The following is a 54,877-nucleotide window of genomic DNA, read 5'->3' on the forward strand; positions in this document are numbered from 1 at the left end:
CGTCCCGATCCCCCACGACGCCGAGGCCTACAAGGCGCGCAACCTGGTCGAGCGCATGTGGTGCCGTCTCAAGGACTGGCGCAGGATCGCAACCCGCTATGACAAGCTCGCACGCAACTTCCTGGCAGCCGCCCAGATCGCCGCAGCCTTCATCTGGTGGATCAATTGAGTCCGGAGCCTAGGAGGCCCGCCGCCCCGGCGCCTGCCGGTGGCGCGCCAAGTGCAGCGGCGTGCGGGATTTCGGCACGCCCGCAATGAAGTTCAGCCGCGCCACGTGATAGCTGGTGTCGAAGCCGAAGAAGTTGAGGCGCATCCGCGCGATCTCCCGCGCGCGGGCGGCGGCGAGGGTGGCCGCGTCGGGCCGCGTCCGGGCCTTCTCGGCCAGGCGCGCGTCGAAGCCGGGGGCGGCGGTCTCGGCCATGAGTTCGGCCAGCAGCGCCGCCTCGACCCCCTCGGGCGTGCCCTTGCGGGTGCCGTCGACCAGCCCGATCCGCACGGCCTCGCGCGCAAGGAGCGGCATCCGCGTCTCCATCAGCCGCGCCGCACCCTCGGGGCCGAGGCGGCGGGGGAGCGTGTGGGTCCAGTATTCCGATCCGTAGAGGTTGCCCATGTTCTTGTAATGCGGGCTGAGGACCACGCCGTCCCGCGCGATCACCCGGTCGGCGCAGAGCGCCAGGAACACGCCGCCCGCGCCGGCATTGCCCTGCATCCCCGCGACCACCCATTGCCGCGCCTCCAGCAGCGCGAGGCACACATCGTCGATCGCCTCGATCGCGGCGAGGCTTTCCTCGGGCGGGCTGGCGGCGGCCTCGATGGTGGCAAGGTCGATGCCGTTCGACCAGAACTCGGGGCCCCCGGTGAGCAGCAGGGCGCGGGCATCGGAGGCGCTGGCCTGCCGGATCGCGGCCTCCAGCGCGCGGGACCGGGCGACGCTCATCGCGCCGTTGAGGAAGGGGAAACGGATCAGCGCGACGTCGCCGTGGCGCGTGACGCTGACCCCGTTCGGCGCGCCGGGCGCGTCGGTGTCGGGGGGCAGGGGCAGGCCGCGCAGCGCCATCGCGCGGGTCGCCGGCAGCTTCAGCCGCTTGCCGTCGGGCAGGCGCAGCGTCATCGCCCCGATCCAGACCGCCCCGTCGCGGGTCGCGCGCAGGACGGCCTCGTTGCGCTGCCCCAGCACCGCGCCGGGCGTGCCGCGCCCCTCGCCGGGCCAGGCGTCGTGCAGCCAGACCTCCGCACCCAGCGAGGCGTCCCGCAGCCCCGGCTGCCCGTCGGCCGCCCGGATCCGCGCCACCACCTCGGTCGTGTCCATCGCCGCCCAGTCCACCGCGCGGGCGGCCTGCGTCATCGCGGGCTTCGCGTCCTCGACGCCGTGGTTGGCATCCGACAGCCGGCCAAGCCCGCCCTCCCACCGATTCAGCGCCGAGCGCAGGGCGCGCACCGCCGCCTCTGTCACCTCGCGCCGGTAGATCGAGGATTTCGCCGCCCGCCGCATCGGGAAGTTGACGGTCGCCCAGACAGCGCCGGCGTCCATCTCCGCCACCGCCTGCAGCACGGTGACGCCCCATTGCGGGCGCCCCGCCTGCACCGCGTGGTCGAGCGCCGACGGCCCCTTGTCGCCCAGCGGCCCGGGGTGGACGATCAGGCAGGGGACGTTGCGCCACACGTCCTCGGGGATCGCGCGCTTGAGGAAGGGCGCGATCACGAGGTCGGGGCGCGCCATCTGCACCGCCGCCCGCGTCACCGCGTCGTTGATGTCGTATTCCAGCGTCACCTCGTGGCCGTCGGCCTCGAGCTCCAGCCAGAGCCGCTGGGTCAGCGAGTTGAAGGCATGAGCCAGCAGCAGAAGGCGCATCAGCAGATCCTCGGCAGTTGTTCGCCAGCGATCCAGTCGACCATGCGGCGGCCGCCGAACAGCGTCTCCATCTCGACGAAGCGGTCGGGGTCGGCCGTCACCACGCCGATCAGCGCGGCGTCCGCCCCCAGCGGATGGGCGCGGGCGGCGGCCAGCGCCGCCTCGGCCTCGTCGGGCGGCAGGAAGGCCACCAGCTTGCCCTCGTTGGCGACGTAGAGGGGGTCGAGGCCCAGGATCTCGCAGGCCCCCGCCACGCCGGGGCGGACGGGCAGGGCCGCCTCGCGGATCGTCATGCCGATGCCGCTGGCCTGCGCGATCTCGTTCAGCACCGCGGCCAGCCCCCCGCGCGTCGGGTCGCGCATCGCCCGCGTGCCCGGCGCCGCGTCGAGGATCGCGGCCGCCAGCCCGTTCAGCGCGGCGCAGTCGCTGACGATGTCGGTCTCGAAATCGAAGCCCGCGCGGCTGGCCATGATCGCGACGCCGTGGTCGCCCATGGTGCCCGACACCAGGATGCGGTCGCCGGCCCGCACGTTCCGCGCCGACAGCCGCGCGCCCTCGCGCACCACGCCGACGCCCGCCGTGGTGATGAACACGCCGTCGCCCTTGCCGCGTTCCACCACCTTGGTGTCGCCCGTCACGATCTGGACCCCCGCCGCGCGCGCGGCCTCGGCCATCGAGGCCACGATGCGGCGCAGGTCGGCCAGCGGCAGGCCCTCCTCGAGGATGAAGCTGGCGCTCAGGTATTTCGGATCGGCCCCGCCCATCGCGATGTCGTTCACCGTCCCGTTCACCGCCAGCGCGCCGATGTCGCCGCCGGGGAAGAACAGCGGCGAGACCACGAAGCCGTCGGTCGACATGGCGATGCGCCCCGGCGGCAGGGTCAGGATCGCCTGGTCCTCCTCGCCCGTCAGGGTGTCGTTGGCGAAGGCCGCGACGAACAGCCCCTCGATCAGGTCGGCCATGTCGCGCCCGCCGGCGCCGTGGCCCATCTCGACCACGCCCTCGAGCCACCGTGCATGTTTCATTCCGCGGCCTCCATCCGGGGGGCGGCCGCCCGGCGGCCGTACTTGTAGTAGGCGGCGCAGGCGCCCTCGTCGCTGACCATGCAGGACCCGAGCGGCGTCTGCGGCGTGCATTGCTTGCCGAAGAGCTTGCAGTCGGTCGGGATCGCCGCGCCGCGCAGGATCTTGGGGCAGTCGCAGGCCTTGTTTTCCTGCGCGCGCCCCTGGCTTAGCCCGAAGCGCCGCTCGGCGTCGTAGTCCGCGTAGGCATCGCGGATGCGGAAGGCGGAGTAGGGCACGTCGCCGAGGCCCCGCCATTCGAAATTCCGCGCGAGTTCAAAGACTTCGGCGACCAGCGCCTTGGCGGTCTCGTTGCCGTGCCGGGTGACGGCGCGGATATACTGGTTTTCCACCTCGGCGCGGCCCTCGTTGATCTGGCGCACCAGCATCAGGATCGACTGCATCACGTCCAAAGGCTCGAACCCCGCGATGACCACGGGCTTGGCGAATTCCTCGGCAAAGAACTCGTAGGGCTGCGCGCCGATCACCACCGAGACATGGGCGGGGCCGAGGAAGCCGTCGATCTCCACCGCCTCCATCGCCCGGATCTCGGGCGCCTCAAGGATGTTGGTGATGGCGGCGGGCGTCAGCACATGGTTGCAGAACACGCTGAAGTTCTCCAGCCGCTCGGCGCGGGCCAGCTTCAGCGCCACCGCCGTGGGCGGCGTCGTCGTTTCGAAGCCGATGGCGAAGAAAACGACGTGTTTCTCTGGGTTTGCGCGCGCAAGTTGAAGTGCGTCCAGCGTCGAGGCGACCATCCGCACGTCGGCCCCCTCGGCCCGCGCCTTCAGGAGCGACTGCCGCCGCGAGCCGGGCACGCGCAGCATGTCGCCATAGGTGCAGAGCGTGACACCCGGCCGCTTGGCCAGCTCGATCGCCATGTCGAGCCGCCCGATCGGCAGCACGCAGACGGGACAGCCCGGCCCGTGGATCATGCGCACGTTGGGCGGCAGCAGGTCCTTGACCCCGTAGCGGAAGATCGCGTGGGTATGCCCGCCGCAGAACTCCATCAGGCGATACTGGCGATCGGCCTGCACCTCGGCCGCGATCTGGGCGGCGATCTGGCGGGCGATGCGCCCGTCCCGGAAATCCTCGACGTATTTCATGTGTTTGCGCCGATCTCTTCAAGCAGCCTCAAGGTCTCCGCCGCCTCGTCCGGGTCGACCCGGCCCAGCGCGTAGCCCACATGCACCAGCAGGTAGTCGCCCACCGCCACCGGCCCGACCAGCGCGGTCGACACGGTCTTGCGCGCGCCCGACAGGTCGACCTGCGCCATTTCGCCCTCCATCACCGCCGTCACCTTGGCGGGCACCGCGTGGCACATCTCAGACCTCCTCGGATTCGGGGGCGTCGACCACGCCCGGCGTGAGGCCGTAGCGGTCGAGCTTGGCGCGCAGGCCCACGCGGCTCAGCCCCAGCTCCTGCGCGGCCTTGGACTTGTTCCAGCGCATCCGCGTCAGCACCTCGCGCAGGATGCGCCGCTCGATCTCCTCGACCCGGTCCTTGAGCGTGCCGGTGCCGGTCAGCACGGCATCGGCCGAGGCGTCGTCGGCGGGCGTGCCCGCGGCCTGCAGGATGTGCCGCGAGATCAGGTCGGGCCCCAGCGTCCGGTCCTGCGAGAAGATCAGCATCCGGGCGATCTCGTTCTCGATCTCGGGCAGGTTGCCGGGCCAGTGCCAGGCCGACAGGAAGGCCAGCGCCTCGTCCGACAGCCCGCGCACCTGCTTGCAGTGGCGGGCGGCGGCCTCGAACAGGAGGTGCTGGGCCAGCACGGGGATGTCGACGCGCCGGTCCGCCAGCGGCGGCAGGGTCAAAAGGCCGAGGGCGACGGCATGGTAGAGCTCGGGCAGGAACCGCCCCTCGGCCACGGCGGCCCGCAGGTCGGTGACGGCCCCGGCGATCAGGCGGAAACCGAGGCGCAGGGCCTCGGCCTGGCCCGGCACGGCGACCTGCCCCTCGGTCAGCGCGCGGGCGAGCCAGAGCTGGCTGTCGGGGGGCAGCCGGTCGATGCCGCCAAGGTAGAGCGTGCCGCGCTGCGCCTTCTGCATCAGGCCGATGCGGGAATGGCCGTTGTTGCGCAGCCCGATCAACTCCAGCCGCAGCTGGTCGTCGGTCAGCCCCGCGGCGTTCAGGCCAAGAAACGGGCGGTCGGCGCGCAGGGACGCGTCGTGGATCGCCTGCGCGAGCAGCGCCTTGCCGGTGCCGGGCGCGCCGGTGATCAGGATCGGCACGTCGAAGCTGGCGAGGTGCCGGGCGGCGGCGATCACGGGGTTGAGCGGCGAGGCCGGGCTGCGCAACAGCGCCTCGAACCCCAGCGCGGGGCCCGTGGCGTGCGGCATGGCCGGCCCGGCGCCGCGCGCGAGGTAGCGCATCTCGAAGGCCATGCGGTCGTTCTCGCGCCGCACCCGGAACAGCTGCGCCGCGTTGCGCACCATGCGGCGCAGCCCCTCCTCGGACATGTCGGGCGGCACCGCCTGGTAGAGGTCGGCGGGCATCGGGCCGGTCGGGTCTTCGGCCAGCGCGATGCGCACCGTTTCGGGCCAGTGGCTGCCGATCTCCTCCAGCAGCGTGGCACCGTCGGGCGCCTCGGGGCCGACGCAGCACAGCACCACCTCGACCACGTTCTCCTGCGCCAGCGTCATCGCCTTGCCGCAGCTGTCGGCGACCAGGCACTCCATGCCCCGCGACAGCGCCGCGGCCAGCCGGTCGCGCAGCGCGCGCGGCGGCGCCACGATCAGCACGCTGGGGCGGAAGGCGGCCTCGTCCTTCATTCCGCGGCCTGCCTCCCGGTCTTGGCGGCCAGCTCCGCCATGAGCCAGCCGAGCCAGCCGGCCATGCCTTCGCCGGTGCGGGCCGACAGGTGCAGGATCTGGATGCCGGGGTTCACGCGGCGCAGGTTGTCGTCGATCAGGTCGAGATCGGTGTCGCAATGCGGCGCGAGGTCGGTCTTGTTCACGATGGCCAGCCGCGCCGCGGTGAACATGTCGGGGTATTTCAGCGGCTTGTCCTCGCCCTCCGTCACCGACAGGATCGCAACCTTGGCGTCCTCGCCGAGGTCGAAGGCGGCGGGGCAGACAAGGTTGCCAACATTCTCAATGAAAAGAATGCCCTGCGAGGCGATCTTCAAGTGCTCCATCGCGTGGCCCACCATGTGCGCGTCGAGGTGGCAGCCCTTGCCGGTGTTGACCTGAACCGCCGGCGCGCCGGTGGCGCGGATGCGGTCGGCGTCGTTGGCGGTCTGCTGGTCGCCCTCGATCACGGCGACGGGCAGGCCCGTCAGCGCCTTGATGGTCTGCACCAGCAGCGTCGTCTTGCCCGAGCCGGGCGAGGACACGAGGTTCAGGGCCAGCACCTCGCGCCCGCGCAGGAAGGCCCTGTTTTCAGCGGCATAGCGGTCGTTCTTCGACAGGATCGAGGTCTCGATCTCGATCAGCCGGGCCTGGGACATCCCCGGCACCTCGGTGCCCGCGGGGCCCTGGCCGAAATGCAGGTCGCCATGGCCATGGTGGTCGTGGCGATGCCCGTGGTCATGGTCGTGGTCGTGATCATGGTCGTGATGGTGGTCATGGTCATGATCGTGGTGGTGGGACTGCCCCACCACCTTGCCGTCGCCGCAGCCGCACACCGTGCACATCAGATCGCCTCCAAATCCTTGATCCGCATCTCGTCGCCCCCCGTGGGCATCAGCTTGCCGCCGCCGCAGTGCGGGCAGGGCGCCAGCCGGTCGTCGATCTCGACCTCGGTCGCGCAGTCGAAGCACATGGCCCGGCCCGGCAGGTCGATCATCTCCAGCGTCGCGTCCTCGGCGGGCGAACCGCGCATGACGATGCCCCAGGCGAAGTCGAGCGCGGGTTTCTCGACGCCGGCGAAGCGGCCGATCTCGACCCGCACGCGGGTGATGCGGTTGACCCGATGCGCCCTGGCCTGGGCCTCGAGCACCTCGCGGATGCCTTCGCAGAGCGACATCTCATGCATCGGCGACCTCCGCGAGGCGGACGGGGCTGCAGGGGTCGAGGATGTCGAGAAGGAGCGGCGCAAGACCCGCGCGGTCGGCGGGGAGGGTCGCCAGCGACAGGGCGAGGATGCCGCCGGGCGCGAGCAGGTGATCGGTGGGCGTGAGGCGGCTGACGCCGGTGACGAGGCCCCCGGCCTGGGTCGCGGTGACGGTGTAGAGGCCGCGGGTCGCGGGGACCTGCGCGGTGCCGGGGCGGAGCAGGCGGGGGGCGGGCAGGTCGCCCGACAGCACCGCGTCGAGGTCGAGCGCCCGGCCGAAGACGCGCCAGAGCGGGCCGCGGCCGTGGGTCGCTTCCACATGCGCCAACGCGGGATGGGCGGCGCGGCGGGCGGCGGGGCTGTTCTCGGCGGCTGGCGTGCCGGTGTCGGGGCCGGCAAGGGGCAGGCCGTTTGCACAGGCGACGCCTTGGCCGAAACAGCCCGCGATGCGGCCCAGAAGCGGCGCGAGGCCGTGGCCCGAGGCGAGGAAGGCGTCGGTCTCTGCGGTGGTCGTCGGTGCGGCGGCGGCCGGGCCGAACAGCGCCGCGCGGATCGTGCCCGCGTCGCCGGTCAGCGCGGGCGGCGCGTCGCCGCGCCCGAAACGCCCGGGAAGCTGCACGAAGAGCTTGAGCAGGTGGTCGCGCCGGATTTCCGCGCCGATGTCGGCGGTGGGCGGGGGCAGGTCCAGCGCCAGCGCGGCCGCCACGCCCTGCGCCGCGCGGCACAGGTTGAACAGCCGCGGCAAAAGCGCCGCGGCCTCGGCCACCGGGCGGCCCAGCACCAGCGCCTCGACCGGCAGGGCGGGGCCCGGCACGGCGCGGAGGGGGGTGGGGGCGACCCGGTCGAGCATCATCCGCGCTCCGCCGACAGGCCGCCGGTCAGCACCGCGCGGCGCGACGGTGCGGGGTCGAGCTCGGGCGGCGGCGCAAGCTCGGCCTCGCGGGCGGCGCGGATGTCGGCCGCGCGGTCGGTCTCGGCCCGGTTCGCGGGGTCGAAGAGCGCGCCCATCACCGCCAGCGCCACGTCGCGCGCGGCCTGCTGGGTGCGGAACTCGCCCATCATCGAGAACAGCGAACACGCCTTGTAGCCGCCGGTCAGCTCGCGGGTGTTCTGGGTGAACTCGTAGTCGCCCGAGGGAAAGCCGATCACTTCCTTGACGCCCGGCTTCAGCCCCGACCAGTCCTCGCCCTCGGCGGGCAGCAGGACGAGATTCATGAACCAGGGCGACATCAGCACGCCGAGCGGGCGGCCTTCATGCAGGCGGAAGCCCACGGCCTCGACATGCAGGGTGGGGTTCACCATCGGCACGTCGCGCATCTTGGCGTTCCAGATCTCGGTGAAATCGGCCACCAGCCGCTTCGTCCGCTCGCGGATCATCGCCTCGATCATCAGCGCGGGCGCGCCAGGGTCGTCCTTGACGAGGAACTGCGTCGGGCCGGCGCCGCAATCGGGGCAGGACCAGTCCTCGGGCAGGGCGGTGAAGGGCGTGCCGGGGTCGATCTGGCGGGTGTCGTCGCCGGTGGCGGGGTCATAGACCCACCAGCAGATCTTGCACTCCAGCACGGCCCGGTCGCTGAGCCCGTTCGCGGCGTGGTGATAGCCCCCCTCGAAGCTCATGCGATGGCCTCCAGCACCTTGAGGAGACGGCTGCTCGAGTCCGCCAGGTCCTCGGGCGCAGCCAGCGCGACCTCTGGCATCGCCGTCACCTCGAAGGTGTCGAGGATCAGGCTGTCCATCGAGTTGAAGAACTGCACGCGCCAGACATGGGGCAGGGCGGTCGCGGTGATCCGGCAGTTGCCGTAGCCGCGGCTGAGGATCGTGACCGCGCCTTCACCGAGGGCGGCGTCGAGCCAGACCAGGTCCTCGGGCGTGTGCGGCAGGAGCGACAGGTTCACGACATGGAGGTCGTCCTTGCCCGCCCAGGACGCGGACTTGTCGGCAAGCTCCGCGTAGATCGGCGGGGCGTTGATGACGGCGCCCGCGCGGGGGGCCTCGGCGCCCCTGGCGGCGCGGCGGGGCGTCAGGCCCGGCGACAGGGCGCGGGACGGGATCGGGCCCACCTCGATCGCGTCATGGTCGAGGCCCGACAGGACCCAGACGCCGGCAAAGCGGCTTTCCTGCGCGGCGATGGCCGGGATGGTGCGGATCTTGACCGACACCTCGCCGGTGCCCAGCGTCTCGGCGATCAGCGCCCGGTTCGCGGCGTCAAGCCCGCCGGTCTCGAACCGCTCCGTCGCGCCGCCCGCGGCGACGCGCGCGCAGGCGCCGGCGACCTGCCGCAGCAGGATCAGCGCGGGGCCGACGGCCGAGCTGTTCTCGATCTCGGGGTAGTGGGGGGCATAGACCATCATGTCCTGCGGCATCGACATGTAGGTCAGTTCCTCGCCCGAGGGGTCGGGCTGCGAGCCGGGGCCGAAGCCCATGGGGGGAAGGTGGAAATCGGCGGGCATGGGTGCGTCCTACTCGGCGGCGGCGGCGGTGGCGGGGGCGGACAGGATCTGCGCGACGCGGCCCATGTAGTCGGCCCAGTCGCGCACGCGGGGGATCGCGCCGATCTGGCGGCCGTCGCGGAAGAAGACGAGCGAGGGGGTCTTGTACACGCCGGTTTCGGTGCGGGTGGCCTCCTCGATGGCGTCGTCGATCACGGCGCAGTCGAAGGCGCCCTGGAAGGCCTGTTTCAGCTCGGGCAGGATCACGGCCACATCGGCGCTTTCAAGGTTGCGCTTCGGGTCGCCGGGGATGAACAGGACATGGGTGCCGGGCGCGGTGGTCCAGGCGTCGCGGGCGGCGGGGTCGGCCAGGCGCGGCCAGCCCAGCTCGGTCGTCAGGCGGTCGATCAGGGGGTGGCTCATGCGCGTCTCCTTCATCCGGTGGTGCGGCCGGCGTCGAGCGCGGCCTGCAGGTGGGCGGGCAGGCGGGGGCCGGTGGCCTCGAGGTCGGCAAAGGCATCGCCGAGCGCGCCGCCCTGCATGACGGAGCGCAGGCCCTCCAGCGCCGCGCGGATTTTCAGCGCCTCGCCCTCGTCCAGCACCTCGCGGGCGGCGCCGAGGAAATCGAGCACCCAGGCGCCGGGCGCCACGGGGCCGGTCAGGGACAGGTCGATGCGCACCAGCCGGTCGCCGTCACGGGCGATGGCGGCGATCCCCTCGACCGAGACGACCTGCACGGGCGTGCCGATGCACATCTCAGCGCCTCCGGCCCGGCACGAAGCGTTCGTCGCCGTGGCGGTAGGCCATGTCCTCGGACGGGCGGCCGCCCTCGTAGGCGTCGCGGCGGAGCGCGACATCGGCGAGGTCGGGCGACCCGGTGCCGGGGCCGGTGGGGTGCACGCCCCACTGCGCCAGCTTGTCCAGCCCGCGGTCGACGGCGGGGTCGATCTGGGCGGCGACGATGGGGCGGAGGCCGCCGCCGTAATCCTCCAGCTCCTCCGGCTGCACCCCGATCAGGCACAGCCGGTCGGGGCAGATGCCCTTGAGCTGGGCGGTGGCGATCACGTCCTGGAACCCGGTCTGGTGCAGGCTCATCTTCTTGGCGCCCATGAAGGCGGGGACGGCCTCGTTCTCGACCACCTTCATCATGCCCGGCGGCAGGCCGTAGTCGACCGCGTCGAACACCAGCAGGTTGCGGGCATCCTCGAGGAAGGGCAGCAGGTAGAGCCCCTGGGTGCCGCCATCCATGATCTGGACCTCTGGGCCGAAACCCGCCCGCTCGGCCAGCCGTTCCACGCAGCGGACGCCGAAGCCTTCGTCCGCCCAGAGCAGGTTTCCGATTCCGAGGATCAGCGTGCGGTCGGTCATGCCATGTCCTTCCTGCCGGCATGGCCGCCCCTGGGTGTCTGACGCCCTGGCCATGCTTCGGTCGGTCCGGCGCGAAACCGGATACTGCGTTATCGGTATGCCGCCGGACACAGGGGCAACTTGATCTGAGTCAACTTCAGGTTGTCCAAGGTGGATATATTTATTCGCTCAGGTAGAAAGTTGGCGACCACAATCAGAACGGGCGCCGCTGGTGCGGGGCGCCCGTCCGATCGTGTCGGGGATGGCGCGGCCTCAGTCGGGCCGGTCGTCCTTGAAGGTGCGGTGGCCCGAGATCATGGTCGACACCATCGACTGCCGCGACAGGATATCCTCGCGGATGGCGGCGTAGATGTGGATGATCATGAACACGAGGATCGCCCACATCCCCAGCTGGTGGATGCCGTGCAGCGCCTGGCTGCCGCCGACCAGCGGGATGATCCAGCCGAACATCCGGTCGGCCCACGACCCCAGCCCCAGCCCCTCGGAATAGAGCGCGAAGCCGGTGAAGATCATGAAGGTGATGCCCAGCGTCATGAAGAAGAACATCGCGGTCTGCGCCAGCGGGTTGTGGCCCACGTATTTCTTGGGCTCGCGTTCGAGGAACAGGTACCAGCGCAGCTCGAACATGACCTCCTGCCACCAGCGGCGGTTCCACACCGGCAGGATGAACAGCTGCCGGGCGTGGTGGTTGCCGACGAAGGCCCAGTAGATCCGCCCGAGAAAGCCGACCGTCATGACGAAGGCCGCCGCGAAATGGGCAAAGCGGATGTAGCCGAAGGTGAACTGGTGCGTCGCCTCGCCGATCTGCATGGTGGGCGGCGGGTTGGGAATGAACCAGCCGGTCACGCACAGCACGATGATCGCGGCCGCGTTGATCCAGTGCCACAGGCGCACCGGCGCCTCGTAGACGTAGACGCTGGTGCGGCGGCGGATGCTTTCGATGTCGGCGGCGGTGGCGTCGCCGGTCAGGAGCGAGCCCGGCAGCACCTCGACATCGTCGCGGACGCTGTGGATGGGCGTGGAGCGGATCGGCTCCTCGTCGCGGGAGGTGTCCTTCATTCCGCCCTCCTCCGGGCCCGGGCGCGGCGGCGGGCGAGGCCCGCGCCGATCACGATGACGGAGAGGGCGGCCAGCGCGGCCACGACGGCCAGGTGCGAGACGTCCGAGACCCAGTGGGCGGCCGTCGCGGCCTCGTCATGGCCGGGATGCGCGAGCGCGGGCCGGGCGGCGAGGAAGGCGGCGGCGAAAAGGGCGGGCTTCTTCATCGGGGTGTCTCCTCAGCGGACCTTGACGGTGGTCAGTTCGTGCCCGTCGGGCGACATGACGTGGGTGGAGCAGGCCAGGCACGGGTCGAAGCTGTGCAGGGTGCGCAGGATCTCGACCGGCTCCTCGGGGCGTTCCATCGGGGTGCCGAGCAGCGACGCCTCGAAGGCCCCGATGTTGCCCGCGGCGTCCCGTGGGCTGCCGTTCCAGGTGGTCGGCACGACGCACTGGTAGTTCTCGATCCGGCCGTCGGCGATGCTGACCCAGTGGCCGAGCGCACCGCGCGGGGCCTCGGTGAAGCCGACGCCGCGGGTGGATGCGGGCCAGGTCGAGGGGTCCCAGCGGGCCACGTTGGCGGTGGATTCGTCGCCGTTGCGGATGTTGGTCACCAGCTTGTCGAAGAAGTGCCTCTGGAGATCGGCGCAATACTGCGCCTCGAGCGCGCGGGCCGCGGTCCGGCCGAGCGTCGAGAACAGCGCCTCCACCGGCAGGTCCATGGTGCGCAGGAGGCCCGTGACCTGGTCGGTGATCTGCTCGTGGCCCGAGGCGTAGCCGACGATGTAGCGGGCGAGCGGGCCCACCTCCATCGCGTGGCCGCGCCAGCGCGGGGCCTTGATCCACGAGTATTTCGCCGCCTCGTCGATCTCGCGGATGTTGGTCCGCGAGCCGACGGTGTTCTCGCCCAGCTCGAACTTGGCGTTGGTGACGCCGTCCCAGGGGTGCTTGCCCACGCCGGGTTCGCCGTAGTCGTACCAGCTGTGGTCGACGAATTCCTGGATCTGCTCGGGGTCGCGGATGTCGACCTCGTGCACGGTGGACAGGTCGCCGTTGATGATCGCGCCGCGGGGCAGGTGCAGCGTCTCGGGGGCGAAGTTGTTGGCGTGCTCGGGGATGTCGCCGTAGCTGAGCACGGCCTGCGACGAGAGCCCGCCGCCGTGCAGCCAGTTGCGGTAGAAGCCGCCGATGGCGATCACGTCGGGGATGTAGACGTTGCGCACGAAGTCGTCGCAGAGCGACAGGATGGTCGAGACCTGGTTCAGCCGCTCCATGTTGATCGCGCCGACCGCGCCCGTGGAATGCACGTTGATCGGGCAGGGCACGCCGCCCACCAGCCAGTTCGGGTGCGGGTTCTTGCCGCCGAAGATGGTGTGGACCTTGACGATCTCCTTCTGCAGGTCGAGCGCCTCGAGGTAGTGGGTCACCGCCATCAGGTCCGCCTCGGGCGGCAGGAGATAGGCGGGGTTGTCCCAGTAGCCGTTGCGGAACAGGCCCAGCTGCCCCGATTCCACGAACTGCCGGAGCCGGTTCTGCACGTCGCGGAAATAGCCGGGCGAGGACATCGGGTGGTTCGGGCCCACCGTCTGCTGCAGCTCGCTGGTCGCGCGGGGATCGGCGCGCAGCGCGTTGACCGGGTTCACCCAGTCGAGCGCGTGCAGGTGGTAGAAATGCACGACGTGGTCGTGGATCTGCAGGTTCAGCTGCATCATGTTGCGGATCGAGTTCGCGTTGTCGGGGATCTCGATCCCCAGCGCGTCCTCGACCGCGCGCACGGAGGTCAGCGCGTGAGTGCCGGTGCAGACGCCGCAGATCCGTTCGGTGAAGGCCCAGGCGTCGCGCGGGTCACGCCCGCGCAGGATGACCTCGAGGCCGCGCCACATGGTGCCGGTGGACACCGCGTTGCGGATCACGTTGTCGGCGTCGACGTTCACCTCGCAGCGCATGTGGCCTTCGATTCGGGTGACCGGGTCGACGACGATGCGCTGGCCCGCGGTGTCGAGCGAGAAGCCGTTGGGGGTTTGGACGACCATGGGTTACGCCTCCTCGCGCGCGGCCTGCTGCCGCTTGACCTGTGCCGATTTCAGTGCCGAGACCGCGGCATGGACCGCGACCGCGCCGCCCACGGCCGCCGCCGCCGCGCCGCCGATCTGGCCCGCGTTCGCCTCGACCCCGAACTGGGTCAGGTCGGTCACGCGGTCGTAGAAGGAGCCCGCATCCCAGAAGCCTTCCTCGGAGCAGCCGATGCAGCCGTGGCCGGACTGGATCGGGAAGCTGACGCCCTCGTTCCAGCCGATGGTGGAGCAGGCGTTGTAGGTGGTCGGGCCGCGGCAGCCCATCTTGTAGAGGCAGTAGCCGCGGCGGGCGTTGTCGTCGTCCCAGGCCTCGACGAACTGGCCGGCGTCGAAATGGGCGCGGCGGTAGCACTTGTCGTGGATGCGCTGGCCGTAGAACATCGCGGGCCGGCCCTGGCGGTCGAGCTCGGGCAGGCGCTGGAAGGTCAGCATGTAGGTGATGACGCCGGTCATCACCTCGGCGATCGGCGGGCAGCCGGGCACGCGGATGATCGGGCGGTCGGTGATCACCTCGTGGACGGGCGTGGCCTGCGTCGGGTTCGGGTGGGCGGCCTGGACGCAGCCGTAGGAGGCGCAGGCGCCCCAGCTGATGATCGCCTGCGCGCCCTCGGCGGCGTGGCGGAGCTTCTCGACGAAGGGGCGGCCGCCGGTGATGCAGAACATGCCATCCTCGTTCAGGGGCGGGTTGCCCTCGACGGCGAGGATGTAGTTGCCGCGGTATTCCTCGATCACCTGCTCCAGCGCCGCCTCGGCCTGGTGGCCGGCCGCCGCCATCAGCGTGTCGTCGTAGTCGAGGCTGATCATCGACAGCACCACGTCGCGCACCAGCGGGTGGGCGGAGCGGATGAAGCTTTCCGAGCAGCAGGTGCATTCGAGCCCGTGCAGCCAGATCACCGGCGTGCGGGGGCGGGTTTCCATCGCATGGGCGATCTGCGGCACGAAGGCGGGCCCGAGGCCCAGCGCAGAGGCGGTCAGCGAGCAGTATTTCATGAAGCTGCGGCGGGTGATCCCCTGCCGGCGCATCACGTCGTAGAATGTTTCGGTCGCGGGCACGGGGCCGGTCCTCCCTCACGCTGATCCGCGCGCGGGGCTGGCCGCGGACGGACGGATTCCATCGTGACAGAGAGGTGACAGCTTCCCCGGGGGTGTCGCAAAGCCGGGGGCGCGGCGCGGGGTGCGACAATAAAACGTCGCGGCATCATCGGGTTAGGGGCCAATTTGATCTGGATCAAACGCCCCGGCCGGCATCCCGCTGTCCGGTTTCGGGCGCGGGTGGCAAGCGCGTTACCGGCGGGCGGCCGCGACCAGCGCCTGGCCCAGCGCGAGGCCGCCGTCGTTCGCGGGGGTGGCCTGGTGGTGCAGGACGGGCAGCCCGTCGAGCGCGCGGAGGGTCAGGTCGAGCAGGAGCGCGTTCTGGAAACAGCCCCCCGAGAGCGCCACGGCCACGGCGCGGCCGGCCTCCAGCTCGGCGCGGGCGAGGTCGGCGAAGGCGGTGGCCAGCGTGACGTGGAACAGCGCGGCGAGGGTTGCAGGCGGCGGCGCGTCGGGGGCGAGGGCGGCGGCGAAGAGCGGGGCGGGGTCGATGGCGCCGGCCGTGACGGGCAGGGCGAGGGGGGCGGGGGTGCCGCGGGCCAGCGCCTCGAGCGCCATGGCGGCCTCGCCCTCATGGCTCTGCCGGTCCGGGGCCGCGCCGAGGAGGGCGGCGAAGCCGTCGAAGAGGCGCCCGGCCGAGGAGGAGAGCGGCGCGTTCAGGCCCTGCGCGATCGCCTGCCGCAGGGGGGCAAGCGGCTTGTCGGGCCAGAGGCCCTCCGCGCGGCGGTGCAGGCCCGCCTGGTCGAGGCGCGCCAGCGCGTTGCGCCAGGGCTCCCGGTTCGCCGCGTCGCCGCCGGGCAGGGGGGCGGGCTTCAGCCAGGCCGCGCGGGCAAAGCCCGCGTAACCGCCCACCAGCACCTCGCCGCCCCAGATCGTCCCGTCCGGCCCCAGCCCCAGCCCGTCCAGCACGATCCCCGCCACCGGCCCGCCGTCGCGGGGCCAGAGGTGTTCGCCGAGGCAGCTTGCCAGATGCGCGTGGTGGTGCTGGATCTCGACCAGCTCCAGCCCCTGCGCCTCGGCCATGGCGCGGGCGACCTGGCTGGCCCGGTAGCCCGGGTGCAGGTCGCAGGCGAGCCGCGCGGGCGCGTGGTCGAAGAGCTGCGCGTAATCCGCCACCGCCTTGCGGAACTCGTCGAAACACAGCCGGTCGTCGAGATCGCCGAGGTGATGGGACAGGAGCGCCTGCCCGGTCCTCGTCAGGCAGATCGCGCCCTTCATCTGCCCGCCCAGCGCCAGCACGTCCGGCGCGTCCTCGAAGCCCGGAGGGAGCGGCAGGGTGCCCGGCACGCGGCCGCGGCCCCGGCGCAGGATCATCGGCCCGTGGGCCGTGACCCGCTCCACGCTGTCGTCGAGCCGCCGGCGGATGTCGCGGTCGTGCAGCAGGAGCGCGTCGGCGAAGCGCCCGAGCTTCTCCCGCGCCTCGGTGTTGCCGATCACCTGCGGCTCGCCCGAGAGGTTGCCCGAGGTCATCACCAGCGGGCGGCCGACCGCGTCGAGCAGCAGATGGTGGAGCGGCGTGTAGGGCAGCATCCAGCCAAGGGTGGTCTGGCCGGGGGCGAGCGCGTCGGGCAGGGTGTCGCCTGTGCGGGCGAGGAGCAGGATGGGGGCGGCGGGGCTTTTCAGGCGGTCCCATTCGGCCTCGGTGGGGGCGGCATGGGTGCGGATCATGGCCTCGGTGCCCATGAGGGCCAGCGGCTTGGTCGGGCGGCGCTTGCGGGCGCGGAGACGGGCGATGGCCTCGGCGTCCGTGGCGTCGCAGGCGAGGTGGAAACCGCCGAGGCCCTTGATGGCAAGGATGTGACCGCTGCGCAGGAGCCGGGCGGCGTCCGGGATGGCGGCGTCGCCTGGGGGGCTCTGCCCCCCGTCGCCACGGGCGACTCCCCCCGGAGTATTTTCCGAAGCAAAGATGGAGGCGGTCGGTTCCAGCCACAGATGCGGCCCGCAGTCGGGGCAGGCGACGGGCTGGGCGTGGAACCGGCGGTCGCCGGGGTCCTCGTATTCGGCGCGGCAGGCGGGGCACATCTCGAAGGCGGCCATGGCGGTCTGCGCCCGGTCGTAGGGCAGCCGGTCGAGGATCGAGAAGCGCGGGCCGCAATGGGTGCAGTTGGCGAAGGCATAGCCGGCGCGGCGGTCGGCGGGGTCGCGGATCTCGGCCAGGCAGGCGGGGCAGGTGGCGGCGTCCGGGGTCACGCGGGTGCGGGCGCCGACCCCGTCGGAGGGGGCGATGAGGAAGGCCGCGGGCGCGGTGGCGAAGCGGTGCGGCGCGGTCTCCACCGCGTCGACGCGGGCGAGCGGCGGCGCCTCGGCCGAGAGGGCCGCGAGGAAGGCCTGCGTCGCCCCGCGGGCGCGGATCAGCACGCCCTCGGCGTCGTTCAGCACCTCGCCGGTCACGCCATGGGCCTGCGCCAGTTGCCACACGAAGGGGCGGAAGCCCACGCCCTGCACCTGCCCGCGGACGCGGATGGCGAGCCCGTCGAGGGGGGCTTGGGGCGCGGTGTCGGGCAAGGCCAGTCTCCTTGCGGGAATGGGCGCAGCCTAGCGTGGGCGCCGCGGCCTGCAAACGGCTTCGCGCTTGCCCGGCCCCGCGCCGCCCGCCATGCTGCGCGCCATGGCAGCGCCCCCCACCACCATCCGGCTCCGTCTCCTGTTCGGCGAGGACGGCACCATGTTCGGCCCCGGCAAGGCCGACCTGCTGGAGGGGATCGCCGCCGAGGGCTCGATCGCCGCGGCGGGGCGGCGGATGGGGATGAGCTACCGCCGCGCCTGGTCGCTGGTGGAGGAGATGAATGCCGCCTTCGCCCGGCCCCTGGTGGACACCAGCCGCGGTGGCGCGCGGGGCGGCGGCGCGCGGCTGACCGGCGAGGGGGCGGCGGTGCTGGCGCATTACCGCGCGCTCGAGGCGCAGGTGGCAGCCCTCGGCGCGCCCGAGATCGACGGCATCGCGCGGCTGCTGCGGACGGGCGCGCCGGGCCGCTGACCCACCCCGGGCCCCAAGGCGAAACCAGCGCTTGCCGGGCGCGGCCCCGGCGCGTTATGTCTCACCATACATATCGACCCGCCCCGACGAGGTGTCCCATGCCGCCCCGGCCCGATCTGCCCCGCCGCCTGCGCGCCGGTTTTGCGGCGCTGGCCCTTGCGCTGGCCCCCGCCGCCGCGCCGGCGCAGGACCTGACCGTGCTGGCCGCGGCCTCGCTCGGCACCGCGCTCGACGAGATCGCCACCCTCTGGGCTGCCGAGACGGGCGGCACGCTCACGCTGGTCCTGGCCGGCTCCTCCGCCCTCGCGCGCCAGATCGAGGCGGGCGCCCCGGCCGATGTCTTCATCTCGGCCAGCCCCGCCTGGATGGACACGGTCGCGGCCGCGGGGCTGGTGGCCGAGGGCAGCCGGTCGGACCTCCTGACCAACAGCCTCGTGGTGGTGGCAGGCGCGGCGGATGCGGCGCCCCTCGACCTTGCAGACCCCGGCGCGCTCCCGGCCCGGATCGGGGACGGCCGGCTGTCGCTCGCCCTGATCGAGGCGGTCCCGGCGGGCATCTACGCGCGGCAGGCCCTCGCCAATCTCGGCCTCTGGGACGCGGTCGCGCCCCGCGTGGTCGAATCGGACAACGTGCGCGCGGCGCTGGCCCTCGTCGCCGTGGGCGCCGCGCCGGTGGGCATCGTCTACGCCAGCGACGCCGTGGCCGAGCCGCGCGTCGCCGTGATCGCCGCGGTCCCGCCCGAGGCCCATGACCCGATCCTCTATCCCGCCGCGGCCATCGCCACGGGCGACATGGCCGGGGCGCGGGCCTTCCTCACCTTCCTGCAGTCCGAGGCCGCCGCGGCCGTGTTCCGCGCCCAGGGCTTCGGCCTGCCCGGCGGCTGATGTTCGCCCCGCCCAGCCCCGCGGAATGGGAGATCCTCGCGCTGTCGCTGCGGGTGGGCCTGCTTGCCGTGGCGCTGGCGCTGCCCCCGGCGCTGCTGGCGGCGCATGCGCTGGCGCGCTGGTCCTTCCCGGGCAAGGCGCTGTTCAACGGGCTCGTGCACCTGCCGCTTGTCCTGCCGCCGGTGGTGACGGGATACCTCCTGCTGCTCGCCTTCGGGCCGCAGGCGCCGCTCGGCCAGGCGCTTGATGCCGTCGGCCTGCCCATCGCCTTCCGCTGGACCGGCGCGGCCGTGGCCGCCGCCGTCATGGCCTTCCCGCTGATGGTCCGCGCCATGCGCCTGTCGATCGAGGCGGTGGACCCCCGGCTGGAACAGGCCGCGGCCACCCTCGGCGCCGGGCGGCCCGCGGTGGTCCTGACGGTGACGCTGCCCCTGGCCCTGCCGGGGGTCGTGGCGGGGGCGATCCTCGGCTTCGCCAAGGCGCTGGGGGAATTCGGCGCCACGATCACCTTCGTCTCCAACATCCCCGGCGAGACGCGCACCCTGCCGCTTGCCGTCTACGCCTTTCTCCAGGTGCCGGGGGGCGAGGGGGCGGCGACGCGGATGGTGGTCCTTGCCGTGGTGCTGTCGATGGGGGCGCTGCTGGTCTCGGAATGGGTCGCGGCGCGCGCGGCGCGGCGGGTGGCCGGCGCATGAGCCTGTCGGTCGAGATCGCCCACCGCTTCGAGGGCCTCGCACTCGACGTGGCCTTCGACGCGCCGCCGGGCGTGACCGCGCTGATCGGGCGGTCGGGGGCGGGCAAGACCACGGTCGCCAACGTGATCGCGGGGCTGATGCGCCCCGACCGCGCCCGCATCGCGCTGGACGGCGCGGTGCTGGTGGACACCGCCGCCGGGCTCTGGCCGCCGCCGCAGGCCCGCCGGGTCGGCTACGTGTTCCAGGAGGCGCGGCTCTTCCCGCACCTGTCGGTCCGGCAGAACCTGCTCTACGGCGCCCGCCGCCGGGGCCGCCTGCGCGAGGGCCAGGCCGAGCTCGGGCCCGTGACCGACCTCCTCGGCATCGCGGCGCTCCTCGCCCGCCGCCCCGGCGCGCTCTCGGGCGGCGAACGCCAGCGCGTCGCCATCGGCCGGGCGCTCCTGTCGGGCCCCCGCCTCCTCCTCCTCGACGAGCCGCTCGCCGCCCTCGACCCGGCCCGGAAATCCGAGATCCTGCCCTACCTCGAACGCCTCCGCGACCAGTCCCGCCTGCCGATCCTCTACGTCTCCCACGCGATGGAGGAGGTCGCGCGGCTCGCTACCACCGTCGTCGCCCTCGACGCCGGTCGCGTCGTGGCCCGGGGCAGCGCGGCCGAGGTGCTGTCGGACCCCGGCGCCGTCCCCGCCCTCGACCCCGGCACGGCCGGCGCGGTGATCGAGGCGGTGGTCGAGGCGCAGGAGGCCGACGGCCTCACCCGCCTCGCCGGCGCCGGCGGCACCCTCTACCTGCCGCGCCTCGACGCGGCGCCGGGCGCCCGCGTCCGCCTCCGCATCGAGGCGCAGGACGTGCTGATCGCCCGCGACCGCCCGGCGGGTCTCTCGGCGCTGAACCTGCTCCCCGCCCAGGTGCTCTCGGTCCACCCCGGCCGCGGCCCCGGCGCCCTGGTGCGCCTGCGCGCCGGCGACGCCATCCTGCTCGCCCGCGTCACGCAACGCTCCGTCGCGGCGCTCGGCCTCGCCCCGGGGCTGCCCGTGCACGCGGTGGTCAAGTCCCTCGCCGTCGCCTCCGGCAACATCGGCACCGCGGGCTGACCGCCCCCCCATCTTTGCTTGAAAAATACTCCGGGGGTCCGGGGGCTGGCCCCCGGTCCGCCCTCACCCGCCAGCTCCACGCCGGACCCTTCGACCGCCGCACCTTGTCCCCGCGAGGAGCGTCCGCGACGAGCCGCCCCGCCCTCAGTCCGCGTTCACCACGATCACCGGCTCCATCCGCCGCAGGATGTCCTCGGCCAGGTGGCACTTGATCTCGTGCCCCTCCGCCAGGCGCTTAACCGGCGGCACCTCGCGCTCGCACAAGCCCCCGGGCACCTCCGCCTTCCAGCGGCAGCGCGTCTGGAACGGACAGCCGGGCGGCGGGTTCATCGCCGACGGGATGTCCCCCTCCAGCACGATGTGCTTCTTCTCCACGCTGGTGTCCGCGATCGGCACCGCCGACAGCAGCGCCTCGGTGTAGGGGTGATAGGGCGGTGAAAACACCTGGTCCGTCGTCCCGATCTCGACCACGTGGCCCAGGTACATCACCATCACCCGGTCGCTCAGGTAGCGCACGATCGACAGGTCGTGGCTGATGAACAACAGCGTCGTCTTCTCCCGCCGCTGGATCTCCATCAACAGGTCCGTCACCGCCGCCTGAACCGACACGTCCAGCGCCGAGACCGGCTCGTCCGCCACCACGATCCGCGCGCCGCCCGCAAAGGCCCGCGCGATCCCCACCCGCTGCTTCTGCCCGCCCGACAGCTGCCGCGGCATCCGCTCGGCGAAGGCGCGGGGCAGCTTCACAAGGTCGAGCAGCTCCAGCATCCGCTGCCGCCGCTCGGCGTCGGACTTTCCGATCCCGAACACCTCCAGCGCCCGGATGATCTGCCGGCCCACCGTCATCGACGGGTTCAGCGTGTCGAAGGGGTTCTGGAACACCATCTGGATCGACGAGATCGTCCTGGTGTCGCGCGCCTCGATCGGCGTCGACTGGATCGCCCGGTTGTCGAGCAGCACCTGCCCCTCGGTCGCGGTCTCCAGCCCCATCAGCACCTTGGCGAGCGTGGACTTGCCGCAGCCCGACTCGCCCACGATGGCCAGCGTCTCGCTCTCGCGCGCCTCGAAGCTCAGCGTCTCGTTCGCCTTCACCACCCGCGTCTCGCCGCCGCCGAACAGCGCGTTGGCCGCGACCTCGTAGTATTTCTTCAGCTTCTCGACCTTCAGCACCACGTCCCCCGGCGTGGCCTTCTCGCCGTCGGTGTCGGCCACCAGGGGCGCGGTCCAGTCGATCTCGGCAAAGCGCAGGCAGCGGGTCTCGTGCCGGTCGTCGCCCGGCACCGCCGCCATCGGGATCGCGTCGGCGTTGCAGCGCCCCTCCTCGAAATAGTCGCAGCGGGGCCCGAAGTTGCAGCCCTGCGGGCGCTCGTGGGGCAGGGGGAAGTTGCCCGGGATCGCCTTCAGCGGCCGCGAGGTCTTGTCGGCCCCCGGCAGCGGGATCGAGCGGAACAGCGCCTGCGTGTAGGGATGCTGCATCTTGTCGAAGACGTCGGTGATCGACCCGGTCTCGACCGCCTCGCCGGAATACATCACGCAGAGCCGGTCGCAGGTCTCCAGCACCAGCCCGAGGTTGTGGCTGATGAACAGCATCGAGGTGCCGTATTTCCGGCCCAGATCCTTGACCAGATCCACCACGGCGGCCTCGACCGTCACGTCCAGCGCGGTGGTCGGCTCGTCGAGGATCAGGAGCGACGGCTTCGACATCAGCGCCATGGCGATGACGATGCGCTGCTGCTGGCCGCCCGACAGCTGGTGGGGGTAGCTGCGCAGCATCCGCTCGGGGTCGGGCAGGCGCACGTCGGTGACGACCTCGAGCGCGCGCTTGTGGGCCTCGGCCTCCGACACGCCCTCGTGGATCATCGGCACTTCCATCAGCTGCCGGCCGATCCGCATCGCCGGGTTCAGCGAGGCCATCGGCTCCTGGTAGATCATGGCGATCTCCTTGCCGCGGATGGCGCGCAGCTCCTCGGGGCTCATGGCGTTGAGATCGCGGCCCTTGTACCTGATCGACCCGCCGACGATCCGGCCGTTCACGCCGAGGTCCTGCATCACCCCCAGCGCCACGGTCGACTTGCCGCAGCCCGACTCGCCCACCAGCCCCATCGCCTCGCCCGGCATGACCGTGCAGGAGAAATCCATCACCGCGGGGATTTCCCGTAGCCGCGTGAAGAAGGAGATCGACAGGTTCTCGATCTCGAGGATCGGGCCGTCATAGGTTTCGGGAAGGACCTCGGATGTGTCGGGGGATTGGTCGAGCATGGGTCTTTGTCCTTCTTGTTCGGGTGCGGCCCGGGCTCAGTTCTGCCAGCCGCAGGGCAGACCGTGCTCGGAGGCTTGCATCTCGGCCCAGAGCGTTTCCAGACGCGCGGTGCCGAAGGCGTCGCGGCAGGCGACGTAATGGGTCATGAAGCCGATCGTAATGTCATCGCCGCTCATGCCGCCATCGCGCAGGCTGGCAAGCTCGGGGCGCTGCGCGCGCACGCGCGCGAAGATGGGTTCGGTCACGTCCGACAAGCGCCCCCTGCAGGCATTCTCTTCGGTTGCCGTGATCCAGATCATCTGGAACAGGAGCCTGGAGGCCCCATGGGTCAGCGTGGCCGCGTTCTGGTTGTCCTCTGGCTGCGTGGAGAGGATCTGGCGCAGCCAGACCGCCGTCGCGCCACAGGCCAACGGGTCGACAGGCCCGGCCGGCCCAAGCCCGAGGTCCGCCAGCGCCGGCGGGGTGGTGTCGACGGCTTGTGCCTGCGCCGCGCCGATGGCCCCGAGCGCTGCCAGGCCCAGGACCGCGGCAAGGGGGCCGAGCCCGCGTTGGGCGTGACGGTGTGCCTGGCGCATCCTCAATCCTTCAGGCTTTCTTCGCGGAGACCGTCCGCAAGCAGGTTCAGGCCCAGCACGAGACTCATCAGGGCAAGGGCCGGGGGCAGGGCCGGGTGCGGGTAGATCGTCAGAAGCCGCCGGCCCTCGTTGATCGTGGACCCCCAGTCGGGGCTTTCGGGGCTGACCCCGAGGCCGAAGAAGCCCAGCGTGCCCAGAAGGATCGTTGTGTAGCCGATGCGCAGGCAGAAATCGACGATCAGCGGCCCGCGCGCGTTCGGCAGGATCTCCCACAGCATGATGTACCACGGGCCCTCGCCGCGGGTCTGGCCGGCGGCCACGTAGTCCCGCGTCTTGATGTCGAGCACGAGGCCCCGGACGATGCGGAACACGGTGGGCGAGTTCACGAACACCACCGACACGAACACGATCAGCAGGTTGCCGGGGATGTCGAACAGGTCCAGCGCCTCGGGCCAGAGCCGGAACAGGAGCGGCAGGTCCGGGTCCGACGGATCCGAGATCAGCGACAGGTAGGACAGGCCGCCCACGGCCACGACCGCCGCCACGATCACGTTGCGCAGCCCCGGCTGGGTCCGGTAGCGCGAGTTGAACAGCACCACCAGGAACAGCACCGGGAACAGGAACAGCACCATCGACAGGTAGTTGGGGATGCCGGCGGCCACGATCTCGGGCGTGACCAGCAGGTAGAACAGCAAGATCACCGGGAAGGCCAGCACGAGGTTGGCGAGGAAGGTGATGACCGTGTCGAGCCGCCCGCCGTAGTAGCCCGCCGGCAGGCCCAGCGTGATCCCGACCATGAAGGCGAACAGCGTCGCCAGCGGCGCGATCTTCAGCACCTCGAAGGCGCCGTAGACCATGCGGCTGAACACGTCGCGCCCGAGGTTGTCGCCGCCGAGCAGGTACCAGGCGTATTGCCCCTCGCGCGGGTCGGGCAGCGCGGTGCCCGGCAGCTCGTTGCGCATCTGGCTGATGACGTCGATCGGCCCGTGGGTGGCGACGGTGCCGGCGAAGATGGCGGTAAAGACCCAGAACATCACCAGGAAGAAGCCCACCATCCCGATCGGGCTGTCGAACAGCTTGCCGTAGAGGCCGAGGCGCCGCTTGAACGTGATCGACAGGGCGAAGACCGCGATCAGCCCGACCCAGACCGGCAGGAGGCGCGCCGCCATCGCGCCGAGGATGCCGGTGCGCTCGGGCCCGCCCATCAACACGCCGCCGACCACGTAGCCCGCGCAGCCCAGCACGAAGACCAGCACCGCGTATTTCATCGCCATCAGCGCGTAGTCCACCGGCGTGCGCCGCAGGCTGAGGGTGTGGTCGGGGTTCACGACCATCTCGCCCGCGCGCATCCCGGCAAGGGTCATCACGAAATTCGCCACGAAGCCCGCCGCGAACACCAGCACCGACAGCGCAAGCACCGGGTTCAGGACGGCGCCAAGCTCGCCGGACCAGGTCAGGTTTTCCATCTGTCTGCCCCCTCAGGAAATGCGGATGCGCGGGTTGAGGAAGACGTAGCCGATGTCCGAGATCAGCTGCGTCACCAGCACCACGAACACCGCCACGATGGAGCAGGCCAGCAGCAGCTCGATGTCGTTGTTCGAGGCCGCCTGCACCAGCGTCCAGCCGAAGCCGTTGTAGTTGAACAGCGTCTCCACGATCACCACCCCGGTCAGCAGCCACGGAAACTGCAGCATGATGACCGTGAAGGGCGCGATCAGCGCATTCCTGAGCGCGTGCTTCAGCACGATGTTGCGGAAGCTGACGCCCTTGAGCCGCGCGGTGCGGATGTATTGCGCGGTCATCACCTCGGCCATCGAGGCCCGCGTCATCCGCGCGATGTAGCCCATCCCGTAGAGCGCGATGGTCATGACCGGCAGGGTGAAGTTCCAGAAGGTCACGCCCGAGTCCATCGCCGAGCGCGCCGAGCCCAGGAACAGCGTGCGCCCCTCGATCCAGCCCAGCTCGGACAGGAGCGGCGAGATGCCCGTGGTCGACGAGGCGAGCAGCACGATGAAGATCACCCCCGACACATATTCCGGCGTCGCCGTCGACCCGATCGACACCGTCGACAGCGCCCGGTCGAGCCGCGAGCCCTCGCGCATCCCGGCCAGCACCCCCACCAGGAGCGCCGAGGGCACCATGACCGCAAAGGCCCAGAACATCAGGATGCCGGTCAGCCGCAGGCGCTCGGGGATGATCGCGGCGACCTCGGCGTCGGACACGGTCGAGAAGCCGAAATCGCCTTGCAGCAGGCCGCAGCGGCGCGGCGCCTCGTCGGGGGTCTGGCCGGGCGCGAGGCACCGGCCGCGCCATTCGCCCGTCGGCTCGTCCAGCCGCGTCCAGCCGGGCATCACGCCCAGCCATTCGCCGTAGCGCACCAGGAGCGGCCCGCCATAGCCGTTGCGGTCGAGCCACGACAGGACCTCGGCGTCGCTCATGCGCGCGTTGCCCTGGGTCTTGGCCAGCTTTTCGAGGTTCGGCGCCAGGTTCGTGAGGAAGAACACCACGAAGGTCAGGCAAAGCGCCGTCAGGAGCATCACGCCGAGCCGGCGCAAGACGAAGAGGGCCATCGGTCTTCCTGTCTCTGGCGGCGCCGCCCGGGCGGGGGCGGGGCCGTGTCGGGCAAGGGCCGGCACGGCCGCCCGGGGCTGGAGAAGGGCCCGCCGCTGCGGGCATGGGCGGCCCGGGGCGGCAGGCGCCGCCCCGGGCCCGGATCCCGGATCAGGCCGAGAGGCCGAGGTGGTGGATGTTGATCTCGAACTTCGGATGCATGTCCGCGTTCACCACGCCCGGGCGGTAGTGCCGGAACAGCGACCGCCAGTAGGGAATGATCGTGACCGCCTCCTCCTGCATGATCTGCTGCAGGCGCGCCATCACCTCGCGCCGCGCGGCGGCGTCCTGGATGCCGTTGGCCTGGTCGAGCAGCGTGTCGAACTCGGCGTTGGCAAAGGCCGTCTCGTTCCAGGCCACGCCCGAGCGGTAGGCGAGGTTGAGGATCTGAACGCCCAGCTCGCGGTGGTTCCACTCGGTCGCCGAGAACGGGTAGTTCAGCCAGTCGTTCCAGAAGGTCGAGCCCGGCAGCACCTCGCGCGTGACGGTCATGCCGGCATCGCGCATCTGGGCGGCCACCGCGTCGCAGGTGAACCGGCCCAGCCCGTCGTCGAGCGAGATCAGGGTGAAGTTGGCATCGGCCTGTCCCGCCGCCTCGAGGCGCGCCATCGCGGCGTCCTTGTCGACCGCCATGGGCGGCAGTTCGGCGTATTCGGGGTGGATCGGGCAGACGTGGTGGTTCTCGCCCACCGTGCCCTGGCCGTTGATGCCCAGTTCCAGCACCACCGACAGGTCCACCGCCTCGAGGATTGCGCGGCGCACCTCGACGTTGTCGTAGGGGGCGTTCAGCTGGTTGAAGCGCACCGCGAGGGTCGCGCCGGTGGTCACGTCCGACTGTTCCCAGCCCACGGCCGCGAACAGGTCCACGAACTCGCCGACCGTCTGGTAGGTCATGTCAAACTCGCCCGCCTCGGCGGCGGCGAACCAGGCGGCCGGGTCGGTGCCGAGGTCGACGAACGTGACGTCGTCGAGATAGGCCTCGCCCCAGTAGGTGTGATCGGGGTTCTTCTCGAGCCGCGCGGCGATGCCGACCTGGTAGTCGGCGATGCGGTAGGCGCCGGTGCCGACGCCGTGGTCGAGCGGGTTGGTCCCGATCAGGTCGCGGTGCTGGATCGCGGCCGGGTAGTCGGCCATGCCGGGCACCAGCGTGATGTCGGGCGCGGGCAGGTTGATCTGCACGGTCAGGTCATCGACCACGACGATGCCGCCCTCGCGGGCCTGGCCCGTCTCGGCATCGACCAGCCCGCCCATCCGCGCGGCCATCGAGTTGCCCTCGACCGTGCTGTCGCACCAGCCGCGGAAGTTCGCCGCAACGTCCTCGGCGGTGAAGGCGTCGCCGTTGTTCCAGGTGACCCCGGGGCGCAGGCGCAGCGTGTACTGGGTGACGTCGGCGTTGGATTCCCAGCTTTCGAGGAGCACGCCGCTGAAGCTGCCGTCGCGGTTGTACTCGATCAGGTATTCCAGCAGGCCGCGGGTCACGTTGCCCATCTCGGACCAGTCGTAGGTGCGCGGGTCCTTGAGCGCCAGGACGCCCTGCTGAATCCGCAGGCTGCCACCCATCGGCGGCGTCGCGCGCTGCGCCAGCGCGGGCTTCAGCCCGATCAAGCCGTAGGCGGCCGTCGCCGACAGGCCCAGCGCCGTCGCGCGCACCATGAATTCCCTCCGGCTCAACTGGCCGGCCTTGTACTCCGCCGCGTACATCTCGGCCGCGGGATGCGTGGCCAGATGCGTTTCGGGGGTGTTCAGCATGATCGTCTCCCTGTGACGTTGTCTCTTGTTTTCGGTCGTTCGGCAGCGCCGGGGTCCACCCTGCACCACCCTGTCCGCCTCCGCGCGTCTGCACGCGACGCGAAAGCGCCGGCCTTCCTACGTCAATCCTGGGGCGAACCGGACGCGGCGACAAATCCGACGCTTTGCCTTAGCAAAAACGACATGGCCCCAAACCGCAACCGTTTTCGGCCCTTTTTTTCGGCACCGCCGGTCAGAATCGCCGCGGCGCGTCGCGGAAATCGGACGGCGTGCGGGTGGTCGCGTGCTGGAAGGCGCGGGTGAAATAGGCCGCCGAGGAAAAGCCCAGCTGCTCGGCGATCTCGCGCGCCGGCATGTCGGTGTCGCGCAGCAGACGCCGGGCCTCGTGCATGATCCGTTCGACCAGCAGCGCGTGGGCGGGCCGGCCCGCGGCCTCGCGGCAGACCCGCGACAGGTGGGTGGGCGTGACCTGCAGCGCGGCGGCGTAGTCGGCGATGCCGCGCCCCGAGCGGAACTGCGCCTCCATCGCCGCCGAGAACAGCTCGGCCAGCCGGTGCGTCCGTTCCCGCAGCACCGCGCCCTCGCTGCGGCTCAGCTCCCGCGCGGTCCAGGCCGAGACCAGCAGGCCGTAGGCCATCAGCGCGCGCTCGACCGCCGGCGCCTGCGCGGCCAGCTCGCGCTCGATCTTTTCCAGGTGGCTGGTCAGGCTCGCCTGCGCCTCGATGTTCGAGATCCGCAGGTGGAACGGCTCGGCCGGCAGCCCGAGGTCGGCGCCCGGCGGCAGGCACAGCTCCAGCCCCTGCACCTGGCTCGGCAGCTCCAGCGCCAGCTGCGTGCCGGCGGGCGCAAAGACCGCCGTGTTGGGCCCGTAGCCGCGGGTGATGCAGTTCACCGTGACCCGGCCCTGCCCGCGGGTGATCCAGTAGAGCCTGTGGCGCCGCTGCGCGTGCAGAAGCTCGAGCCGCCACGGCTCCTGCATCCGCAGCTTGCCGAGGGACAGGACGCTGTAGCTGGAAAGCGAGTCGGCCATGCCGGGCAGGCTGCGGTGCGTATCGCGAAGTTGCAAGTCCGACGGTGCCTTGGCAGGCCGCGCGGCCCCGAATTGCGGCGAAACGACAATCCCGCGCTCAGGGCTGCGGCAGGTGCCGCCAGCCGCCCATGCGCGCCCGGAACCATGTCCGTTGCCGCTTGGCGTATTGCCGCGAGGCGATGATGGCGGCCTCGCGGGCCTCGGCCAGCGTCATCTCGCCCCGCAGATGCGCGATCAGCTCGGGCGCCCCGATCGCCTTTCTCGCGCCGCCGGCGCGGTCCCAGCGGGGCAGGTTGGCGCAGGCCTCGTCCAGCGCGCCCTCATCCAGCATCCGGTCGAAGCGCCGCGCGATGCGGGCGTTCAGCCAGTCGCGGTCGGCGTCGATCACCAGCGCCACGGCGTCGGACAGGGGCAGGGCCGGGGCGGCGGTGTCGTCCTGCCAGGCCGACAGCGGCCGCCCGGTGCCGCGCAGCACCTCCCAGGCGCGGCGGACGCGGGCGAGGTTCAGGGTGTCGATGCGGGGCAGGATCGCGGGGTCGCCCACGGCCAGGTCGGCCAGCAGGCTGTCGCGGTCGCGCGCCTCGGCTTCGGCGCGCACCTCGGGCGGGGTCGGCGGGATCTCGGCCAGCCCCTCGGTCAGGGCGCGGAAATAGAGGCCGGTGCCCCCCACCAGGATCGGCCGTTCGGGCCCCTGCAACAGCGGCACCACCTCGCGCAGCCAGTCGCCCACGGAGTGCTCCGCCTCGAACGGCACGTGGCCATAAAGCAGGTGCGGCGCCCGCGCTTCCTCGTCCTCCGGGGGGCGGGCGGTCAGCACGCGCCAGCCGTCGTAGACCTGCATCGCGTCGGCGTTCACGATCACGCCGCCCCGCGCCTCGGCGATGGCCAGCGCCAGCGCCGACTTGCCCGAGGCGGTCGGGCCGGCGATCAGGACCGGGCGGTCCGAGGGGATGGTTGCAAGTTTGATCAAGGGTTTGACGGGCGACGTTCACGTGGCTGGGGCAGGAGGGGCAGGGCGGCACGGGATGCCGAAGGGGCGTTGAACCCGCCCGGGTTTTAGACCATGGTGCGCCGCGCGCAATGCCGCCCTTGCCGGACCCAAGCCTCAGGAGCCCCCCATGTCGGACGCAACCGCCGCCTCGGTCGAGCCGCTCTATCGCCGCGTGATGCTGAAGATCTCGGGCGAGGCGCTGATGGGCGACCAGGGCTTCGGCCTGCACCCGCCGACCGTCGAGCGCATCGCCCGCGAGGTGAAATCGGTGCGCGACCTCGGCGTCGAGATCTGCATGGTGATCGGCGGCGGCAACATCTTCCGCGGGTTGCAGGGCAGCGCGCAGGGGATGGAGCGCACCACCGCCGACTACATGGGGATGCTGGCGACCGTGATGAACGCGCTGGCGATGCAGTCGGCGCTGGAGGGTCTGGGCGTGTTCACCCGCGTGATCTCGGCGATCCGCATGGACGAGGTGGCCGAGCCCTACATCCGCCGCCGCGCCGTGCGGCACCTGGAAAAGGGCCGCGTCTGCATCTTCGCCGCGGGCACCGGCAACCCCTATTTCACCACCGACACCGCGGCCACTCTACGGGCGTCGGAAATGAACTGCGAGGCGATCTTCAAGGGCACCAAGGTCGACGGCGTCTACGACAAGGACCCCAAGAAGCACGCCGACGCCAAGCGCTACGACGCGGTCAGCTACGACGAGGTGCTGGCCCAGCACCTGGGCGTGATGGACGCGTCCGCGATCGCGCTGGCGCGCGAGAACGACCTGCCGATCATCGTCTTCAGCCTCGACGAGCCCGGGGGCTTCAAGGGCATCCTTGCGGGGCAAGGCACCTATACAAAAGTCGGCTGAGGGCCTAAACACCCAACAAGACACCAGAACCTGACGGAGAACGGGGCATGTCCGAGGATATCGAGATCGACACCGACGACCTGGAGCGGCGGATGGACGGGGCGATCGCCGCGCTGCGCACGGAATTCGCGTCGCTCAGGACGGGCCGCGCCTCGGCCAGCATGCTGGAGCCGGTGATGGTCGACGCCTATGGCCAGATGACGCCGATCAACCAGCTCGGCACCGTGAACGTGCCCGAGCCGCGCATGGTCACGGTGAACGTCTGGGACAAGTCGATGGTCGGCAAGGTGGAAAAGGCGATCCGCGAAAGCGGCCTCGGCATCAACCCGCAGCTCAACGGCACCATCATCATGCTGCCGATCCCCGAGCTGAACGAGGAGCGCCGCCGCGAGCTGACCAAGGTCGCCGCGCAGTATGCCGAGCACGCCCGCGTCGCCATCCGCAACGTGCGCCGCGACGGCATGGACCAGATCAAGAAGGCCAAGGGGCAGGGCATGTCCGAGGACGACGCCAAGCTCTGGGAGACCGAGGTTCAGGAGCTGACCGACAAGCACATCGCCAAGGTCGACGCCGCCCTCGAGGCCAAGCAGGGCGAGATCATGCAGGTCTGAGCCCTGCCGGCGCGGCACCTGTCCGTTCGGACAGGCCGCCTGTCCGTATGCGGCCTTGCCCGACAGACCCGATCCAGACAGACACGGACAGCCCCCCGACGCACAAGGACCGCCGCGCATGACGAGTACCAAGTCCCAGCCCCGCCACGTCGCCATCATCATGGATGGCAACGGCCGCTGGGCGCAGCTGCGCGGCCGGCCGCGCCTGTTCGGCCACCATGCCGGCGCCCGGCGCGTGAAGGAGATCGTCCGCGCCTGTCCGGGGCTCGGCGTCGATTACCTCACCGTCTTCGCCTTCTCGACCGAGAACTGGAAACGCACCCAGGCCGAGGTCGCAGGCCTGATGCGGCTGTTCAAGCGCTACATCCGCCGCGAGGCGACCTCGCTGTTCGAGGAAAACGTCCGCGTCCGCTTCATCGGCGACCGGGTCAAGCTGGAGCCCGCGCTGGTCGACCTGATGGACGGGCTGGAGCTGATGACGGCGCACAACACCGGCACCAACCTGACCATCGCGCTGAACTACGGCGGCCGCGACGAGGTGGCCCGCGCCGCCCGGCGCCTTGCCCATGACGTGGCGATGGGCAAGCTCGACCCGCGCGCGATCACCGACGAGACCTTTCCGCGCTACCTCGACACCCATGTCCTGCCCGACCCCGACCTCGTGATCCGCACCAGCGGCGAGGCGCGCATCTCCAACTTCCTGCTCTGGCAGTCGGCCTACGCGGAATACGAGTTCATCGACACGCTCTGGCCCGATTTCACGCCCGAGGTCTTCGCCGAGGTGCTGGCCCGCTTCGGCCTGCGCGACCGCCGCTTCGGCGCGGTTCCGGCCTGAGGTCGGCTTGGCGCTCGCCCGCGACAGCTTCGCCGATCTCGCCACCCGGGTGGCGACAGGGGCCGCCATTGCCTGCGTCGGTCTCGCCGCGGTCTGGGCCGGGGGCTGGTGGTTCACCGGGCTGGTGCTGGCCGTGGTGGCCACGCTGGTCTGGGAACTGGTGCGGATGCTGGGCGGCGGGCCGCGCCGGGCGCGGATGCTGGGCGCCATGGCCGCGGCCGCCATCCTCGCGGTCAAGCTCCTGCCGGTCTGGGCCGCGCTGCCGCTGGCCGCCGCCGTGCCCGTCACCGCGGTCGCCGTGATGCAGACCAACCGCCGCATCCTTGGCGGGATGCTCGCCATGATCCTCGTCGCGGGCGTGGGCCTGATCCTGCACCGCGATTCCTTCGGCCTGGTCTGGATGCTGTGGCTGGTGCTGCTGGTCGCGGCCACCGACATCCTGGGCTACTTCGCCGGCCGCATCCTCGGCGGGCCGAAATTCTGGCCCCGCGTCAGCCCGAAAAAGACCTGGTCGGGCACCGTCGCGGGCTGGGTCGGCGCCGCGCTGGTCGGCTGGGCCTTCATGGCCGCCACCGGCTCGGGCCCCGAGCTGATCGCGATCTCGGTGCTCCTGTCCTTCGCGGGGCAGATGGGCGACATCCTGGAATCGGCGGTCAAGCGCCACGCGGGCGTCAAGGACAGCTCGAACCTGCTGCCCGGCCACGGCGGCGTCTACGACCGCTTCGACGCGCTGCTGGGGGCGGCCTTTGTGCTGGTCATCATCGAGACCTTCACCGCCTTCCCGCTGCTGCCGGGCTAGGCTGAGGGGGGCGGCGATGCGCAGGGTCTCCATCTTCGGGTCCACCGGGTCGATCGGCCAGAACACGGTCGACCTGATCGCGCGCGCCCCCGGCGCCTACGAGGTCGTCGCGCTGACCGGCGGCGGCAATGTCGCGCGGCTGGCCGCCGACGCGATCCGCCTGCGCGCGCAGGTCGCCGTCACCGCCTACGACGACCGGCTGGACGACCTGCGCGCGGCGCTGGCCGGCACCGGGATCGAGGCCGCGGCGGGGCAGGGGGCGCTGGTCGAGGCGGCCGACCGGCCCGCCGACTGGGTGATGTCGGCCATTGTCGGCGCCGCGGGCCTGGCGCCCGGGTTCCGTGCGCTGCGCCACGGCACCACGCTGGCGCTGGCCAACAAGGAAAGCCTCGTCACCGCCGGGCCGCTTCTTCTACAAGAGGCGAAGGCCCACGGCGCCACCATCCTGCCTGTGGACAGCGAGCATTCGGCGGTGTTCCAGGGCCTCGTCGGCGAGGACATCGCGGCGGTCGAGCGCATCATCATCACCGCGTCCGGCGGGGGCCTCCGCGACTGGCCGCTCGAGGCGCTGCCCAAGGCCACCGTCAAGGACGCGGGCGCGCACCCCAACTGGGCGATGGGCCAGCGCATCACCATCGACAGCGCGTCCATGTTCAACAAGGGCATGGAGCTGATCGAGACCAAGGAATTCTTCGGCGTCCCGCCCGAGAAGATCGAGGCCGTGATCCACCCCCAGTCCATCGTCCACGCGCTGGTGGGCTTCGTCGACGGGGCGCTGATGGCGCATCTGGGCGCGCCCGACATGCGCCACGCCATCGGCTACGCCCTGCACTGGCCCGACCGGCGCGACCTGCCGGTGGCGCGGATCGACCTGGCTCAGATCGCCACGCTGGAATTCTACGCCCCCGACCTGACGCGCTACCCCGCGCTGCGCATCGCGCGCGAGGTGATGGAGACCGGCGGCCGCTCGGGCGCGGCGTTCAACGCCGCCAAGGAGATCGCGCTCGACGGCTTCATCGGCGGGCGCATCGGCTTCATGCAGATGGCCGAGGTGGTGGACCGGACGCTGGACGCGATATCGTCGCGGATTTGCCTCACTTCGCCCATGTCAAGCCTTGAGGACGTGCTCGAGACAGACCAAATGGCCCGACAGACGGCCTGGCACCAGATCGCGCAGATGGAGACGTAAGAGGCTCATGGAGTTCATCCCCCAGTTCGGCAACATCGCCTTCACCCTTGTCGCCTTCGTCGCCGCCCTTTCGATCATCGTCGCGATCCACGAATACGGCCACTACATCGTCGGCCGCTGGTCGGGCATCCATGCCGAGGTGTTCTCGGTCGGCTTCGGCCCGGTGCTGGTCAGCCGCACCGACCGCCACGGCACCCGCTGGCAGATCGCCGCGCTGCCCTTCGGCGGCTACGTGAAGTTCCTCGGCGATGCCGACGCGGCCAGCGGCAAGGACGGCGCCGCCATCGACGCGCTGGACGCGGGCGAACGGCGCCGGTCGATGCACGGCGCGCCGCTCTGGGCGCGGGCGGCCACCGTCGCCGCGGGCCCGGTGTTCAACTTCATCCTGTCGATCCTGATCTTCGGCCTCGTTCTGTTCTTCACCGGCCGCGCCGCCGAGGAACCCCGCGTCGGCGCCCTCACGCCGCTGCCGGCCGACATGGTGCAGCTTGAGGCGGGCGACCTGATCCTCGCCCTCGACGGGCAGGAGGTGACGGATTTCCAGTCGATCTTCGACATCGCCGAGACCCTGCCGCCGGCGCCGACCGTCGCCTACACCGTCGAACGCGCCGGCGCCGTGATCGAGACCGAGGCGGTGTTCCCGCTGATCCCGCTGGTCGACTCGGTCGCGCCGCAGTCGGCCGCCATCGCCGCCGGGCTGGAACAGGGCGACGTGATCCGTGCCGTCGACGGCGCGCCGGTCTACGCCTTCCGCCAGCTGCGCGAGGCCGTGGCCGCCGCCGAGGGCGCGCCCCTGACCCTTACCGTCTGGCGCGCGGGCGAGGAGCTGGAGGTGACGCTCAGCCCCCGCCGCACCGACCTGCCGCTGCCCGAGGGCGGCTTCGAGACCCGCTGGCTGATCGGCGTCACCGGCGGCCTCAGCTTCGAGCCGCTGCGCGAGGGCGTGGGCCCGCTGGCCGCGCTCGGCTACGGGGTGGACCAGACGATGTTCGTGGTGCAATCCTCGCTGTCGGGGCTGTGGCACATGATCACGGGTGCGATTTCCTCGTGCAACCTGCAGGGCCCCATCGGCATCGCCGAGACCTCGGGCGCGGCGGCGAGCCAGGGCATCGACAGCTTCATCTGGTTCGTCGCGATCCTGTCGACGGCGGTGGGCCTCCTGAACCTGTTCCCGATCCCGGTGCTGGACGGCGGCCACCTGATGTTCCACGCCTACGAGGCCGTGACGGGCCGTCCGCCGTCGGACCGGGCGATGCGGCTGTTCATGACCATCGGTCTGACGCTGCTCCTGTCGCTGATGCTGTTCGCGCTGACCAACGACATCTTCTGCCCCTGAGCGCGGCGCGTCCCGGCGCGCAATCTCCCAAGGGTTTCCTCATCAGGGCCGCAGTCTGGTCACATTCCGCGGCCATTCCTTCGGGCACGGCACTTGCTGACTTGCCCGAGGACCAGCCCATGAAGACCCTGATGGATAGCACCCGTGGCGTATCCCAGTTCGTCCAGCTCAACATGGACCGTTTCCTGGTGCCGCTGCTGATCGTGGCCGCCCTGTACCTGGCCGGCATGATCTTCAGCTACGCCACCGTCGGCTGACCGGCCGCGCCCAACCCCCGTTTTCGCGCCGCGCGCACGCCCCCCGGGGCGAGCGCGCTGTTCCGTTTCGGGATTATGGCGAAAATGCGGCACCCGGGCACAGATGCCCGCCGCCTCTTGGGATCGTTTTGACAACCCCCGGACCCTCCGTTAGGCAGGGCCTGTCTGCTGATTGAATACGGGGTTGGATTCGATGCATCTGCGTTCGCACGCACGTCTGTTTCGGTCGCCGCGACTTCCGCTGTTCACGGCCCTGTTCGCCCTGATCGTCGCCTTCGCCCTTGCGCTGCCGGCGCCGGCCCAGGCCCAGACCTTCCGCTTCACCGCCTTCGACGTGCAGGGCAACACCCGCATCTCCGATTCCGCCATCCTGACCTATGCCGGCATCGCGCCCGGCGCCGTGGTCTCGGGCGCGCAGGTCAACGACGCGCTGCAGCGGCTGCAGAACACCGGCCTGTTCGAGGCGGTCGAGGTCATCCCGCGCGGCGCGACCCTGGTCATCGCGGTGCAGGAATACCCCACGATCAACCGCATCGCGATCGAGGGCAACCAGCGCCTCGACGACGACGTGCTGCTGCCGCAGATCTCGTCGACCCCGCGCCGCGCCTATTCGCCGTCGCTGGCCGAGCAGGACGCCGGCGCCATCGCCGAGGCCTACCGCGTTTCGGGCCGCCTGACCGCGACGGTCACGCCGCGCATCATCCGCCTGCCCGAAAACCGCGTCGACCTGGTGTTCGAGGTGGCCGAGGGCCGCGTGGTCGAGACCGAGCGCATCTCCTTCGTCGGCAACCGCGCCTATTCCGACCGCCGCCTGCGCCGCGTGCTGGAAAGCACCCAGGCCGGCCTCCTGCGCGCCGTCATCCGCCGCGATACCTTCATCGCCGAACGCATCGCGCTCGACCGGCAGCTGCTGACCGACTTCTACCAGGATCGCGGCTACGTCGATTTCCAGATCCTCAGCGTGACCCCGGAACTGGCCCGCGACCGCGACGCCTATTTCGTGACCTTCAACATCCGCGAAGGCCAGAGCTTCTCGCTCGGGACCATCACCACCGTGTCCGAGATCCCCGGGGTGGAGGCCGCCGCCTACCAGGACGTGATCCGCATCCGGTCGGGCCAGACCTACAGCCCGCGGCTGATCGACAACACCATCACCCGGATGGAGAACCTCGCCACCCAGCAGGGCCTCCGCTTCGTCCGGGTCGAGCCGCGCATCACCCGCAACGACGCCGCCCGCACGCTGGACGTGACCTTCGTGATCTCGCGCGGCGACCGCGTCTTCGTCGAGCGCATCGACATCGAGGGCAACCAGACCACGCTCGACCGCGTGATCCGGCGCCAGTTCACCACCGTCGAGGGCGACCCCTTCGACCCGCGCGCCATCCGCCAGGCCGCCGAGCGCATCCGCGCCACCGGCTTCTTTGCCGACGTGGCAGTCGAGGGGCGGCCGGGCACGGCGTCGGACCAGGTGATCGTCGACGTCGACGTCGAGGAACAGCCGACCGGCTCGCTCGGCTTCTCGGCCAGCTTCTCGACCGACACCGGCCCGGGCCTTGCCGTGACCTTCTCCGAGGACAACTTCCTCGGCCGCGGGCAGGCGCTCGACTTCGCCTTCAATACCGCCGAGGGCAGCCAGGCCTTCACCTTCGCCTTCACCGAGCCGGGCTTCCTGAACCGCGACCTCGCGCTCAGCCTGTCGGCCTTCTACTCCGAGACCACCGCGCAGAACCGCGACTTCGACACGCTCGACATGGGCGTGCGCGCCGGCCTGGCCTTCCCGGTCAGTGAATACGGCCGTCTGAACGTCTACTACGGGATCGAGCAGAACCAGATCTCGGGCATCGACCCGGCCCAGAGCTCGCCGATCATCGCGGCGGACGAGGGCGAGCGGCTGAACTCCTACGCGGGCATCCAGTATGCCTACGACACCCGCAACACCGGCCTCGACCCGACCCGCGGCATCCGGCTGCAGTTCGGCGCCGAATACGCGGGGCTGGGCGGCGACGCCGAATACATCCAGGCCACCTTCCTCGGCATCGCCGAGCAGCAGGTGCTGCGCGAGGAAGTCACCCTGCGCGCCAGCTTCGAGGCCGGCGCCCTGGAAACCATCAGCGGCAACAGCCGCCTGAACGACCGCTTCTTCCTGTCCAGCCGGCAGATGCGGGGCTTCGACGCCTACGGCCTCGGCCCGCGCGACACCGCGGCGCCCAATGCCGACGCGCTGGGGGGCAACTTCTACGCCGTGGCCCGCTTCGAGGCGGCGTTCCCCATCGGCCTGCCGGACGAGTACGGCATCTCGGGCGGGGTGTTCTACGACATCGGCTCGGTCTGGGGTCTCGACAACACCGTGGGCTTCGGCGGCGCGCCCGTCGACGACAGCCTGTCGTGGCGCCAGACCATCGGCTTCTCGATCTTCTGGGATACCGCCATCGGGCCGCTGCGGTTCAACTTCTCGCACCCGCTGGTCTTCGAGAGCTACGACCAGACCCGCGAGTTCGACCTAACCATCGAGGCGCGGTTCTGAGGCCCGCGCGATGGGCCTGTCCCGCCTCCTGCGTCTTGCCGTCCTGATCCTCGCCGGTTCGGCCACCGCCGCCCCGGCGCAGGACATCGGCCAGCCCCCGCCGCCGCCGTCCCCCACCGACCTGCCCGTGGCCGCCACGCCGCCCGTGGCCGCCATCGTGGTGCTGAACCAGGAGCGGCTCCTGTCGCAGTCGCTCTACGGCCAGCGCATCCAGCGCGAGGTCGAGGCCGCCGGTGCCGCGCTCGCCGCCGAGAACCGCCGCATCGAGGCGCAGCTGACCGAGGAGGAGCTGACCCTGACCGAGCGGCGCGGGACCATGACCGCCGAGGCCTTCCGCCCGCTGGCCGAGGAGTTCGACACCCGCGTCGAGGGCATCCGCGCGGCGCAGGAGGCCAAGAGCCGGGCGCTCCAGGCCCAGGCCGAGGCCGCGCAGGCGCGCTTCTTCGAGCTGGCCTTCCCGGTCCTGATCGAGATCCTGCGCGCCCGCGGCGCCTCGGTCGTGCTCGACAACCGGATGGTGCTGCTGTCGGCCGAGGGCACCGACATCACCGATCTGGCCATCGCGCGGGTCGACGCAGCGATCGGCGAGGGCGGCGAGGCGCCGCTCATCGACCTCGACGGCACCCAGACCCCGCAACCCCGCCCCTGACCGCCCGCGCTTGCCGCGCCGGGGGCGAGTTGCTACCAGACGGCAACGAGGGGCGGCCCGAGCGCCGCGCCGGACCGACCCGGGGGAGGACCCATGACGGCTGACACGCCCACGACCGCCGATATCCACCTGATCCAGCGGATCATTCCGCACCGCTACCCGTTCCTGCTGGTGGACCGCGTGCGCGACATCGTGCCGTTCCAGTCGGCCGTCGGCATCAAGAACGTCACCTTCAACGAGCCGCATTTCCAGGGCCATTTCCCCGCCGCCCCGATCATGCCCGGCGTGACCATCGTCGAGGCCATGGCCCAGACCGCCGCCGTGATGGTCGGCGTCTCGGCCGACCTCGCCGACAAGGAGATGCTGGTCTACTTCATGGGCATCGACGGGGTGAAGTTCCGCCGCAAGGTGGTGCCTGGCGACGTGCTGGAACTGCATGTCACCACGCTGCGCGGCAAGCCCGGCGGCAAGGTCTGGAAATTCGCGGGCCGCGCGCTGGTCGAGGGCGAGATGGCCGCCGAGGCCGAGTTCACCGCCATGATGGACCTCGACGCCGCGAAAGGGGCCGCCTGATGGGCATAGACCCCTCCGCGCGCATCCACCCCTCGGCCGTGGTCGAGGAGGGCGCCACCATCGGCCCCGGCTGCACGGTCGGGCCGTTCTCGGTCGTCGGCCCGGACGTCACGCTGCACGCCAACGTCACGCTCAAGTCCCACGCCGTCGTCACCGGCTGGACCGAGATCGGCGAGGGCAGCACGGTCTTTCCCTTCGCCAATGTCGGCGACGTGCCGCAGGACCTGAAATACGCCGGCGAGAAAAGCCGCCTTGTCGTGGGCAAGCGCAACCGCATCCGCGAGGGCGTGACCATGAACACCGGCACCGAGGGCGGCGGCGGGGTGACCCGCGTGGGCGATGACGGGCTGTTCATGGCCGGCGCCCATGTCGCCCATGACGCGCAGGTGGGCGACCGGGTCATCATGGTGAACAACTCGGCGCTCGCGGGCCATTGCGTGGTGGGCGACGACGTCATCATCGGCGGGCTGTCGGGCGTGCACCAGTGGGTGCGCATCGGCAAGGGCGCGATCATCGGCGCGGTCACCATGGTGACGAACGACGTGATCCCCTACGGCCTCGTGCAGGGGCCGCGGGGGGGGCTGGACGGGCTGAACCTCGTGGGGCTCAAGCGCCGCGGCGTCGCGCGCGAGGACATCATGGCGCTGCGCGCGGCCTTCCAGGCGCTGGCGCAGGGCGAGGGGGCGTTCCAGGACCGGGCCAAGCGCCTGCTCGACGACGCGGCGGGGCAGTCGCCTTACGTCCGCGACATCGTCGAGTTCGTGCTGGGCGACAGCGACCGGTCCTTCCTGACGCCGGGCTGAGGGCCATGGGCGCGCGGGCGATCATCGCGGGCGACGGCGCGCTGCCGGGGCTGCTCGCCGCGGCGGGGCCTGCGTTGACCGTCCGGCTGCAGGGGATGCCGGGCGGCACCGCCGGCGCCGACATCGTGGCCCGTCTGGAACGGCTGGGGCAGCTGTTCAACGACCTCCGCGCCGCCGGCGTGACCGAGCTGTGTTTCGCCGGCGCGATGCGGCGCATGCCGGTCGACACCGGGCTTCTCGATCCTGAAACGCAGGCGCTCCTGCCGCGGCTGACGGCGGCGATGGGGCAGGGGGACGACGCGCTCCTGCGCGACATCGTGGCGATCTTCGAGGCCGAGGGCTTTGCCGTCCGCGGCGCGCATGAGCTGCGCCCCGATCTCGTCGCGCCCGCCGGTGCCATCCACGGCGCCGCGCGCCCCGACGGCGACGCCGCCCGCGCCCGCGCCGTGCTGGCCGCGCTCGGCCCGCTCGACGTGGGGCAGGCCGCCGTGGCGGGGCAGGGCCAGATGCTCGGGATCGAGACCCTGCAGGGCTCCGACGCCATGCTGCGCTTCGTCGCCGACACCGCGCCGGGGTCGCGGGGCGTGCTGGTCAAGCGCGCCAAGCCCGGCCAGGACCTGCGCGTCGACATGCCCGCCATCGGCCCCGACACCGTCGCGCTGGCCGCCGCCGCGGGGCTGTCGGGGATCGAGCTGCAGGCCGGCCACGTCCTCCTCCTCGACCCTGCCGCCCTGGGCGCCGCCTGCGCCGCGCATGGCCTCGACCTCTGGGCAGTGCCATGACGCTGCGCCTGTTCCTCGTCGCGGGCGAACCCTCGGGCGACCGGCTCGGCGCCGCGCTGATGGCGGGGCTGAAGGAGTTGGCGGGCGAGCCCGTCGAGTTCCACGGCATCGGAGGCCCGCTGATGCAGGCCGAGGGGCTGCAAACGCTGTTCCCGATGGAGGAGCTGTCGGTCATCGGCCTGACCGAGATCCTCGCCAACTACCGCCGCCTCGCCCGACGCGTCACCGACACCGCCGATGCCGTCGTGGCGATGAAGCCCGACGCGCTCATCACCATCGACATCCCCGAGTTCTCGCTCCGCGTCGCGGCCAAGGTGAAGGCGCGCCGGCCGCACCAGCCGACGGTGCACTACGTCGCGCCCACCGTCTGGGCCTGGCGCGCGAAACGGGCCCGCAAGATGGCGAAGTCCATCGACCATGTCCTCGCGCTCCTGCCCTTCGAGCCGCCCTACATGGAGGCCGAGGGCATGACCTGCGACTTCGTCGGCCACCCGGTGGTGACCGAACCGCGGGCGACCGGGGCCGAGATCGCGGCGTTCCGCGACAAGCATGGCCTGCCCGAGGGGGAGCCCATCGTCCTCGTCCTGCCCGGCTCCCGCCGCTCCGAGATCGAGCGCCTTGCGCCGGTGTTCGGCGAGGCGCTGCGCCCGGTGCTCGCGCACCACCCTGAGGCCCATGTCGTGCTGCCCGCCGCACCCGCGGTGGCCTCGCTCGTGGCGGAAAAGGCGGCGGGCTGGCCCGGCCGGCCCGTCGTCCTCGACCCGCGGGGCGTGCCCGCCGACGCCTTCGCCGCCGAAAAGCGCGCGGCCTTCTTCGCCGCCGACGTTGCGCTGGCCGCCTCGGGGACGGTCAGCCTCGAGCTGGCCGCCGCCGAGACGCCCATGGTCATCGCCTACGACATGAGCTGGCTCAGCCGGAAGGTCATCACGGCGATGCTGCAGGTCGACACGGTCACGCTGGTGAACCTGGTGGCCGACAGCCGGACGATCCCCGAGTTCATCGGCGAGGGCTGCAAACCCGCGCCCATCGCCGCGGCGCTGAACCGGCTTCTCGACGACGAGGGCGCGCGGGTCGACCAGCTCGACGCGATGGCGCTGGCGATGCTGCGGCTGGGGCGCGGGGGCGAGCCGCCGGGCCTGCGCGCGGCGCGCTCGGTGCTGAAAGTCATCTGAGGGGGGCGGAAAACTGCAGTTTTCCGCGCGGCAAACCTGCAGGTTTGCCAGCCGGAAACCTCGAGGTTTCCGGCGCGCTACACGACGAAATCCGCCAGCTCCGCCCCGCTGAGCCGCAGCAACACCGAGGGTGCGATCGGAAAGACGTGCCGCGGCGTGCCGGCCGCCGCCCAGACCACGTCGAACTCCATCAGCCGCGGGTCGAACCAGGCCCGGATCGGGCTCATGTGCCCCACCGGCGCCACGCCCCCGATGGCAAAGCCCGTCTGCGCCCGGATCAGCTCCGCCTCGGCCTTGCCCAGGGGCTCGCCCGCCAGCGCGCTGGCCTTGGCCGCGTCCACCCGGTTGCCGCCCGCCGTGACGAACAGCACCGCGTCGCCATGGGTCTCGGCACGGAAGATGATCGACTTGGCGATCTGGTCCAGCGCGCAGCCCGCCGCGCGCGCCGCGTCCTCGGCCGTGCGGGTGCCCTCGGCCATCTCCAGCACGCGCGCCTCGACGCCCGCCTCGGCCAGCGCCCGTTCCACCCGCTTCAGGCTCTTCGACATCTGCGACCTCCCTAGATGTCCTGCTGATGTGGCAAGGATCGGCGCCGTGGGCAAGCCCGGGCCGCCATCCCCGGCAACCCGTTGATTTCCCTTTCGGCCGGGGCGGCCCGGGGGCGGGGCGGCGCCGCGCCTCGATTGACCTTTGCAACCACTCCGGCCTAATGCCCCCATGAGCTTCGCATCCCGCCTGACCCGCCACCCGATCCCGCATGTCCCCGACCGCGGGGCCGAGGCCTGGGCCGCGCTGCACGACGTGGCCCCCGAACTGCGCCCGCTGATCGAGGGCACCGCGGGATCGTCCCCCTACCTCGCCGGCCTGATCCGCAAGGAGGCGCACTGGCTCTCCCATGCCCTCGCGGACCCGCCCGAGGACACGATCACCGACCTGATCGCCGAGGCCGCCGGGCTGGAGCCAGCCGAGCTCGACAGCGGCCTGCGGCGCCTGAAACGCCGCGCCGCCCTGGTCGTGGCGCTGGCCGACCTGGGCGGGCTCTGGGCGCTGCACACGGTCACGCAGGCCTGGACGGATTTCGCCGACGCCTGCCTCGGCGCGGCGCTTGTCGCCCATGTCGCGGCCGAGGCGCGGCGCGGCAAGCTGCCCGGCATGACCGAGGACGACGCCCGCCGCGACGGGGCGGGCATGGTCGCGCTGGCCATGGGCAAGATGGGGGCGGGGGAGCTGAACTATTCCTCCGACATCGACCTGATCTGCTTTTTCGACGACGAACGCTTCGATGCCGCCGACGCGATGGAGGCGCGCGCGGGCTTCATCCGGGCCACCCGGCGGCTGGCGGCCACGCTCGGCGACACCAATTCCGAGGGCTACGTGTTCCGCACCGACCTGCGGCTGCGCCCCGACGCGAGCGTGACACCGGTCTGCATCTCGCTTACGGCGGCCGAGCGCTACTACGAGGCTGAGGGCCGGTCGTGGGAGCGGTCGGCCTACATCAAGGCGCGGCCGGCGGCGGGCGACATCGCGGCGGGCGAGCGGTTCCTCGAGACGCTGAAACCCTTCGTCTGGCGCCGGCACCTCGACTTCGCGATGGTGCAGGACACCATGGACATGCGGCAGAGGATCAGGGATCACAAGGGCTTGCACGGCGATCTTAAACTTGAGGGTCACAATCTCAAGCTCGGCGCCGGCGGCATCCGCGAGATCGAGTTCTTTGCCCAGACCCGGCAGCTGGTGGCCGGCGGCCGCGACCCCTCGCTCCGGTCGCGCCGCACGGTCAAGGCGCTGGCGGCGCTGGCGCGGGCGGGCTGGATCGAGGATGGCGTCGCCGCCGAGCTGGCCGAGCTCTACGCCCATCACCGCGAGATCGAGCATCGGGTGCAGATGATCGACGACGCCCAGACCCACAGCCTGCCGAAATCCGACGAAGGCTTCGACCGGCTGGCGCGGCTCTGCGGCGAGGGCGACACGCGGGCCTTCCGCGCCCGTCTGGCCGAACGGCTGCGCCGGGTCGAGCAGCTGGCCGGCGACTTCTTCCAGCCGATGAAGGGCGAGCGCCGCCACGGCCCCGAGATCCCGCCCGCGCAGGCCGAGATCGTCGCGCGCTGGCCGAGCTACCCGGCGCTGCGCTCGGAACGCGGGCAGGCGATCTTCGAGCGGCTGAAGCCCGAGCTCCTGCACCGCTTCCAGCGCGCCGCGCGGCCCGAGGAGGCGCTGTCGAATTTCGACGGCTTTCTCAAGGGGCTGCCCGCTGGCGTGCAGCTGTTCTCGCTGTTCGAGGCGAACCCGCCGCTGGTGGACCTGATCGTCGACATCTGCGCCACCGCGCCGGGGCTGTCGCGCTACCTCAGCCGCAACTCGGGCGTGCTCGACGCGGTGCTCGACGGCCGCTTCTTCGCGCCTTGGCCCGGCGCGAGCGGGCTGTCGCGGGAGCTGTCGCGCCTGCTGGCGGGCCGCGACTACGAGCAGCAGCTGGACCTTGCCCGCCGCTGGCACAAGGATTGGCATTTCCGCATCGGCGTGCACCAGCTGCGCGGCCTGATCGACCCCGAGGAGGCCGCGGCGCACTACACCGACCTGGCCGAGGCCGTGCTGGCCGGGCTCTGGCCGGCGGTCTGCGCCGAGATCGCCCGCCGCCACGGGCCCGCGCCGGGCCGGGGCGGGGCGGTGGTGGGCATGGGCAGCCTCGGCTCGGGGCGGATGAGCGCGGGCTCGGACCTCGACCTGATCGTGATCTACGACCCCGCCGACGCCGAGATGAGCGAGGGCCGCCGCCCGCTCGACCCGCGCGGCTGGTACGCCAAGGCGACCAAGACGCTGATCACGGCCCTGTCCGCGCCCACGGCCGCGGGCAAGCTCTACGAGGTCGACATGCGGCTGCGCCCCTCGGGGCGGCAGGGGCCGGTGGCGACCTCGCTCGCGTCGTTCCGCACCTACCAGCGCGAGGAGGCCTGGACCTGGGAGCACATGGCCCTGACCCGGGCCAAGCCGCTGGCCGGCCCCGCCGCGCTCCGCGACGAGATCGAGGCGATCCGCCGCGCGGTCATCGCGGATAAGGCGGTGCCGGAGACGGTGCTGGCCGACGCCGCCGAGATGCGCGCGCGGCTGGCCGCGGCGGGGCGGGCGGGCAGCACCTGGGCGGTCAAGGACGGGGCCGGGGGGCTGCAGGACATCGAGCTGCTGGGCCAGGCCGTGGCGCTGGCCGCCGGCGCGCCCGACCGGGCGACCGCGGCGCAGCTGGCCCATGCCCCGGCGCTCGGCTGGCTCACGCCCGAGGACGTGGCGGCGCTGGCGGCCACCCATGCGCTGCAATCGCGCGTGCAGGGGGCGGCGCGGCTCCTGACCGACGAGGCGCTCGACCCCGACACGATCGGCGCGGGCGGGCAGGAGTTCCTCGCCCGTGTCGCGGGCCAGCCCTCGGCCGGGGCGCTGGCGTCGCATCTGGACGCGACGCGCGCCCTTGCCGCAGACAGGATCGAGGCCATCTTCGGCCCAGTGACCCCACAGGACAGCCCATGACCGACACCACCCGCAGCCGGGACCCGCACGACCCCAAGGGGCTGATCCGCGAGGCCTTCCGCATCGAGGGCATCAGCCCCGAGGAATGCCGGTCGATCTTCGTCGACTGGGCCTTGAGCCTCGCCGCCGCCGATCCGCGCCCGGCGCTCGGGGCGCTGCTGGCGCGTCACGCCGATGCGCCCGCGGGGCACCCGATGATCGCCGTGCTGCGGGAGGGGCTGGCCGACGAGCCCGCGCCGCGGCGCCGGGGCGGGCGGGCCGCGCGGGTGCCGGGCGGCTGAGGCTCAGCCCTTGTCCTTGCCCGAGGCGTGGGTGCCGCGCTCGCGGTAGGGCGTGGTGTTGTAATGCGCCCGGTAGCATTTCGAGAAATGCGACGGCGAGGCGAAGCCGCAGGCCAGCGCCACGTTGATGACGCTCATGTCGGTCTGCATCAGCAGGTTGCGCGCCTTGGACAGGCGCAGCTCCATGTAATACCGCTTGGGGCTGCGGTTGAGGTAGCGGCGGAACAGGCGCTCCAGCTGCCGGGTCGACATGCCGACGTCGCGGGCCAGCGTCGCGGGGCTTATCGGTTCCTCGATGTTCTGTTCCATCATGCGGATGACCTGCCCCAGCTTGGGGTGGCGCACGCCGATGCGGGTGGGGATCGACAGGCGCTGGGTGTCCTGGTCGGTGCGGATCGCGCTGTAGATCAGCTGGTCGGCCACGAGGTTGGCGAGGTCCTCGCCGTGGTCGTCCGCGATCAGTTTCAGCATCAGGTCGATCGACGCGGTGCCGCCCGCGGTGGTGATGCGGTTGCCGTCGACCACGAAGACCGACTTGGTCAGCTTCACCTCCTCGAATTCCTCGGCGAAGCTGTCCTGGTTCTCCCAGTGGATGGTGGCGCGCTTGCCGTCCAGCAGCCCCGCCTTGGCCAGCGTGTAGCCCGCCGTGCAGAGCCCGCCGATGACCGCGCCCTTGCGCGCCTCGCGCCGCAGCCAGGACAGCACCTTGCGCGTGGTGGCGGCGGCCACGTCGATGCCGCCGCAGACCAGCACCGTGTCCTCGCGGTCGATCTCGTCGAGGTCGCTGTCGAGCTTGAAGCCGATCCCGGCCGAGCAGCGCGCCACGTCGCCGCCCTCGCCGACCAGCGTCCAGGTGTAGAGCGCCTCGCCCGACATCCGGTTGGCGATGCGCAGCGCCTCCACCGCGCTGGCAAAGCTCAGCATGGTGAACTGGTCCAGCAGGACGAAGACAAACCGCCTCGGGCCGCTGTGCTCTGGCATCTGTCGCCTCTGTCCAACGCGTCGCGGGGCACCCTGTCGCCCGGCGGTCCTTGAGCGAAAGCAGGTTTTTTCAGCGGGTGCAATCCCCGGGGGCGGCGAATTTGGGCATTGGAAGCACGGCGGGGGCAGCCTATAAGCGGCCCCCGAGACGAGAGCCAAGGAGGTGCAGCGCCATGACCCGAGCGACCGGAGCGGCCTGGACGAAGACCGACTGGCGCGCCAAGCCGCGCGTGCAGATGCCCGACTACCCCGATGCCGCCGCGCTGGCCGCCGTCGAGACGCAGCTGTCCAAGTATCCGCCGCTGGTCTTTGCGGGCGAGGCGCGCCGCCTGAAGAAGGCGCTGGCCGCCGCCGCGCGCGGCGACGCCTTCCTGCTGCAGGGCGGCGACTGCGCCGAAAGCTTTGCCGAGTTCTCGGCCGACAACATCCGCGACACCTTCAAGGTGCTGCTGCAGATGGCCATGGTCCTGACCTACGGCGCCAAGGTGCCGGTGGTGAAGGTGGGCCGCATGGCCGGCCAGTTCGCCAAGCCGCGCTCGGCCCCGATGGAGATGGTGAACGGCGTCGAGATGCCGTCCTACAAGGGCGACATCATCAATGACATCGCCCCCACGCGCGAGGCGCGCATCCCCGACCCGACGCGGATGCTGCAGGCCTACACGCAGGCCGCGGCCTCGCTGAACCTGCTGCGCGCCTTCTCGACCGGGGGCTTCGCCGACATCCACCGGGTGCACAGCTGGACGCTCGGCTTCACCGACCATGACGACGCGGAAAAATACCGCGACATGGCGAACCGGATCCAGGACAGCCTCGACTTCATGGCCGCCGCGGGCCTGACGGGCGAGACCAACCACGAGCTGTCGACGGTCGATTTCTACACCTCTCACGAGGCGCTGCTGCTGGAATACGAAGAGGCGCTCTGCCGGCTCGACAGCACCTCGGGCAAGTGGCTGGCGGGGTCTGGCCACATGATCTGGATCGGCGACCGCACGCGCCAGCCCGACGGCGCCCACGTGGAATTCTGCCGCGGCGTGCTGAATCCGATCGGGCTCAAGTGCGGCCCGACCACCACCGAGGAGGACCTCAAGGTCCTGATGGCCAAGCTCAACCCCGAGAACGAGCCCGGCCGCCTGACGCTGATCGCGCGCTTCGGCGCGGGCAAGGTGGGCGACCACCTGCCGCGGCTGATCAAGGCGGTCAAGGCCGAGGGCGCCAACGTGCTGTGGTCCTGCGACCCGATGCACGGCAACGTCATCAAGTCGTCCTCGGGCTACAAGACCCGGCCCTTCGACTCGATCCTGCGCGAGGTGCAGGAGTTCTTCGCCATCCACCGCGCCGAGGGCACGGTGCCGGGCGGGGTGCATTTCGAGATGACCGGCAAGGACGTGACCGAGTGCACCGGCGGGATGCGGGCCGTGACCGACGAGGATCTGTCCTCGCGCTACCACACCGCCTGCGACCCGCGGCTGAACGCCTCGCAGTCGCTTGAACTGGCCTTCCTCGTCGCCGAGGAGCTGCAGAAAAGCCGCCAGGCGCTGCGCGCGGTCGGCTGATCCTCAGGCGCGTCCGCCCGCGATGACGCGCAGGGCGGGCGCGGCCTTCGGTGGGGCTGCAGGGTGACGGGCGGTGTCGCCCGTCGCGGGCAGCCCGTCGAGGCAGAGCAGCAGGCGCGTCACCATCCCCTGCCCATCCGCCAGCGGCATCAGCGCCAGCGCGCCGCGGCCCGCGGGCGTGGCCAGCCGCAGCGTCACCACCCGCGGGGTATCCAGCGCCGCGTTGGCCAGCGCCTCCAGCCGCGCGCGGTCCTCGGGCGCGACCAGCACCCTGAGCGGCATCCCCCGCGCCTCGCCGCCCAGCAGCCGCGCCAGCCGCCGCCCGCCGAGCCGGAACCGGAGCCGCCCGCCCGCGTCGCGCGCCACGATCCCGAGATCGGGAAGCCAGGGCGCCAGCGCCTCGGGGTCGAGGTCGGCGCGCGCGGGCACCGCGCGGCCCCGGCACAGCCCGCGCCAGTGGCCCAGCACCGCCGCCAGCCCCGGCGGCAGGGCCGCGCCGCCCGCCTCGTCGATCCGTGCGCGATCCATCGCCATCCCCTCCCGGCCGGGCGCGGGGGCGCCCCCGGGGGCGGGTTCCTTGACGCTGCGGCCGAATTGCTTACCCAATCGAGACTACACCGGCGGGAAGGGTCCGGGCAGGGGGAGAGTTAACGAATGGTTAACGGCAGCGCGCGGGGCGGGATCGCCTCGATGACGGGCTTTGCCGCGCGCGAGGGCGGCGACGGGCAGGGCAATGGCTGGAGCTGGGAGCTGCGCTCGGTCAACGGGCGCGGGCTCGACCTGCGGCTGCGGCTGCCCGAGGGCCTCGGCGCGCTCGAGGCGCCCCTGCGCAAGCGCCTGTCCGAGGTGGTCACGCGCGGCTCCGTCACCCTGTCCCTGCGCGTCAGCCGCGAGACCGGCGCGCAAGCCGCGGCGCTCGACCCCGCGCGGCTGGCGGCGGCGCTGGCGCAGCTGGCCCAGATCCGCGCCGCCGCGGATCAGGCGGGTGTCGCGACCGCGCCGGTCAGCCCGGCCGAGATCCTGTCCCTGCGCGGGCTGTCCGATCCGGGCGAGGGCCCGGGCCTGCCCGCGGCCGAGACGCTCATGGCCGATGCCGAGCCGCTGCTGTCGGCCTTCGACGCGATGCGCCTGTCGGAAGGGGCGGCGATCGCGGCGGTTCTGGCCGGCCAGATGGACCGCATCGCGGCGCTGGTCGAGGCCGCGGGGACCGCCGCCGCCGCCCGGGCCGAGCCGCAGGCCGCGCGCCTGCGGGCCGCCGTCGAGACGGTGCTCGCCACCGCCGACCTCGACCCCGCGCGGCTGGCGCAGGAGGTGGCGCTGCTCGCCGTCAAGACCGACGTCACCGAGGAGATCGACCGCCTGCGCGCCCATGTCGCCGCCGCGCGCGCCCTTCTGGCCGAGGGCGGGCCGGTGGGGCGCAAGCTCGACTTCCTGATGCAGGAGTTCAACCGCGAGGCCAACACGCTGTGTTCCAAGTCGCAGGATGCCGCGCTGACGGCCATCGGGCTTGACCTCAAACTGGCCATCGACCAGACCCGCGAGCAGGTCCAGAACGTGGAGTGAGCATGGCTGCCGCGACAGTCCCCCGCCGGGGGCTCCTGATCATCCTGTCCTCGCCGTCGGGCGCCGGCAAGTCGACGCTGGCGCGCCGGCTGATGGCCTGGGACCCGACGCTGAGCTTTTCCGTCTCGGCCACGACCCGCACGCCGCGGCCGGGCGAGGTGGACGGCAAGGACTACCATTTCCTGACCGAACCGGCCTTCAAGGCGCTGGTGGCGGACGGGGCGATGCTGGAACACGCCCATGTCTTCGGCAATTTCTACGGCTCGCCCATGGCGCCGGTGGCCGAGGCGATCGACGCGGGCCGCGACGTGCTGTTCGACATCGACTGGCAGGGCGCGCAGCAGATCCGCAACTCGGCGCTGGGGCGGCACACGCTGTCGATCTTCATCCTGCCGCCCTCGATCCCCGAGCTGAAGCGGCGGCTGGTGAGCCGCGGGCAGGACGGGCCCGAGGTGATCGCCAAGCGGATGCAGAAAAGCTGGGACGAGATCAGCCACTGGGACGGCTACGACTACGTGCTGGTCAACGACGACCTCGACGCGACCTTCGACCGGCTCCGCACCATCGTGACCGCGGAACGCCTGCGCCGCGCCCAGCAGCCGGGGCTGGCGGGCCATGTGCGCCGGCTGCACGACGAATTCCTGGAGGACCAGCCATGATCTACGCCCTCGACGGCCTCGCGCCGCAGATCGACGCCGACACCTGGGTCGCGCCGTCCGCCAACGTCATCGGCCGCGTGGTGCTGGAGGCGGGCGCGAGCGTCTGGTTCGGCGCCACGCTCCGCGGCGACAACGAGGAGATCCGCGTGGGCGCCGGGTCGAACGTGCAGGAAAACTGCGTGTTCCATACCGACATGGGCTTTCCCCTGACCATCGGGCAGAACTGCACCATCGGGCACAAGGCGATGCTGCATGGCTGCACCATCGGCGACGGGTCGCTGGTGGGGATGGGCGCCACGATCCTGAACGGCGCGGTGATCGGCAAGGGCTGCCTGATCGGGGCGATGGCGCTGATCCCCGAAGGCAAGGTGATCCCCGACGGGTCGCTGGTGATGGGGATGCCCGGCAAGGTGGTGCGCGAGCTCGACGAGGCGGCAAAGGCCCGCCTGTTGGCCTCGGCCGCCCATTACAGCGCCCGGATGCGGCGGTTCCGCGAGGGGCTGGTGCCGGTCTGAGCCCGGGGGCTCAGGCGGTCGACATCGCCAGCCCGTCCTCGCGCGCGACGTAGTTCACCGTCAGGTCGAGCGGTGTCACCGCGGCGTGGAGCGCGGCGAACTGCGCCTCGGCCGCGCGCAGCCGGCGGCCCGCCGCGCCCATGCCGAAGCGCAGCACCGACCACAGCGCCTCGTCCAGCGCGACGCGCGGGCCCGTGGCCTCGAGCCGCCACTGGCCGCCGGGGTCGGTGCGCAACGCCACCGTGCCGCCCATCGGCAGCGCGGTCTCGGCGCAGAGGATCATCAGGTAGCCGAGTTTCACCTGCAGCCGGGGCAGGTCCGCGCCCACGCCCCAGTCGACCGACAGGCGCGCGCCCTGCCACGGCGCCTCGGCGGTCTGGCGGGCCTCGCGCGCGCCGAGCACCTGCGCCGGCCCCGCGGCGCCGAAGGCGATGCGCAGGAATCGCATCCGCGCCTGCGCATCGCGCACCGCGTCGCGGATCAGCTCCATTTCCGGGCCGCGGACCGAGCCCGTCATCTCCAGCAGTTCCACCCCGTTGCCGATCGCGCCCAGCGGGTTTACGAGGTCGTGGCAGAGCCGCGAGCCGATCAGGTCGGCGAGGCTCTGGGCGCCATGCGGCGACTGGTCATTCATGGGGCGGGCCTTTCCATGCCGGACGATCTGAGCGCGATCCTGGAGCCGGGCATGTTCGTGCGCGCCCCCGACCGGCCCGATTGGGGGCTGGGCCAGGTGCAGTCGAACGTCGGCGGCAAGGTCACGGTGAATTTCGAGAACGAGGGCAAGCTCGTGCTCGACGCGCGCAACGTGGCGCTGGTGCTTGCCTTCCTCGATTGAGCCATCTCGTCCTCGCCTGCGGATGCCCCGACCGTGGCACGGCCCGGTTAACACGAGTTTAACGCGGCGGCGGCGGCGGTTTGCAAGCCCGCGCGGGGCTGCTAAAGGCGCATCTCACGGGGCACAGCCAGCCGCGCGCGGGGCGCAGATGCAGATCGACGACAGCCATTTCGAGCTCTGCCTCGCCGGCAGCGAGGCCGATCTCCATGCGGCGCAGCGCCTGCGCTACGAGGTGTTCGTGGCGGAACTCGGCGGCGACGGGCCGATGGTGGACCACGACGCGCGGCTGGAGGCCGACCGCTTCGACGCGCATTTCGACCACCTGCTCCTGCGCGACCTGCGCCGGCCCGAGGGCGACCGCGTCGTCGGCGTCTACCGGGTGATGACCGAGGCGGGGGCGGCAGCGGCCGGGCAGTTCTATTCCGAGGACGAATACGACCTGTCGCCCTTGCGCGCCTCGGGGCGGCGTCTGCTGGAACTCGGCCGGTCCTGCGTGCACCGCGACTACCGCGGCGGGACGGCGATGATGCATCTCTGGGCGGGGCTGGCCGACTACATCGCCGCGCGCGGGATCGAGGTGATGTTCGGCGTGGCAAGCTTCCACGGGCTCGACCCCGCGCCGCTGGCGGGGCCCCTGTCGCTGCTGCACCACCGCCACCTGGCCCCGGCCGAGCTGCGCCCGGTGGCGCGGGCGGACGGGTTCCAGCGCATGGACCTGGTCGCCGAGGCCGCGCTGGACCGGCCCGCCGCGATCCGGGGCATCCCGGCGCTGATCAAGGCGTATCTGCGGCTGGGCGGCTTCGTGGGGCAGGGGGCCTATGTCGACCGGGCCTTCAACTGCATCGACGTCTGCCTCGTGATGGATGTCGCCCGCATCCCCGACCGGGCGCGCGCGCTCTACCAGCGGGGGGCGGCATGAGCCCGACCTGGCACGGGCTGGAAGAACCCGCGCCGCGGCCGATGGCGCCCGGCGACTGGCTGCGCGTGGGGCTTCGCGGGGCCGCGATCCTGGCGCTGCTGGCGGTGTGCTTTCCGCTCCTCCTTGTCCTGCGCATCCCCGAGCGCCTGATCTGCGGCCTGAACCGCCCGGTGACGCCCCACATCACCCAGTTCGTCTGCCGCGCGGCCTGTCGGGTGCTGGGCCTGCGCCTGCAGATGCGCGGCGCGCCGATGACGGGGCCGGGGGCCTATGTGGCCAACCACGTCAGCTGGCTCGACATCTTCGTGCTGAACGCCTGCAAGCGGCTCTACTTCGTGGCGAAATCCGAGGTGGCGGGCTGGCCGGGCATCGGCTGGCTCGCGCGCGGCACCGGCACCGTGTTCATCGACCGCGACCGGCGGCAGGCGGCGGCGCAGACGCGGCTGTTCGAGGACCGGCTGCGCGCGGGCCACCGGCTCCTGTTCTTCCCCGAGGGCACCTCGACCGACGGTCGCCGCGTGCTGCCGTTCAAGACGACGCTGTTCCAGGCCTTCCAGTCCGACCGGCTGCGCGACGTGCTGCAGGTCCAGCCGGTGACTGTGGTCTACCACCCGCCGCCGGGCGAGGCCGACACCTTCTATGGCTGGTGGGGCGACATGCCCCTTGGCCCCGCGATCCTGTCGTCGCTGGCGGTGCGGCGGCAGGGCCGGGTCGAGGTGGTCTACCACACGCCCCTGCGCGTGGCCGATTTCCCCGACCGCAAGACGCTGGCCGCCATGGCCGAGGCCGAGGTGCGGGGCGGGTTTCCGCCCGAGCGCCTCGCCTGAGCTGTCAGAGCGCCGTCCAGCCGCCGTCCACGCTGATCGTGGTGCCGGTGATCTGCGCCGCGGCGTCCGAGCACAGGAACACCGCGGTGCCGCCCATCTGCTCGACCGTGGCGAACTCCTTCGACGGCTGGCGGGCCAGCATGACCTCGCGCACCACGGTGTCGCGGTCCATCTTGTGGGTCTTCATCTGGTCGGGGATCTGCGCCTCGACCAGCGGGGTCAGGACGTAGCCCGGGCAGATCGCGTTGGCGGTGATCGCCTCCTCGGCGGTTTCCAGCGCGGTGGTCTTGGTCAGGCCGACGATCCCGTGCTTGGCGGCGATGTAGGCCGACTTGTAGGGGCTCGCCGTCAGGCCATGGGCCGAGGCGATGTTGATGACCCGGCCCCAGCCGGCCTTGCGCATCAGGGGCAGGGCGGCGGCGGTGGTGTGGAAGGCCGAGGACAGGTTGATCGCGATGATCGCGTCCCATTTCTCGGCCGGGAACTCGGGAATCGGGGCGACGTGCTGGATGCCCGCGTTGTTCACCAGGATGTCGCAGACGCCGGCCTCCTCGATCAGCTTGCGGCAGTCGGCGCCCTTGGACATGTCGGCCTTGATGTAGCGGGCCTCGACCCCGCAGACATCGGCGATCTCTTGGGCGAGCGCGTGGTCCTCGTCGCGGTCGGTGAAGCTGTTCAGCACCACGTTCGCCCCGGCCTTGGCCAGTTCCCGCGCGATGCCGAGACCGATTCCCGAGTTGGAGCCGGTGATGACGGCGGTCTTGCCGGACAGGTCGGTGGTGATGGCCATGGGAATGCTCCTCGCGTCTGTGGTCGCCGCGACCCTAATGCTGCGGCTGCGAGAAGAACAGGGGAGGGCGACGGCCCGCCGCGCCAAAAAAAACGCCGGCACGAGGCCGGCGTTCAGTTATTGAGGCAGGTTTCATACAGGCAAGAAACCTATCGAGCAGTGCCACCTTTATAAGCAATGGGTTGGCCGATGTCCAACCGAAAAGTTTGAAAAGAAAAAGCGCCGCAGATAGCCTCGGCACCAACGAATGTTGAGGCAGGGGGGGATTGTTCC

The 54,877-nt window shown here is 71.5% G+C and carries 57 protein-coding genes; 27 read left to right on the plus strand and 30 right to left on the minus strand.

Annotation, left to right across the window (positions count from 1 at the left end; genetic code table 11):
• Nucleotides 1–169, plus strand: a 169-nt coding sequence (locus HCU73_RS15325) for a transposase (protein ID WP_168624358.1), incomplete at its 5' end; no start/stop codon positions are given.
• Nucleotides 170–178: 9 nt separating this feature from the next.
• Here HCU73_RS15325 and HCU73_RS15330 read toward each other — a convergent pair.
• The 18 genes from HCU73_RS15330 to hypF all read right to left on the minus strand — a co-directional run bounded on the left by HCU73_RS15330 (nt 179) and on the right by hypF (nt 17,413).
• On the minus strand, nt 179–1,852 hold the full coding sequence (locus tag HCU73_RS15330) for an enoyl-CoA hydratase-related protein (RefSeq protein WP_168624359.1): 1,674 nt from the start codon (nt 1,850–1,852) through the stop codon (nt 179–181).
• Nucleotides 1,852–2,877, minus strand: a complete 1,026-nt coding sequence (hypE, locus tag HCU73_RS15335) for a hydrogenase expression/formation protein HypE (RefSeq protein ID WP_168624360.1) — start codon at nt 2,875–2,877, stop codon at nt 1,852–1,854. The genes HCU73_RS15330 and hypE overlap by 1 nt, the downstream gene beginning before the upstream one ends.
• On the minus strand, nt 2,874–4,019 hold the full coding sequence (gene hypD, locus HCU73_RS15340; protein WP_168624361.1) for a hydrogenase formation protein HypD: 1,146 nt from the start codon (nt 4,017–4,019) through the stop codon (nt 2,874–2,876). Before hypD ends, hypE begins: the two co-directional genes overlap by 4 nt.
• Nucleotides 4,016–4,237 (minus strand): HypC/HybG/HupF family hydrogenase formation chaperone, encoded by a 222-nt coding sequence (locus HCU73_RS15345; protein WP_168624362.1) that lies wholly within the window; start codon nt 4,235–4,237, stop codon nt 4,016–4,018. The genes hypD and HCU73_RS15345 overlap by 4 nt, the downstream gene beginning before the upstream one ends.
• A 1-nt stretch (nt 4,238) precedes the next feature.
• Entirely contained in the window at nt 4,239–5,684 is a 1,446-nt protein-coding gene (locus HCU73_RS15350; RefSeq protein WP_168624363.1) for a sigma-54-dependent transcriptional regulator, read from the minus strand.
• Nucleotides 5,681–6,547, minus strand: coding sequence for a hydrogenase nickel incorporation protein HypB (gene hypB, locus HCU73_RS15355; RefSeq protein WP_168624364.1), 867 nt, complete (start codon nt 6,545–6,547; stop codon nt 5,681–5,683). The genes HCU73_RS15350 and hypB overlap by 4 nt, the downstream gene beginning before the upstream one ends.
• Nucleotides 6,547–6,888 carry a hydrogenase maturation nickel metallochaperone HypA gene (hypA, locus tag HCU73_RS15360; protein WP_168624365.1) on the minus strand — a complete coding sequence of 114 codons (342 nt, stop codon included), beginning with the start codon at nt 6,886–6,888 and terminating at the stop codon, nt 6,547–6,549. Before hypA ends, hypB begins: the two co-directional genes overlap by 1 nt.
• Nucleotides 6,881–7,756 carry a hydrogenase expression/formation protein HupK gene (locus tag HCU73_RS15365; protein ID WP_210730676.1) on the minus strand — a complete coding sequence of 292 codons (876 nt, stop codon included), beginning with the start codon at nt 7,754–7,756 and terminating at the stop codon, nt 6,881–6,883. The genes hypA and HCU73_RS15365 overlap by 8 nt, the downstream gene beginning before the upstream one ends.
• Nucleotides 7,756–8,523, minus strand: coding sequence for a [NiFe]-hydrogenase assembly chaperone HybE (gene hybE / locus HCU73_RS15370; RefSeq protein WP_168624367.1), 768 nt, complete (start codon nt 8,521–8,523; stop codon nt 7,756–7,758). Before hybE ends, HCU73_RS15365 begins: the two co-directional genes overlap by 1 nt.
• Nucleotides 8,520–9,356, minus strand: coding sequence for a hydrogenase expression/formation protein (locus tag HCU73_RS15375; RefSeq protein ID WP_168624368.1), 837 nt, complete (start codon nt 9,354–9,356; stop codon nt 8,520–8,522). Before HCU73_RS15375 ends, hybE begins: the two co-directional genes overlap by 4 nt.
• Nucleotides 9,357–9,365: 9 nt before the next feature.
• Nucleotides 9,366–9,758, minus strand: coding sequence for a thioredoxin domain-containing protein (locus HCU73_RS15380; RefSeq protein ID WP_168624369.1), 393 nt, complete (start codon nt 9,756–9,758; stop codon nt 9,366–9,368).
• 11 nt (nt 9,759–9,769) lie between these two features.
• Entirely contained in the window at nt 9,770–10,090 is a 321-nt protein-coding gene (locus tag HCU73_RS15385) for a HypC/HybG/HupF family hydrogenase formation chaperone (RefSeq protein ID WP_168624370.1), read from the minus strand.
• A 1-nt stretch (nt 10,091) separates the two neighbouring features.
• A complete protein-coding gene (locus HCU73_RS15390) occupies nt 10,092–10,703 on the minus strand; it encodes a HyaD/HybD family hydrogenase maturation endopeptidase (RefSeq protein ID WP_168624371.1) in 612 nt (203 codons plus the stop codon).
• Nucleotides 10,704–10,955: 252 nt separating this feature from the next.
• The gene (gene cybH, locus HCU73_RS15395) at nt 10,956–11,762 is read right to left on the minus strand and encodes a Ni/Fe-hydrogenase, b-type cytochrome subunit (protein ID WP_168624372.1); all 807 of its coding nucleotides are present in this window, start codon (nt 11,760–11,762) and stop codon (nt 10,956–10,958) included.
• A complete protein-coding gene (locus HCU73_RS15400; RefSeq protein ID WP_168624373.1) occupies nt 11,759–11,968 on the minus strand; it encodes a hypothetical protein in 210 nt (69 codons plus the stop codon). The genes cybH and HCU73_RS15400 overlap by 4 nt, the downstream gene beginning before the upstream one ends.
• 12 nt (nt 11,969–11,980) lie before the next feature.
• Nucleotides 11,981–13,774, minus strand: coding sequence for a nickel-dependent hydrogenase large subunit (locus tag HCU73_RS15405; protein ID WP_168624374.1), 1,794 nt, complete (start codon nt 13,772–13,774; stop codon nt 11,981–11,983).
• Nucleotides 13,775–13,777: 3 nt separating this feature from the next.
• A complete protein-coding gene (locus HCU73_RS15410; RefSeq protein ID WP_168624375.1) occupies nt 13,778–14,869 on the minus strand; it encodes a hydrogenase small subunit in 1,092 nt (363 codons plus the stop codon).
• 231 nt (nt 14,870–15,100) lie between these two features.
• A complete protein-coding gene (gene hypF, locus HCU73_RS15415) occupies nt 15,101–17,413 on the minus strand; it encodes a carbamoyltransferase HypF (protein WP_168624376.1) in 2,313 nt (770 codons plus the stop codon).
• Nucleotides 17,414–17,516: 103 nt separating this feature from the next.
• Here hypF and HCU73_RS15420 point away from each other — a divergent pair, with 103 nt between their 5' ends.
• The 4 genes from HCU73_RS15420 (at nt 17,517) to modC (ending at nt 20,555) form a co-directional block, all read left to right on the plus strand.
• On the plus strand, nt 17,517–17,885 hold the full coding sequence (locus tag HCU73_RS15420; RefSeq protein WP_168624377.1) for a winged helix-turn-helix domain-containing protein: 369 nt from the start codon (nt 17,517–17,519) through the stop codon (nt 17,883–17,885).
• 98 nt (nt 17,886–17,983) lie between these two features.
• Complete coding sequence (modA, locus tag HCU73_RS15425) at nt 17,984–18,769, plus strand: molybdate ABC transporter substrate-binding protein (RefSeq protein ID WP_168624378.1); 786 nt, start codon at nt 17,984–17,986, stop codon at nt 18,767–18,769.
• A complete protein-coding gene (gene modB, locus HCU73_RS15430) occupies nt 18,769–19,464 on the plus strand; it encodes a molybdate ABC transporter permease subunit (protein ID WP_168624379.1) in 696 nt (231 codons plus the stop codon). The genes modA and modB overlap by 1 nt, the downstream gene beginning before the upstream one ends.
• Nucleotides 19,461–20,555 carry a molybdenum ABC transporter ATP-binding protein gene (gene modC, locus HCU73_RS15435; RefSeq protein ID WP_168624380.1) on the plus strand — a complete coding sequence of 365 codons (1,095 nt, stop codon included), beginning with the start codon at nt 19,461–19,463 and terminating at the stop codon, nt 20,553–20,555. The genes modB and modC overlap by 4 nt, the downstream gene beginning before the upstream one ends.
• Before the next feature lie 144 nt (nt 20,556–20,699).
• Here the strand turns inward: modC and HCU73_RS15440 are convergent, their stop codons facing one another.
• The 7 genes from HCU73_RS15440 to miaA all read right to left on the minus strand — a co-directional run bounded on the left by HCU73_RS15440 (nt 20,700) and on the right by miaA (nt 29,749).
• A complete protein-coding gene (locus tag HCU73_RS15440) occupies nt 20,700–22,814 on the minus strand; it encodes a dipeptide ABC transporter ATP-binding protein (protein ID WP_168624381.1) in 2,115 nt (704 codons plus the stop codon).
• 36 nt (nt 22,815–22,850) lie between these two features.
• Nucleotides 22,851–23,390 carry a hypothetical protein gene (locus HCU73_RS15445; protein WP_168624382.1) on the minus strand — a complete coding sequence of 180 codons (540 nt, stop codon included), beginning with the start codon at nt 23,388–23,390 and terminating at the stop codon, nt 22,851–22,853.
• Nucleotides 23,391–23,392: 2 nt separating this feature from the next.
• Entirely contained in the window at nt 23,393–24,856 is a 1,464-nt protein-coding gene (locus tag HCU73_RS15450) for an ABC transporter permease (RefSeq protein WP_168624383.1), read from the minus strand.
• 12 nt (nt 24,857–24,868) lie between these two features.
• Nucleotides 24,869–25,960, minus strand: coding sequence for an ABC transporter permease (locus HCU73_RS15455; RefSeq protein ID WP_168624384.1), 1,092 nt, complete (start codon nt 25,958–25,960; stop codon nt 24,869–24,871).
• Nucleotides 25,961–26,111: 151 nt separating this feature from the next.
• The gene (locus tag HCU73_RS15460; RefSeq protein ID WP_239025604.1) at nt 26,112–27,749 is read right to left on the minus strand and encodes an ABC transporter substrate-binding protein; all 1,638 of its coding nucleotides are present in this window, start codon (nt 27,747–27,749) and stop codon (nt 26,112–26,114) included.
• Between the two features lie 232 nt (nt 27,750–27,981).
• A complete protein-coding gene (locus tag HCU73_RS15465) occupies nt 27,982–28,815 on the minus strand; it encodes an AraC family transcriptional regulator (RefSeq protein WP_210730677.1) in 834 nt (277 codons plus the stop codon).
• Between the two features lie 61 nt (nt 28,816–28,876).
• Nucleotides 28,877–29,749: a tRNA (adenosine(37)-N6)-dimethylallyltransferase MiaA gene (gene miaA, locus HCU73_RS15470; RefSeq protein ID WP_168624386.1), complete on the minus strand. Its 873-nt coding sequence runs from the start codon at nt 29,747–29,749 to the stop codon at nt 28,877–28,879.
• 148 nt (nt 29,750–29,897) lie between these two features.
• On the opposite strand from miaA, the gene pyrH reads away from it, so the two are divergent.
• The 13 genes from pyrH (at nt 29,898) to lpxB (ending at nt 42,162) form a co-directional block, all read left to right on the plus strand.
• Nucleotides 29,898–30,632 carry a UMP kinase gene (gene pyrH, locus HCU73_RS15475; protein ID WP_168624387.1) on the plus strand — a complete coding sequence of 245 codons (735 nt, stop codon included), beginning with the start codon at nt 29,898–29,900 and terminating at the stop codon, nt 30,630–30,632.
• 47 nt (nt 30,633–30,679) lie between these two features.
• Nucleotides 30,680–31,243, plus strand: a complete 564-nt coding sequence (gene frr, locus HCU73_RS15480) for a ribosome recycling factor (RefSeq protein WP_168624388.1) — start codon at nt 30,680–30,682, stop codon at nt 31,241–31,243.
• A 118-nt stretch (nt 31,244–31,361) separates the two neighbouring features.
• Complete coding sequence (gene uppS / locus HCU73_RS15485; RefSeq protein WP_168624389.1) at nt 31,362–32,078, plus strand: polyprenyl diphosphate synthase; 717 nt, start codon at nt 31,362–31,364, stop codon at nt 32,076–32,078.
• A gap of 7 nt (nt 32,079–32,085) precedes the next feature.
• Nucleotides 32,086–32,877, plus strand: a complete 792-nt coding sequence (locus HCU73_RS15490; protein ID WP_168624390.1) for a phosphatidate cytidylyltransferase — start codon at nt 32,086–32,088, stop codon at nt 32,875–32,877.
• Between the two features lie 16 nt (nt 32,878–32,893).
• Nucleotides 32,894–34,066, plus strand: a complete 1,173-nt coding sequence (dxr, locus tag HCU73_RS15495; RefSeq protein ID WP_168624391.1) for a 1-deoxy-D-xylulose-5-phosphate reductoisomerase — start codon at nt 32,894–32,896, stop codon at nt 34,064–34,066.
• A 7-nt stretch (nt 34,067–34,073) separates the two neighbouring features.
• Nucleotides 34,074–35,402 (plus strand): RIP metalloprotease RseP, encoded by a 1,329-nt coding sequence (rseP, locus tag HCU73_RS15500; protein ID WP_168624392.1) that lies wholly within the window; start codon nt 34,074–34,076, stop codon nt 35,400–35,402.
• A 131-nt stretch (nt 35,403–35,533) separates the two neighbouring features.
• The gene (locus HCU73_RS18865; protein ID WP_275403040.1) at nt 35,534–35,659 is read left to right on the plus strand and encodes a hypothetical protein; all 126 of its coding nucleotides are present in this window, start codon (nt 35,534–35,536) and stop codon (nt 35,657–35,659) included.
• 193 nt (nt 35,660–35,852) lie between these two features.
• A complete protein-coding gene (gene bamA, locus HCU73_RS15505; RefSeq protein ID WP_168624393.1) occupies nt 35,853–38,183 on the plus strand; it encodes an outer membrane protein assembly factor BamA in 2,331 nt (776 codons plus the stop codon).
• A 10-nt stretch (nt 38,184–38,193) separates the two neighbouring features.
• Nucleotides 38,194–38,832, plus strand: a complete 639-nt coding sequence (locus HCU73_RS15510) for an OmpH/Skp family outer membrane protein (RefSeq protein WP_168624394.1) — start codon at nt 38,194–38,196, stop codon at nt 38,830–38,832.
• Between the two features lie 93 nt (nt 38,833–38,925).
• Nucleotides 38,926–39,405: a 3-hydroxyacyl-ACP dehydratase FabZ gene (gene fabZ / locus HCU73_RS15515; RefSeq protein WP_168624395.1), complete on the plus strand. Its 480-nt coding sequence runs from the start codon at nt 38,926–38,928 to the stop codon at nt 39,403–39,405.
• Nucleotides 39,405–40,208, plus strand: a complete 804-nt coding sequence (lpxA, locus tag HCU73_RS15520; RefSeq protein ID WP_168624396.1) for an acyl-ACP--UDP-N-acetylglucosamine O-acyltransferase — start codon at nt 39,405–39,407, stop codon at nt 40,206–40,208. The genes fabZ and lpxA overlap by 1 nt, the downstream gene beginning before the upstream one ends.
• Nucleotides 40,209–40,213: 5 nt before the next feature.
• Nucleotides 40,214–40,990, plus strand: coding sequence for an LpxI family protein (locus HCU73_RS15525; RefSeq protein ID WP_168624397.1), 777 nt, complete (start codon nt 40,214–40,216; stop codon nt 40,988–40,990).
• A 2-nt stretch (nt 40,991–40,992) separates the two neighbouring features.
• Nucleotides 40,993–42,162: a lipid-A-disaccharide synthase gene (gene lpxB / locus HCU73_RS15530; RefSeq protein WP_168624658.1), complete on the plus strand. Its 1,170-nt coding sequence runs from the start codon at nt 40,993–40,995 to the stop codon at nt 42,160–42,162.
• A gap of 77 nt (nt 42,163–42,239) precedes the next feature.
• Here lpxB and HCU73_RS15535 read toward each other — a convergent pair whose 3' ends face one another.
• Entirely contained in the window at nt 42,240–42,710 is a 471-nt protein-coding gene (locus HCU73_RS15535) for a YbaK/EbsC family protein (RefSeq protein ID WP_168624398.1), read from the minus strand.
• Between the two features lie 169 nt (nt 42,711–42,879).
• Between HCU73_RS15535 and HCU73_RS15540 the strand changes: the two genes are divergently transcribed.
• Together HCU73_RS15540 and HCU73_RS15545 are read left to right on the plus strand one after the other, a co-directional pair.
• Nucleotides 42,880–45,681, plus strand: a complete 2,802-nt coding sequence (locus tag HCU73_RS15540) for a [protein-PII] uridylyltransferase family protein (RefSeq protein ID WP_168624399.1) — start codon at nt 42,880–42,882, stop codon at nt 45,679–45,681.
• Entirely contained in the window at nt 45,678–45,962 is a 285-nt protein-coding gene (locus tag HCU73_RS15545) for a hypothetical protein (protein WP_168624400.1), read from the plus strand. Before HCU73_RS15540 ends, HCU73_RS15545 begins: the two co-directional genes overlap by 4 nt.
• A gap of 3 nt (nt 45,963–45,965) precedes the next feature.
• Here HCU73_RS15545 and HCU73_RS15550 read toward each other — a convergent pair whose 3' ends face one another.
• Nucleotides 45,966–46,943 (minus strand): GlxA family transcriptional regulator, encoded by a 978-nt coding sequence (locus tag HCU73_RS15550; protein WP_168624401.1) that lies wholly within the window; start codon nt 46,941–46,943, stop codon nt 45,966–45,968.
• Between the two features lie 173 nt (nt 46,944–47,116).
• Between HCU73_RS15550 and HCU73_RS15555 the strand changes: the two genes are divergently transcribed.
• Nucleotides 47,117–48,496, plus strand: coding sequence for a class II 3-deoxy-7-phosphoheptulonate synthase (locus HCU73_RS15555; RefSeq protein ID WP_168624402.1), 1,380 nt, complete (start codon nt 47,117–47,119; stop codon nt 48,494–48,496).
• 3 nt (nt 48,497–48,499) lie between these two features.
• Here HCU73_RS15555 and HCU73_RS15560 read toward each other — a convergent pair whose 3' ends face one another.
• Nucleotides 48,500–49,024 carry a PAS domain-containing protein gene (locus HCU73_RS15560; protein ID WP_168624403.1) on the minus strand — a complete coding sequence of 175 codons (525 nt, stop codon included), beginning with the start codon at nt 49,022–49,024 and terminating at the stop codon, nt 48,500–48,502.
• 126 nt (nt 49,025–49,150) lie between these two features.
• Here HCU73_RS15560 and HCU73_RS15565 point away from each other — a divergent pair, with 126 nt between their 5' ends.
• From HCU73_RS15565 to HCU73_RS15575, 3 genes are read left to right on the plus strand one after another with little or no spacing between them, the layout of a single operon-like run.
• Nucleotides 49,151–50,059, plus strand: coding sequence for a YicC/YloC family endoribonuclease (locus tag HCU73_RS15565; protein ID WP_239025605.1), 909 nt, complete (start codon nt 49,151–49,153; stop codon nt 50,057–50,059).
• Between the two features lie 2 nt (nt 50,060–50,061).
• A complete protein-coding gene (gene gmk, locus HCU73_RS15570; RefSeq protein WP_168624404.1) occupies nt 50,062–50,718 on the plus strand; it encodes a guanylate kinase in 657 nt (218 codons plus the stop codon).
• Nucleotides 50,715–51,233: a gamma carbonic anhydrase family protein gene (locus HCU73_RS15575; RefSeq protein WP_168624405.1), complete on the plus strand. Its 519-nt coding sequence runs from the start codon at nt 50,715–50,717 to the stop codon at nt 51,231–51,233. The genes gmk and HCU73_RS15575 overlap by 4 nt, the downstream gene beginning before the upstream one ends.
• A gap of 10 nt (nt 51,234–51,243) precedes the next feature.
• On the opposite strand, the gene HCU73_RS15580 is transcribed toward HCU73_RS15575, so the two are convergent.
• On the minus strand, nt 51,244–51,867 hold the full coding sequence (locus tag HCU73_RS15580; protein WP_168624406.1) for a histidine phosphotransferase family protein: 624 nt from the start codon (nt 51,865–51,867) through the stop codon (nt 51,244–51,246).
• 15 nt (nt 51,868–51,882) lie between these two features.
• On the opposite strand from HCU73_RS15580, the gene HCU73_RS15585 reads away from it, so the two are divergent.
• From HCU73_RS15585 to olsA, 3 genes are all read left to right on the plus strand, one after another.
• The gene (locus HCU73_RS15585) at nt 51,883–52,068 is read left to right on the plus strand and encodes a DUF3553 domain-containing protein (RefSeq protein WP_168624407.1); all 186 of its coding nucleotides are present in this window, start codon (nt 51,883–51,885) and stop codon (nt 52,066–52,068) included.
• A gap of 148 nt (nt 52,069–52,216) precedes the next feature.
• A complete protein-coding gene (gene olsB / locus HCU73_RS15590; RefSeq protein ID WP_168624408.1) occupies nt 52,217–52,987 on the plus strand; it encodes an L-ornithine N(alpha)-acyltransferase in 771 nt (256 codons plus the stop codon).
• Nucleotides 52,984–53,814, plus strand: a complete 831-nt coding sequence (gene olsA, locus HCU73_RS15595; protein WP_168624409.1) for a lyso-ornithine lipid O-acyltransferase — start codon at nt 52,984–52,986, stop codon at nt 53,812–53,814. Before olsB ends, olsA begins: the two co-directional genes overlap by 4 nt.
• Nucleotides 53,815–53,818: 4 nt before the next feature.
• On the opposite strand, the gene HCU73_RS15600 is transcribed toward olsA, so the two are convergent.
• Nucleotides 53,819–54,604: a 3-hydroxybutyrate dehydrogenase gene (locus HCU73_RS15600; RefSeq protein WP_168624410.1), complete on the minus strand. Its 786-nt coding sequence runs from the start codon at nt 54,602–54,604 to the stop codon at nt 53,819–53,821.
• Nucleotides 54,605–54,877: the final 273 nt, after the last annotated feature.

This window comes from Roseicyclus persicicus, from assembly GCF_012395815.1.
GTDB classification, from domain to species: Bacteria; Pseudomonadota; Alphaproteobacteria; order Rhodobacterales; family Rhodobacteraceae; genus Roseicyclus; species Roseicyclus persicicus.

Bases quoted from the DNA above. Each gene is read 5' to 3' on its own strand.
- HCU73_RS15600 (WP_168624410.1), bottom strand. From the start codon at position 54,604: ATGGCCATCACCACCGACCTGTCCGGCAAGACCGCCGTCATCACCGGC.
- HCU73_RS15345 (WP_168624362.1), bottom strand. From the start codon at position 4,237: ATGTGCCACGCGGTGCCCGCCAAGGTGACGGCGGTGATGGAGGGCGAA.
- uppS (WP_168624389.1), top strand. From the start codon at position 31,362: ATGACGAGTACCAAGTCCCAGCCCCGCCACGTCGCCATCATCATGGAT.
- HCU73_RS15510 (WP_168624394.1), top strand. From the start codon at position 38,194: ATGGGCCTGTCCCGCCTCCTGCGTCTTGCCGTCCTGATCCTCGCCGGT.
- gmk (WP_168624404.1), top strand. From the start codon at position 50,062: ATGGCTGCCGCGACAGTCCCCCGCCGGGGGCTCCTGATCATCCTGTCC.
- HCU73_RS15555 (WP_168624402.1), top strand. From the start codon at position 47,117: ATGACCCGAGCGACCGGAGCGGCCTGGACGAAGACCGACTGGCGCGCC.
- HCU73_RS15455 (WP_168624384.1), bottom strand. From the start codon at position 25,960: ATGGCCCTCTTCGTCTTGCGCCGGCTCGGCGTGATGCTCCTGACGGCG.
- HCU73_RS15565 (WP_239025605.1), top strand. From the start codon at position 49,151: ATGGTTAACGGCAGCGCGCGGGGCGGGATCGCCTCGATGACGGGCTTT.
- HCU73_RS15550 (WP_168624401.1), bottom strand. From the start codon at position 46,943: ATGCCAGAGCACAGCGGCCCGAGGCGGTTTGTCTTCGTCCTGCTGGAC.
- hybE (WP_168624367.1), bottom strand. From the start codon at position 8,523: ATGAGCTTCGAGGGGGGCTATCACCACGCCGCGAACGGGCTCAGCGAC.
- HCU73_RS15445 (WP_168624382.1), bottom strand. From the start codon at position 23,390: ATGCGCCAGGCACACCGTCACGCCCAACGCGGGCTCGGCCCCCTTGCC.
- HCU73_RS15400 (WP_168624373.1), bottom strand. From the start codon at position 11,968: ATGAAGAAGCCCGCCCTTTTCGCCGCCGCCTTCCTCGCCGCCCGGCCC.
- HCU73_RS15540 (WP_168624399.1), top strand. From the start codon at position 42,880: ATGAGCTTCGCATCCCGCCTGACCCGCCACCCGATCCCGCATGTCCCC.
- fabZ (WP_168624395.1), top strand. From the start codon at position 38,926: ATGACGGCTGACACGCCCACGACCGCCGATATCCACCTGATCCAGCGG.
- hypE (WP_168624360.1), bottom strand. From the start codon at position 2,877: ATGAAACATGCACGGTGGCTCGAGGGCGTGGTCGAGATGGGCCACGGC.
- cybH (WP_168624372.1), bottom strand. From the start codon at position 11,762: ATGAAGGACACCTCCCGCGACGAGGAGCCGATCCGCTCCACGCCCATC.
- HCU73_RS15440 (WP_168624381.1), bottom strand. From the start codon at position 22,814: ATGCTCGACCAATCCCCCGACACATCCGAGGTCCTTCCCGAAACCTAT.
- dxr (WP_168624391.1), top strand. From the start codon at position 32,894: ATGCGCAGGGTCTCCATCTTCGGGTCCACCGGGTCGATCGGCCAGAAC.
- hypA (WP_168624365.1), bottom strand. From the start codon at position 6,888: ATGCATGAGATGTCGCTCTGCGAAGGCATCCGCGAGGTGCTCGAGGCC.
- modB (WP_168624379.1), top strand. From the start codon at position 18,769: ATGTTCGCCCCGCCCAGCCCCGCGGAATGGGAGATCCTCGCGCTGTCG.
- hypD (WP_168624361.1), bottom strand. From the start codon at position 4,019: ATGAAATACGTCGAGGATTTCCGGGACGGGCGCATCGCCCGCCAGATC.
- modA (WP_168624378.1), top strand. From the start codon at position 17,984: ATGCCGCCCCGGCCCGATCTGCCCCGCCGCCTGCGCGCCGGTTTTGCG.
- HCU73_RS15560 (WP_168624403.1), bottom strand. From the start codon at position 49,024: ATGGATCGCGCACGGATCGACGAGGCGGGCGGCGCGGCCCTGCCGCCG.
- HCU73_RS15460 (WP_239025604.1), bottom strand. From the start codon at position 27,749: ATGCTGAACACCCCCGAAACGCATCTGGCCACGCATCCCGCGGCCGAG.
- HCU73_RS15330 (WP_168624359.1), bottom strand. From the start codon at position 1,852: ATGCGCCTTCTGCTGCTGGCTCATGCCTTCAACTCGCTGACCCAGCGG.
- HCU73_RS15365 (WP_210730676.1), bottom strand. From the start codon at position 7,756: ATGCTCGACCGGGTCGCCCCCACCCCCCTCCGCGCCGTGCCGGGCCCC.
- HCU73_RS15545 (WP_168624400.1), top strand. From the start codon at position 45,678: ATGACCGACACCACCCGCAGCCGGGACCCGCACGACCCCAAGGGGCTG.
- HCU73_RS15420 (WP_168624377.1), top strand. From the start codon at position 17,517: ATGGCAGCGCCCCCCACCACCATCCGGCTCCGTCTCCTGTTCGGCGAG.
- HCU73_RS15450 (WP_168624383.1), bottom strand. From the start codon at position 24,856: ATGGAAAACCTGACCTGGTCCGGCGAGCTTGGCGCCGTCCTGAACCCG.
- HCU73_RS15525 (WP_168624397.1), top strand. From the start codon at position 40,214: ATGGGCGCGCGGGCGATCATCGCGGGCGACGGCGCGCTGCCGGGGCTG.
- pyrH (WP_168624387.1), top strand. From the start codon at position 29,898: ATGTCGGACGCAACCGCCGCCTCGGTCGAGCCGCTCTATCGCCGCGTG.
- frr (WP_168624388.1), top strand. From the start codon at position 30,680: ATGTCCGAGGATATCGAGATCGACACCGACGACCTGGAGCGGCGGATG.
- modC (WP_168624380.1), top strand. From the start codon at position 19,461: ATGAGCCTGTCGGTCGAGATCGCCCACCGCTTCGAGGGCCTCGCACTC.
- HCU73_RS15580 (WP_168624406.1), bottom strand. From the start codon at position 51,867: ATGAATGACCAGTCGCCGCATGGCGCCCAGAGCCTCGCCGACCTGATC.
- HCU73_RS15585 (WP_168624407.1), top strand. From the start codon at position 51,883: ATGCCGGACGATCTGAGCGCGATCCTGGAGCCGGGCATGTTCGTGCGC.
- olsB (WP_168624408.1), top strand. From the start codon at position 52,217: ATGCAGATCGACGACAGCCATTTCGAGCTCTGCCTCGCCGGCAGCGAG.
- hypB (WP_168624364.1), bottom strand. From the start codon at position 6,547: ATGTGCACGGTGTGCGGCTGCGGCGACGGCAAGGTGGTGGGGCAGTCC.
- HCU73_RS15575 (WP_168624405.1), top strand. From the start codon at position 50,715: ATGATCTACGCCCTCGACGGCCTCGCGCCGCAGATCGACGCCGACACC.
- HCU73_RS15350 (WP_168624363.1), bottom strand. From the start codon at position 5,684: ATGAAGGACGAGGCCGCCTTCCGCCCCAGCGTGCTGATCGTGGCGCCG.
- HCU73_RS15375 (WP_168624368.1), bottom strand. From the start codon at position 9,356: ATGCCCGCCGATTTCCACCTTCCCCCCATGGGCTTCGGCCCCGGCTCG.
- rseP (WP_168624392.1), top strand. From the start codon at position 34,074: ATGGAGTTCATCCCCCAGTTCGGCAACATCGCCTTCACCCTTGTCGCC.
- HCU73_RS15405 (WP_168624374.1), bottom strand. From the start codon at position 13,774: ATGGTCGTCCAAACCCCCAACGGCTTCTCGCTCGACACCGCGGGCCAG.
- HCU73_RS18865 (WP_275403040.1), top strand. From the start codon at position 35,534: ATGGATAGCACCCGTGGCGTATCCCAGTTCGTCCAGCTCAACATGGAC.
- HCU73_RS15380 (WP_168624369.1), bottom strand. From the start codon at position 9,758: ATGAGCCACCCCCTGATCGACCGCCTGACGACCGAGCTGGGCTGGCCG.
- olsA (WP_168624409.1), top strand. From the start codon at position 52,984: ATGAGCCCGACCTGGCACGGGCTGGAAGAACCCGCGCCGCGGCCGATG.
- HCU73_RS15390 (WP_168624371.1), bottom strand. From the start codon at position 10,703: ATGACCGACCGCACGCTGATCCTCGGAATCGGAAACCTGCTCTGGGCG.
- HCU73_RS15385 (WP_168624370.1), bottom strand. From the start codon at position 10,090: ATGTGCATCGGCACGCCCGTGCAGGTCGTCTCGGTCGAGGGGATCGCC.
- lpxA (WP_168624396.1), top strand. From the start codon at position 39,405: ATGGGCATAGACCCCTCCGCGCGCATCCACCCCTCGGCCGTGGTCGAG.
- HCU73_RS15535 (WP_168624398.1), bottom strand. From the start codon at position 42,710: ATGTCGAAGAGCCTGAAGCGGGTGGAACGGGCGCTGGCCGAGGCGGGC.
- bamA (WP_168624393.1), top strand. From the start codon at position 35,853: ATGCATCTGCGTTCGCACGCACGTCTGTTTCGGTCGCCGCGACTTCCG.